Below are 57671 nucleotides of genomic sequence, written 5' to 3' on the forward strand. Positions count from 1 at the left end.
GTCCATAGACTACTAAGTTCGGATTTAAGAGTCTACGCAGCTACATTCGGATTATTTTTCAAAACCTTGAAACATAGCGGGCTCACCTGTTTAACGGCTAGCGATGCTTATAAAGACGATAGCGCAGCGTTATGATGCTGGGCGGATCAGCACCTGTTGAAATAAAATCTTTTCAAACAGATTCATAGGTTCGACGGACTTCAATGTTTTGGCGCGTAAAATAGCGCCTTCCCAGCCGGTTAAAATAAAGCTTGCTAGCGCTTCAGGCGCGGTATGGACGGCAATGTCTCCGTTCGCCTGGGCATCTTGTAAACAGCGCACAAGCCGCTGTTCCCAGCGCTGAAATACAAGGTTTAGCGCATCACGAAAGGTATCGCTTTGGCCTGAAAGCTCTTGTCCAAGATTACCAATCAAACAGCCAGTGGCGTGATCACACTCATGCATATAGTCACGACCTGATGCAAAATAGCGCCTGAGACGCTCCAAAGGCGGCGTATTGCTATCTTCCAGCAGCGTCACTAGCGAGGCGTCATACTTGGTGGCAAAGCGTTCAATCACTGCCAGCCCAAAATCTTCTTTACTCGCGAAGTAGTGGTAAAAAGAGCCCTTGGGCACTCCGCACGTCTTCAAAACGGCATTAATGCCCGTTGCGTTGTAGCCTTGCTGGCTGATCAGCTGGGCGCCACAATCAATCAACTTGTCGCGCGTTGCGGTATTTTTCATACGTTTAAAGTAGACCAGTGAGTCTATTGATACCAAATGAATATGAATCAGGTATCAATTGCATGGTATTTGCACATTGCTTGACTAATCGCTGCTTCACAATGCGTGATGCTAGCATCATACGCTCATTTTTCTGGAATTTTCGCTCCTAGCATATGGATAACGCGCGGTAATGACCTCAACACGCTCCATCTCGCCGTCTCACTCTTTTTATCAGCAGGGCCGTGTTCGCCTGAGTGCCGTGGTTGCGTTATTGATTCTAATTGGCACCTGCGTGCTCGCCTGGTGGATAATAACTCAGCCACCCCGCATTGAGCGTACCGCACCACCAGAGCCATTACCCAGTATTGTAGATGTGATTAGCGTTTCTGCGAGCACCCAGGCGCCCCATCTATATGGATTTGGCCGCGTCGAAGCAGAGCAAGAAACTATGTTGGCCAGCCGCGTGGCGGGCCAGCTTGAGCGCTTTGCACCAGGCGTTGTGCCGGGACAAGTCGTCGAGCAGCAGGCGCCGGTCGCCTATATTGATCAGGCCGATCTCGCGCTTACTCTTGAGGATGCGCAGGCACAGCTAGCCAATGCCCAAGCCCTTCTGGCACTAGAGCAGGCAGAGCAGCAGCGCGCACGCAGCGAATACGAGTCTTTTGGCCGCCAGCTTTCTGCCGAGCGCCGTGCGCTGGTTCTAAGAGAACCGCAGTTGCGCCAAACCCAAGCCCAAGTGACCCAGGCGCGAGTGGCCAGAGACCAGGCAGCGCTTAACCTTGAGCGCGCCACCCTGGTGGCGCCTTGGCGCGCCATGGTACAAGCGCGCTTAGTGGGTGCTGGCAGCCTGCTTAGCCAGGGGACGGAAGTAGTGCACTTAGTAGGCGTTGAGCAATTTTGGGTCCGCGCCTCCCTGCCCAGCGAGTGGACTGAGTGGTTGGAAACGGACAGCCAGATTACCTTAACCAGCCGCGGCTGGTCTGAAGGCGCGACGCGTGAAGGCACGCTGGTATCGATGCTCCCCAGCCTGGAAGAAAACGGTTTACAGGCACAGCTGTTAATCGCCGTTAGCGACCCGCTCGCACTAGAAAGCGATGGCCCTGCCCTGCGCCTGGGTGATGTTCTACGTGTTGCATTTCAGCCAACCATTCAACACCAGCTCATTTCAGTACCCTCTGCTGCACTGCGTCCAGGCGACATCGTCTGGCAGGTAGATGAGGAGAATCGCCTGCGCCGCACGCCGGTGACCCTGGCTTATCGCGGAGAAGATGATGCCTTGATCCGCAGCGGCCTGACCGCCGGTCAGCGGGTCGTTACCGCAGGCTTAGCCCAGCCTCGCGAAGGCCAGTTAGTGCGCATCCGACGCCCCAGCGACACACCGGCTCAAGAGGGAGACGGGTCATGAAGACACCGCGTGGCCCACTGGCATGGATGGTCGATCACGGGGTAGCACCTAACCTGCTCATGGTGCTGTTTATTGTGGGCGGCTTATTGGCCTCGCTGGCGATTAAGAAAGAGGTCTTTCCTGAGTTTGATATTGAAGTGGTGCAAGTCTCTATCAGCTACCCGGGTGCCACACCTGAAGACGTTGAGCAGAGCCTGCTGCTGCCGATGGAAGCCGCGATTGCCAATGTAGAAGGCATTGATGAGCTGACGGCGACGGCCAGTGAAGGCAGCGCCAATGTCAGCGCCTCGCTGATTGATGGCGTTGACGTGATGCGCGCCTATCAGGATATCCAGCAGGCAGTGAATGCTATCACCACTTTGCCCAGTGCCGCCGACCCACCCCGGTTTACCCTTGCGGGGCGCTCGCGAAGCGCACTGAGCCTGCAAGTTTATGGCCAAGTAGGCCTAGAGGCGCTACACGACGCCGCTGAAGAAATACGCGGTGAGCTCCAGGCGACCGACGGCATTTCGCGCGCAGAGCTATCGGGTAACCGCGAACGAGAGATTCAAGTTCATATGGATGAAGAGGCCATTGAGCGCTATGGCCTGGATCACCAGCAATTGGCTACTCGCATTGGCGAAGAGGCACTTGATCTTGCCAGTGGTCAACTGACGACAGCAGAAGGCGAATGGCTTATTCGCTATCAGGGCCGGCGTAACAGCGCAGAGGCTTTCGCCGAGTTGCCCATTCTAACCAGCGCACAAGGAGCCCCCATTGCGCTGGGCGACATCGCGACAGTCAGCGACGGCTTCGCCGAGACCGACCGCGAAGAGTTCTATAACGGCCAACCCGGGCTTTCCGTGGATGTTTATCAAATTGGCGACCAAACCCCGACCAGCATCTCTGAAGCGGTCAACGGTGAGCTTGAACGGTTACGCTCAGGCCTGCCAGAGGGCGTTAGCCTTGATATTTCTCGCGATAGTTCAGAGGTATACGAAGCCCGCCTTAGCCTGCTGCTGAAAAATGCCTGGATGGGGCTAGCGCTGGTATTAGTGCTCATGGCGCTGTTTTTGGAAGCCCGCCTGGCATTCTGGGTCACGCTGGGCATCCCAACAGCGTTTCTAGGCGCAATGCTATTTCTGCCCTGGATCGGCGTGTCGCTGAATATGATGTCAATGTTTGCCTTTATCATCGCCCTGGGCATTGTGGTGGATGACGCCATTATCGTCGGCGAGAATATCTATAGCTACCGTGAAGAAGGCTATTCACTGCGCGATGCTGCGGTTAAAGGGGCTAGCGAAATTGCCACGCCGCTGACGTTCGCCATTCTTTCTAATATCGTCGCGTTCCTGCCGCTACTGTTTTTACCCGGCTTTTTGGGACTTATTTTTGCGACGGTGCCGGTCGTTGTGGTCACGGTATTTTTAATTTCCTGGCTGGAAGCACTGGTGATTCTTCCCGCTCACCTCGCGCATAGTCGCAAGCCGCGCAATACGCCTGCATGGCAGCGCCCATTAGAAGCACTTCGCCAACGCCTTCAAGGCGGTTTACACCATTTCACCTACCATCAGTTTGAGCCATTTCTCCAACGTGCCCTTAACCAGCGTTTGCTCAGCATTGCGCTGGGCATTGCGGTGCTGTTGGTCGCCCTTTCCTGGGCAACGAGCGGGCGTTTAGGGTTTTCCCTCATGCCCCGCGTCGAATCAGACCAGGTGCAGGCAACGGTCACCCTGCCGATTGGTAGCAATATCAGCATCAGTCGTGAACTCAGCCAGCAGCTTCTTGACGCCGCAGAGCAGCTTAGCGAACGCGAAGAAACGCTCAGTTTTGGCAGCTCGCGCAGCCGGCTGGATGGGGAAAGCCTAGAGGTTCGTCTCGACATTGCCAGTGAAAGCCTTGAAGCATGGCCGCCATCGCGAATTGCCCGCGAGTGGCGCGACCTAACCGGCGATTTATTAGGCGCCCAATCGGTGCGCTTTGAAGCCGATGTTGGCGGCCCCGGCAGCGGTGCGGCACTGAGTCTGCGACTTTCACACCCCAATACACAGGTGCTTGAAGCCGCCGCAGAACGGTTGGCCGAAACGCTGAGCGGCTATGGGCTGACCGATATCGATAGCGGCCTGGGCGACGGTAAACCCCAATTAGAAATACGCCTTTCATCAGAAGGACGCTCGCTGGGCCTAACCGGCAACAATTTAGCCCAAGCGCTGCGCGGCCCCTTACAAGGTGCGACCGCTCTAGAGCAATACGTAGGGCGTAGCGAAATTAGCGTTGAGGTACGCTTACCTAGCAATAATCGCGACAGTTTGAACGCGCTCTACCGAATGCCGGTACGCACTCCTGATGGGCTGAGTGTGCCCCTATCCCGCGTTACGGATATCACCATTAGCCAAGCCTCCAGCAGTCTTGAGCGCATTAACGGGCGACGTATTATTACCGTCACTGCGGACTCTGAAAACGACCTTGCCATTAACCAGGTGCTCGCCACGTTGCAAGACGAGGTATTCCCTACGTTGGAAGCTACCTGGCCGGGGTTGGAGGTCAGCATGGGCGGTCGCCAGCAGGACACCGCCGACAACTTAGCCACGTTAAAAACCTCCATGTGGTTAATGATTACCGCGCTCTATGCTCTGCTGGCTATCCCGTTTAGAAGTTATTCGCAGCCGCTGCTGGTACTGGCAGCGATCCCCTTCGGTATCGTCGGCGCGGTGGCCGGTCATATAATCATGGGTTTTGGACTTTCCATTATCAGCCTGCTGGGAATGCTCGCGCTTTCCGGCGTGGTCATCAACGATGCGCTAGTGCTGATCGACTACGCCAACCGCAAGCGCCGTGAGGGAATGGCGGCCAGAGAAGCTATTGTAGCCGCGGCCACGCGTCGGCTCCGCCCCATTATGATGACCACGCTAACAACATTTCTGGGGCTGGCACCGATGATTCTAGAGACGTCACGACAGGCGCGCTTCATGATTCCGATGGCGATTTCGCTAGGCTTTGGCATGCTGTTTGCCACCGCTATTTTGCTAATTCTGGTGCCCTGTCTGTACTTAGGCATGGAAAATGTCCGAGAGCGGTTGAGCGCGCCGCGTCAGCCTCGCCAAGCAGGAGGCAATCAGTGATGGCACTGCATGGATCTCTACGTCAATGGCGCCCTTCCCGGCTGGGGCTCAAACTATTTGCGATTATCCTGAGCGTCAATGTGGCCATCTCGGTGAGCATGTTTATGGCGGTTTCCTACAGCATTGACCGCGGCTTTTACGATTATCTCAACCAAGCGCAAGAGCGGCGGGCAACACTGCTGGCAGACGGTCTCGTCACACGCTGGGAGACCCAAGAGAGCTGGGAGTGGTTGGAACAATCCCCGGAGCGCTGGGCATCTATTGTGCGTTTTGAACTGGGCCAAGAACACCAAGACCACCCCTCTCCGCTAGGTGAAGTGCGGGATTTTGCGCTACGTGATGCCGAGGGCCGTTTTTTAGTGCCTGCCAATGGCGGCCGCGCAGGCTCGGGCAATTGGCATTGGCTGAACCTGCGCAGCGGCGAGGAAACGATCGGTTCGCTGGGTTTTCGACCCCCTCGCGAGATGATGGAGCGTATGGAAAGCCGCTTCCTTGAGCGCCAGCAGCGCAACCTTATCCTTATCGTAATATCGCTATGCGTGGCTTCTCTGCTGCTCGCGGGCGGCTTGTCCTGGTGGTTAGGGCGGCGTACACGGGCGCTTGCGGGCGCCACGCTGCGACTGACTGAAGGTGATTATACGACTCGATTACCTGAGCGTGGCCGCGATGAGCTGTCGCGCTTGGCGCGAGATTTCAACGTACTTGCCGCGACGCTAGAAGCCAGCCGCGATGCACGAGCGCGCTGGGTGTCCGACACCGCTCACGAGCTGCGTACGCCGTTGGCCGTTCTACGTGGGGAAATTGAAGCGATGCAAGATGGCATTCGTCCTCTCAACCAAGAGAACCTCAGCTCGCTGGCTCAAGAGGTTAGCCAGTTGGAACGGCTAGTCACGGATTTACGCCTGCTGTCACAAAGCGATGCAGGTGCGCTGGATATCCAGCTTGCGCCGATGGACCTAAGTGACTGCCTTGCCAGCCGCCTCGCCGATGCAGACCGCTGGTTAATGGACAGTGGCTTAACGCTGACGGAGCAGATCGCTCCTGGCATAATGGTTCGTGGCGATGCCCAGCGCCTGCATCAGCTATGGAACAACTTGTTGGATAACAGCTGCGCCTACACTCAACCACCGGGAGAGCTGCGCGTTACGCTCACCGCGCAGCAGGGCTTCGCAATCGTTACCTGGGAAGACAGCTCGCCTGGAGTGCCCGAAGGCGAGCTGGCGCGCTTAACCGAGCGGCTGTACCGTGTAGAGGGATCACGTAACCGGTCAAGCGGCGGCAGCGGCTTAGGCCTGTCAATTGCCAGTGCGCTAATCAATGCGCATGGGGCAACGCTAACGCCCTCTGCTTCTACGCTGGGCGGGCTGCGCTGGACACTGCACTTTCCCCTGCTGACATCTCATTAATAGTCTTTCACCCTCACTGCTAAGCGAGTTCCTTATGTCTCACGATGCGTCTCACGCAGCCTCTTTGCTGATTGTTGAGGATGAACCAAAAATTGCTCGCCTGATGGCAGATTACTTAACCACGCATGGCTTTTCGGTCACGACGTTAGCCCACGGCGATCAAGTTATGCCGTGGCTAGTACAGCACTCCCCGGCACTCGTACTGCTCGACATTATGCTGCCAGGCAAAGACGGCCTGACGCTTAGCCGTGAGATTCGCCAGCACTGGCCGACCATTGCGATCATTATGGTGACCGCCAAGGTAGAAGAGGTCGACCGCTTGCTAGGCTTAGAGTTAGGCGCTGACGACTATATCTGCAAGCCGTTTAGCCCCCGTGAAGTGGTCGCCCGTGTCAAAGCCGTGCTTCGCCGTAGTCAGGCAGCAGCAAACGCCCCTGCCGACGTTCAGCATGCACCGGTCGTGTTAAATGAAGATGGCTGGCAAGCGCTCGCTTACGGCAAAGACCTAGGACTCACCGCGGTGGAATTTCAATTACTGCGCGTGATGATGCAGGCGCCAGGACGTATTTTCAGCCGCGAACAGTTAATGGATCACATGTACCGCGATAACCGCATCGTCTCAGAGCGCACCGTGGACAGCCACATCAAGAAGCTACGTAAGAAAATCCACGAGGCGCTGCCAGAGCTAGAAATTATTCGTTCAGTCTATGGCGTCGGCTATAAGTATCAGCCAGAGGGTTAACAACGAGATGACCTATGAAAGCGCTAGTAGTAGAAGATAACCTCAATTTAGCGCGTTCTATTGCAGCTACGCTTAGTGAAGCCGCCTTTAGTATTGATGTTGCCAACGATGGCAGAAGAGCGCTGCACATGCTCGAACAAGGTGATTATGACTTACTAGTGCTGGATCTTGGCTTGCCTGAAGTGGATGGAATCACGCTTTTACGAGAGCTGCGTCACGCTCAGAACACCATTCCGGTATTAATTATCTCAGCGAGAGATAGTTTGGATCAGCGCATCCTCGGCCTTGAAGTAGGTGCCGATGATTATCTATGCAAACCTTTTTCCCTGGAAGAAGTCACGGCGCGGGCGCGGGCACTAGTACGTCGCGCCAAACACTTCGGCGGTGAAACACTCCAGTGCGGACGTTTAGAATTTCTGCCCGATGCGATGGAGCTGCGTCTTGATGGCAATCCTCTGCTATTACATAGACGAGAGCTTGAGGTCATGGAATACCTCATGATCAATCAGAACAGGCTGGTCAATAAGGATCAAATCATCGACCGGCTGTCTAACTCTGACGACTCAGTGAGCTACGCTGCCGTGGAAACCTACATTTCACGTATTCGCAAAAAAATCGGCTACGATTTCGGCTTAAAAACAGTGCGTGGGCTGGGCTACTATTTAGAATCTAAAGATACCAAAGGCTTTTCCCATGAATAAAAGTCAATCGATCCGCAGTCGACTGCTGATTTGGATTGGCCTGCCCTTTACAGCTCTAGCAGTGCTTGCTTTGGTCTCGAGCCACCTACTTTTATCACGTCAAATCAACGAAACCTTTGACAATATGCTCTTAAATGCCGCACAACGGCTAGAGCGTCGCCTTTATACTGTCAATAATGATCTGCGTATCAACATGCACTACTTCAGCGTTAGTACGCTGGGTAGCCGAGGTGAAGGCAAAATTTTTTATCGCATAAAAGACACGCAAGGCCGCATGATTGCAGGCTTTAGCGGCCTAACCGACCCTCCAAGCTATTCTTATGAACCGATTTTTTATGATGTGGACTATGCAGGTAATGAGCTACGAGCGGTAGCGCTGACACTTCCCTTTAGCCGAGGCCATGCGCAGACCGACATTGAAGTGATCGTTGCCGAGTCAAAAGAAGCTCGCTATACGCTCACCAACGATTTTATGATAACGCTCACAGGGTTAATGGTTGTTACCGGGCTACTAGCAATCTCCATTGCCTTAATGGCGATACACTGGGGACTGGCACCACTCAATGCAGTCAGTCAGGCTCTACGTCAACGCTCACCGAATGATTTGCATGCTCTGGATGACAACGCCCCTAAGGAAATTCTGCCTCTTATTCAAAGCATTAACAACTTGATGCTGCGCATGCGACGTAGCATTGAAAGCACACAGCAACTGAATGCTGATGTCTCCCATCAGCTCAGAACGCCTATCTCTGAAATTCGCGCTTTAACTGAAATGTCGCTTAAGGCTCCTTCCCAAACACCAGCGCATACTAGCCTGCGGGAAATCCAGCGCATTGCTGAGCATGCCAGCCATACCGTCAAACAACTGCTCAAATACGCCAAAACACGCAGTGAATTAATAGACACCTCGCACCTAGAACATGTTGATTTAATCGCTATTTGCCGCGACGCCTGTGCACAGACCGCTCCTAATATTTATCAAAAAAGCCAGGAGCTTGCTTTTGACCAATATACAGCGATACCCAGCATTCTTGGCGATCCCATTATGCTGCGGTGGCTGGTGACAAATCTCATCGAAAATGCCAGCCTGCATGCTGGAGGCAGTGTGGCCTACGAAGGTGTTATCACTGTCGCATTAGCCACAGACAGCGATAAAGTGACGTTAACGGTCAGTGATGACGGTACTGGTGTCGATGAAGAACAGCTGCCCAAACTAACCGAACGTTTTTTCCGCCACAATAAGCACTCCCCAGGTAGCGGCCTAGGTCTCGCCATTGTGGAGCAGATCGCAGCCACCCACTCTGCACGGCTTTATCTTGGCAATAGGCCACAGGGAGGATTTGAAGTAACCGTCGCCTTTCCTATTGCTTAACCGGCCCATTGGCTAGGCGTATCATTAAGGGGGTCATAAATATTAGTAGCAGCAGGCGCAGTATATGATGAGAAACTACATATACTGGATCTATATCCAACACCATTGCTATAACCGCCATTTCGCCTACCCCACCGGGAATCAACGCAAGCAGTACTGCCACAAATGAGAGGTGCGTGAAACTGGATACTAGCCATGCCATTAGCGCAGCAACCAACAGTGCAAATAGGGCAAACGCAATGCCATAACGGCCCATGCTGATCACCTGCGACCACTGGGTTCCCGAAAAGCGCGCACCCACCGACGCTCCTAATACCAGAAATGCCGTGAGCACTATCCAAGTAGGTAGCGAGTAATCGAACCCAAGGTTTGCAACAATGGCACCTGCCGCCATTGGCCCAAGAAACTCAGGCAAGGGGATCTTCAATAAACGCCCTAGCCACCAACATAGCGCTGCCAACACCAGCGGCAAACCATCCATGATGGAGAAGGAAGAAGTCGAACTGCGTAGCGCAACATCGTCGACAAAAAAACTTGCCACTATCGCGGCTCCCGAAACCACAGTCACTAGACGCAGAGAGTGCGAGATAGCGATCCAGCGCAAATCACCGTTAGCCCGTTCGGCCAGTACCAACGCTGAATTCATGCTTCCCGGATAAGCGCAAAACATGGCGTTCATACGCCCTACGTTGGCGTAATTAAAAATCCAGTAACCGCCAAATAACATCAGCGCCATGTATACCAACATGGCCAGTACGCTGGGATACCAAAGTACTAATCCTAACAATTCGTCAGCCTGAATACGGCTACCAATAAAAAGCCCTAGCAGTGCAATGGCCGAGCGGTGTAAGCGCTTATCGATGCCGGTATTCACGCCCATCAGTGATAAGCACATCACCATAAAAAGAGAGCCCAGCATCCATGCCAAAGGCAACGACAAAAGGGTGGCAAGCCAGCCACCCAAAAATCCCAAGCCAACGGTAATACCGGTGCGTTTCAACATTTCAAATCCTGAACTCAGGAATCATAGTTGGGCAGCCTCTTGGCGGGCTTTAAGCTTTTTCATCAATGGCTGGCTAAACAAAGAGACTAGCAGCAATGCAAAGATAGCTAGTGTCACCGGACGCTCAAACACATACATAATGTCTCCCCCGCTGATTTGGTAGGAGTGGAGCAGGGATTTTTCAGCCAGAGATCCCAATAGCATACCGATTACAGCGGCAGGTACGGAGTAACCGTAGTGGCGGAATATCCAGCCGATCACAGCAAACACTAACACCGTAGCAGGCCCCGTCATATTTCCGGTTAGCCCGAACGACCCCATCACCGCAAGCGCCAATACCGAAGGAATCAAGTAGCGCATGGGCACCTTGACGATATTGGCCAGCAGCGGGATAAACAGTAAACCAATGACTGCCAGTAAAAATACTTGGGCAAAGTTGGCGAAAATGATCGCGTATACGACATCCGTTTGCTGACGTATAAACTGTGGGCCGCCCGTAATATTGTGCATAGCAAACGCTGCCAGCATCACCGCCGTAGCGCCGCCTCCAGGTATACCTAGCGCTAGCAATGTTGCCATCGAGCCACCTTCAGAACTGCTATTCGCGGCTTCTGATGCCACTACGCCCTTTGGGTTACCGTTTCCAAAGGAATCAGGGTCACGATCTCGCCGCTTTGTTTCTATGTAAGAGAGCAAGTTAGAAACCGATGAACCGACGCCAGGCACTGCACCCACCAACACGCCAATCAAGCCCCCGCGAATCATAACTACCGGATGCCGCATCGCCATCTTGCAACCTTCGAAGATTTCACTAATTTTCACCTTGCGGGCATCAGCAGATTCTACGATGAAACCTTTGTTGGCTAGTTTGAACAGCTCAGAAGCAGCAAACATGCCCATCATGGCAGGAATAACGGGTACCCCATCTAATAGATAAGTTTGCCCCATTGTGCCACGTGCCAAACCTATTTCATTAAACCCAATCGTGCCTACTAACAGCCCAATGAAGCCGGCCATTAAGCCTTTAAGTACTTGCTCACCTTTTAAGCTGGCAATCAGCGTCATGCCCCAGAGGATGACCACAAACATCTCTGCTGGCCCTAACCTCAGTACCATGTAAGATAGCGGCTGAATCATGAAGAGCAGCACTACATACCCCATCAGCGCACCAATCACTGATGATGCTAATGCGACCCCCAACGCTTGGTTATGCTGCCCCTTTCGTGCCATCGGATAACCATCAAATGCAGTGGCTATCGCAGAAGAGCTGCCTGGTATATTCATTAAGATCGCGGGGATACCGGCACCAAAGGAACCTCCAGTAAAAATAGCGGTGAGAAATAAGATGGCTTGAATAAAGTCCATATACATCGTCATTGGCAAGAAAATCGCCATGACCACGGATATTTGTAAGCCTGGAGTAGCGCCAAAAATTAATCCTAATATGATCCCCGGGACCACCACTAACCAAGGGCCAAAACTGGAAAAAAGCAGATCCATACTCTGCCCAACCGCGCCAAAATCAATCATGGTTTCTCCTTAGCTTGGTAGCAGCAGCAATGTCATAGGATACGGCAGCATCTGCGAGAAAAAGAATGCGACACCAAGACCAAAAGTGACACTATAGCCACCTAAAAGCAGCCAGTTACGTTCACCTTTAAGGATCAAAAAGAGCGCCAAAAAGATCACAGTAGCAATATCAAAGCCTAAGGTTTCAAGCGACAGTACATAGGCGGCAAATAAGCCCACCACAGGTAATGTTTTATGCAGCGGCTCTTCTTCAGAAGAGCGAAACAACGAGCCATGCTTTATACGCAAGATTAATTCAAGCGTAATAATCGCCAACACAATGACCGCAAGTGGCAGTATCAGCAGCAGGTTTTGCGGCGTAGCGGATACGCTAATAGCGTCTAATAAATACCAAAGCGTAAAACTAGCCAGCCCCATGAGAACGATAAAATCCCCATAGTCACGTTTATATTCAGACATGGTAAAACCCCATGTTGGCCCTTCATTAAGGTGAAGGGCCAACTATCATGGAAGGATTAGTTCGTTAAAATTAATTCGTTAAAACTACTTGAGAGAAATCAGTTAAGCAGGTGGGCGTATTTTTCGAACACTTGATAGTTTTCGCGCATCAATTCATTGGAACGCTCTGGGCCTACCCAAATACCGCCCATTTCATTGCTCTCAAGCTGTTCTTGTACATCTTTACGAGCCAGAGCACTTTGAATGGCTGAAGACAGTTTTTCAAAACGTTCAGGGTGTTGACGTTCCATTTCACTAGTCACTGCAAAGCCACGCATAGATCCCTGCAGAATAGGCACTTCAATATCCATGGGCGCCAATGCTTCATTGATAGGCTGGGCATCCCACTGATCAATGCGCTCATCACTCACAATTGCCAACGGAGTAAGAAACTCTCGGATACTCTCACTGCCCTGAGCGCTAATAGAGACAAAGTCAACTTGTCCTCCTGCAACGGCTGAGCGTGCTTCACCACCGCTGTTATAGGTCACTAAGTTCAGGTTTTCTTGCGGTATGCCCGCCTCGTCAAGCAACAAGCGCACCATCAAGTGGCCAGCAGAACCCTGAACGACCGCGCCACGTACCTGTCCTCTTTCCTCTCGGATTGCCTCAAGCAAGCTAGGCAGGTCTTCATAACCACTGTCTTTATTCGCTGCAATAATGTCTAAATCGAACCACTGAAAGTTGATATAAGAGAAATCATCGACGCTAAATTCAGCGCCTCCTATCAGAATAGAGTTAGTTAAGTAAGGCGCGAACGTTGAGGCGTAAACCGTGTAACCGTCGTCAGGAACGTTCAGAACGTAGTTAGAAGCGACTTGCGTTCCCGCACCAGGACGATTAGTGACTTGTATCGGCACACCTATCTCTTCTGAGAGAGGCCCAGACATAATGCGGGCCAAGCGATCAGCACTTCCCCCAGTACCGAATCCCACCACCATATTGAGCGGGCGGGTGGGAAAGTCTTCAGCCGCGGCGGGTAGTGCAATGGCCAATGCAGCAATGGTAGCTGTTGCTCCAACCAGCAAGGATTTCATCGTAAGCGATAGTGAAGCACGGTAAGTGTTAGGCATAGCGGGCTCTCTCTTTTTTGTAAGATTATTTAATCGTAGAAACAGATATTGATCTGTAAGCCTAAGACGCTAACCCACGAAACTGTCACCAACCTTGCATGCAGCGAGAACGCAACTAAAGTCTAATCCGCAGTGAATACCTGACGATTAAGAAACTCAATGCCTGCATCAATAGCGCCGCCACGCAGTAAGAAGCTGGCAATGTGCCCCCTAAAGCCTTGCAGATAAAGCTCGCTCTCGACATTGTTATCCTGCAGCGCTTGATAGAAGTCGGTGGCATGGCCTACCAGCACGAGGCGATCCCACTTGCCGTGGAATATAAAAAGCGGCGGAGACTGCGGGGTAATATGGTAAATGGGCGACGCCAAGCGATATGCCTCCTCTGCTCGCCGCCGTAAGGCTCGGCCAGCGCCAGCAGACTCACCAAGTGCGCCCCCGATGAGTATCCAACGCCTACGATGCGATTAGTATCTACCTGCCACTCTTCAGCATTGGCATGGATCCACGCCATTGCCTGCTGTAAATCATGCAGCTGGGTAGCAAAGCGATACTCAGGCACAAACCGATACTCAATATTAACCGCCACGTAGCCTTGCCCTGCCAACTGCTCAGCAATGCTCTGCATGTCTTCTGGCGTACGGTTTCGCCAGCCCCCACCGTGAACCAATAAGGCGGCAGGGCGTAGAGCGTTAGTCGATTCATCAGGCAAATAGACATCGGCCTTTAGCGCCTGAGGCCAATCAACAGGTGTGTAGGTTCATGGCGCCAAACGCATAAAGGGCTGGGGTTCATGCAGCGTACCACTCCCAACGGTGGATTCATTGTGGCCCGCATGCTGAGCATGTGTTACAGCCTCTCAGCATCAAAGCAAGCGCACCCAGTCCGGTTACTCGGCGCAAAGTGCTGATCGCGCAGCGCGGCTGCCACACGCGAGATAGCTCGATTCTCGACATTATATTTCTCCTTAATGAATAGCGTCCCTGTTTGCTAATGACGAACTACTCTTAACTACGATCTGCAGCAAGCCAATAAGATCATGATTGTTGCACACTAACTGCAAACAGTTTGCACTGCACCTAGCGATACTGACATCGTCAACTTACCAGGAGAGATGCTATGAACATTTCAGGTACTGAGAAAATGTCAATTCATCAGCTATTTGCCCCTGCAATACTCGCTGCTGCGTTCGCATCGGTCACATTAACGGCCCAGGCTGACAGCCACGGTGACCATGAGGCTTCCGGTGCTGATCATCAGCGCATGGAAGAACGCGTGGAAGAGCGTCGCCAAGAGGTGTATCAGCGCGCCGAAATCTCAGCAGGTAAGCAGGCTGAACTCAATGAAGCACACGCTGAACTTCGCGAAGCAATGCATGCGCTGCGTGAAGAGCATAAAGCGCAAGTCGCTGACATCCTCACCGAAGAAGAGCAAGAAGCACTGCACAACGCCATGCGCGAAGCGCATGAAAAACATCGGGGCAAGCGCGGCCACGACGAACAAGCCGATAGCAAATAAACATTCTCTGTATCGCTATTTCCTTAACAACGCCCGGTTTTCCGGGCGTTGTCACGTCTGCATCTCACTCACCCAGTCCGCACTAACTCAAGCAGTTTCAGGCGCTCGTAAACTTGAAGGGTAGTAGTTATTCACGTATTTTATTTGAACGTTCATTTAAAATAAACATTGTCTCCACCTTTCAACCACAGGAGTCCGCCTGCATGGCGAAAGACAACCCTATTCACCCCTCCCGAGACCGCCTCAATCCCGTGGTTTTCCACGGCAGTGTGGCGGGTATTGTCATTTTCCTTGTACTCACCATGCTGTTCACCGAGCAGGCTGGCGCTTTTTTTGATGCCGGCCTCGCTTGGGTAAGCAAAACCTTTGGCTGGTACTACATGCTCGCCATTGTGGCCTACTTGGTATTTGTGGTGGCTATTGGCATGTCGCGCTTCGGCAGTATTCGTCTGGGCCCCGATCACTCTCGCCCCGAGTTTTCGCTGCTCTCCTGGTCAGCCATGCTGTTTGCCGCAGGTATCGGTATCGACTTGCTGTTCTTCAGTGTGGCCGAGCCGGTTGCTCACTATTTGGCGCCGCCGGATTTAACCCCGGAAAGCCAGGCAGCGATGCGCAACGCCGTCGTTCAAACCTATCTGCACTGGGGGCTCTCCGGTTGGGGGCTGTACGTGTTGATGGGTATGGCGCTGGCCTACTTTAGCTATCGCCATCGCTTGCCGCTGGCGATCCGTAGTGCGCTCTATCCAATCCTAGGTAAACGTATCCACGGCCCGATTGGCAACGCGGTGGATATTACCGCGGTGATCTCCACCGTGTTCGGCATTGCTACGAGCCTCGGCATTGGGGTAATACAGCTTAACTACGGCCTCACCTACATGTTCGGGGTACCGGAAAACCTCACCGTGCAGGTGATTTTGATTGTCTTAGTGGTCATATTAGCAACAATTTCCGTGGTTACAGGCGTTGAGAAAGGCATTCGCCGTTTGTCAGAGTTCAATATGCTACTGGCGTTGGCGCTGATGCTGTTTGTGCTCTTCTCAGGCGACACGCTGGTGTTGCTGGATAAAGTGGTCAACAACGCAGGTGATTATCTATCGGGCTTTGTGGGCGCCAGCTTTGACACTTACGCCTTTGCCGATGAAGGCGCCCAAGAGTGGAAAATGTGGTGGACGATTTTCTTCTGGGGCTGGTGGATTGCCTGGACCCCGTTCGTAGGCCTATTCCTGGCACGTATTTCCCGTGGTCGTACTATTCGTGAATTCGTCGCCGGTGCACTGTTTATCCCCCTCGCCTTTATGATGGTCTGGATGTCGATATTCGGGAATAGCGGTATTGAACTGGTCGCTAATCAAGGCGTTGTCGAGCTAGGTGAGCAGGCGCTCAACACGCCGCAAACCACGATCTACACGCTACTTGAGTACTTCCCTTACGTGGGCATTACCGCGGCAGTCGTCACCGTTTTGGGTATTGTTTTCTTTATTACCTCAGCGGATTCTGGAGCGCTAGTATTGGCCAACTTCACGTCTATTTTGAGCGACGTGAACCACGATGCGCCGGTGAAGCTGCGTATTTTCTGGTCAGCCATGATCGGTTTGATCACCCTGGCACTGCTGATGGCCGGTGGCTTGGACGCGCTGCAGAGTGCTGTGGTGATTACCGCTCTGCCCTTCTCACTGGTTATTTTTGCGGTGATGGTGGGCATGTACAAAGCCTTGAAACTGGAAGGTAGCAAGGCAGATGCACGTCGCATGATTGCCGGTAGCGCGCCTGGCGGCGATTGGAAAGAACGCTTAGACCGCGCCCTTGACACCTCTAATCGCGCCGGTGCAGCCGCCACCATTGAACATGCGATTTGCCCGGCGATGACACAGTTTGCCCAAGAGCTTGAGCGCCGAGGCCAAACTGCCAACGTAAGTGAAGAAGCGATTGAGGGGGAAACGCTTCCCAACCTGATGTTGCAGGTCGACTTTGGCGACGCCACTAGCTTTGTCTACCAAGTATGCCCTCACCGCATGCGCACCCCTAGCTTTATCCAAGCGAATGATGACTTCTATGTTCGCCTGGACGTGTACCTAGCGGAAGGGGGCCAGGATAAAGACCTTAACGGCTATACCCGTGGACAAGTGATTGGTGATTTGGTGGCAGAGTATGAGCGTCACCTGCACTTCCTTACCCTGGCGGGCCAGCAGATGGGCCATGTACAGGCGATGCCCGGCACGATCGGCGAGCCGCCTGAAGACTCTCAGATGTAAGTCAGCCAAAATAAAAATCCCGGCCACATATGGTCGGGATTTTTTTGCACGCATACGCGCGTCGCTAGCGTCTAAGCGTTAGAAAAAGCCTAGCGGGTTTATATCGTAGCTAATCAGCAGGTTTTTGGTTTGCTGATAGTGCTCAAGCGCCACCTTATGCGTTTCGCGGCCAATGCCAGATTTCTTGTAGCCACCGAAAGCAGCGTGGGCAGGATACTGGTGGTAGCAGTTGGTCCATACGCGACCGGCTTGGATACCACGGCCCATACGGAAGGCAACGTTAATATCGCGGCTCCACACGCCCGCGCCCAGACCAAACTCTGTGTCGTTGGCGATCGCTAGCGCCTCTGCTTCATCTTTAAATGTAGTGACCGCCACCACCGGCCCAAAGATTTCTTCTTGGAAAACGCGCATCTGATTATTGCCTTTCAACAGCGTTGGCTGAATGTAGTAACCGCTGTTGATGCTGTCGTCCAAGGTTTCTTTGTCGCCACCGGTGAGGAACTCAGCGCCTTCCTCACGAGCAATATCCATGTACGACATGATCTTGTCGAACTGCTCTTGAGAAGCCTGCGCACCTACCTGTACATCGGTATCCAGCGGATTGCCGCGCTTAATAAGCTTAGTGCGTTCCAGTACCTTGGCCATGAACTCGTCGTACATGCTTTCTTGGATAAGCGCACGCGACGGACAGGTACACACTTCCCCCTGATTGAAGAACGCCAGGACTAGCCCTTCTACCGCCTTATCAATGAATGTCGGTTCGGCATTCATGATATCGGCAAAATAAATATTCGGTGACTTGCCACCCAGCTCTACGGTAGAGGGAATAATATTTTCTGCCGCGCACTTAAGAATGTGCGAGCCCACCGGGGTAGAGCCGGTAAAGGCAATTTTCGCTATACGTTTGCTGCTCGCCAGCGCCTGCCCTGCCTCTGCACCAAAGCCGTTCACAATATTCAGCACGCCAGCGGGCAGCAGGTCGCCAATCAGCTCCGCCACTTTCAAAATCGATGCCGGCGTTTGCTCTGCGGGCTTCAATACTACGCAGTTACCTGCGGCGAGTGCGGGCGCCAGCTTCCAAACAGCCATCAGAATTGGGAAGTTCCAGGGGATAATTTGCCCGACAACGCCCAGTGGCTCGTGGAAATGATAGGAAACAGTATTGGCATCAATGTCTGCTGCGGAGCCTTCCTGGGCGCGAATACAGCCTGCGAAGTAGCGAAAATGATCAACGGCCAGAGGAAGGTCAGCATTGAGCGTTTCACGGACCGCCTTACCGTTATCCCAGGTTTCGGCCACCGCCAGCATTTCAAGGTTTTGCTCAATACGGTCAGCTATTTTTAGCAGAATATTGCTGCGCTCTTGGGCGGACGTTTTTCCCCATGCAGGCGCCGCCTTATGGGCCGCATCCAGCGCTTTATCAATATCTTCCGCCGTAGAGCGAGGAATTTCGCAAAACACCTTGCCGTTGACGGGACTAATATTATCGAAGTACTGGCCTTTCACCGGGGCGACGAACTCACCGCCGATATAGTTGCCGTAGCGTTTTTCAAATGACACCACTGAACCAGTGTCACTAGGGTTGGCGTAGATCATTGAAAGGCTCCTGAGAATTATGATTATTCAAAACACGCTTACAGTGTTGTTCAGTATGGCCCGCAGCGATATACAACAATGGCAGTACGTAGTACTAGCCCTCACTGTTCAGGCTCAGCCTGACAGATGCTCGCGGCACCATCTTGCCATCGCTGCATGAGTGTGTGACGCCGTTAGCCGCAACATGCTGAAGGCTTCGCCGTGTTTGCTTTGCGCGAACCGCTCCTTCGTCATTAATATTTCCAGCTGCTGCGCCTGATCAGCCAGCTTGTCGGCACCCATACTCACTGACTCTCCGCGCAGTTGGTGCGCCAAACGCACGACCTGCTGTTCCTGCTCAGCGCTAAGCGGGGTCTCTGCCAGGCAGACCGTTAGCTGCGCGCAGTAATCACTTACTTGCTGATGATAAAGCGTGATCAGCTGGGTCAAGCTCACATCGCCTAGAGTCGCTTTAAGCATGTCAAGCGTGTCGATGTTGAGTAATGACTGTTCGCCGAGCTGCGTTTGCAAGACCGGCAGCGCTGGCAAAGAAGCTGTGTCAGGCGTGGCAAAAAGCTGTGCAGCCAGCAGGCTACTTAGCGCAGATAGCGACAGCGGCTTGGTAAGATAATCGTTCATTCCTGCCGCAAGGCAGCGTTGACGATCATCCTCCGCGCCACCCGCCGTCATAGCGACGATAGGCACACTGTCAAGCCAACCGCCCTGCTCGCGCATACGCTGGGCGACCGTAAGGCCATCCATATCGGGCAGTTGGATATCCATAAAAATCAGATGCACCTGATGAGACTGAGCCATGGCAAGTGCGTCCTGGCCATTTTCAGCCCATACGACATCGCAACCTAAGCGTGATAATAAACCAATTGCCACTTTGCGATTCACCGCGTTATCTTCGACTAGCAGCAGCGTTATGCCAGTAAAGTCCTGTTGAGGTGCACCAGGCAATGACGCTGACACGGGATCCGCCTCCACCAAGGGCAGCTCACACCGAAAGATACTACCTTGGCCAAGATGGCTCGACACGACTATTCGTCCTTGCATCGCCTCGCTTAGGCGTTTGCAAATCGCCAGGCCCAATCCGGTTCCACCAAAACGCCGAGTCACTGACTCATCGGCCTGCTGGAAAGGCTCAAAAAGGCGAGCCTGCTGATGCTCACTCAGCCCACATCCCGTGTCGCTAATTTCAAATAATAGCTGATCGGACTTAGTGAAGACTTGAACGCTGACCCCACCGTGGTCGGTGAATTTAATCGCATTGGCGATAAGATTAAGTAATATTTGCCTGAGCCGACCTGCATCGACCATCACCCAGGCGGGTACCCCCGGCCCCACGTCAACAATAAAGCTTAATCCCTTCATTTTTATCCGCGGCGTAAATAGCTCCACCACGCTGTCGACCAGTGAACGAATAGCCGTGGGGGATGTTTGAAGGACTAAGTGCCCGGCCTCAATTTTCGAGAAATCGAGAATTTCATTGATCATTGATAACAGCTGGTTAGCACTATCGTGGATCGTATAGGCATAGTCTTCTACCTGTGCAGGGCTTACAGATTCACGCAATAGCTCGCTCATACCAATGACACCGTTCAAAGGCGTGCGAATTTCATGGCTAACGATCGCTAAAAAATCCGATTTTGCTTGGTTCGCCGCCTGCGCCTGTTTAGCCGTCACTTCCAGCTGTAGAGCAAGCTGTGCCTGCTCGCGCCTTATTGCTGCACTTTCGCGTGTTTCACGCACTAAAAAAGCAATCACCACAAAGGCCGCTAAACTCATTCCGACAATCAACGTCATAAGAAGTCTGTAGAGCAGACTGAGCTGTTCTCGCTCTGCCGTCGCCGATTCGGCCAGATAGCCGTTAATAGCCATAACGAGACGCTCAGTTATTCGCGTCAGTGCCTGCAGCTCATCTTCCAGCACCTCCAGCGGGAGTGGCTGTGACACGCCTCGGTGGTTAGGCACCCCAAAAGCCTTGAACATCATATCCAGCACATCCATCTGCGCCTGGATCTGACTAAACAGCTCGCGTGCGGTCGTGATTTTTTGTAATAACGCGCTGACGTCTCCCTCGTTGAGTAACGTTATCCGGCTATACAGCAGTTCAAAGCGAAGGGTAAGCGCATAGCGCTCCGCTGGCGTTAGCGGTTGATGATCCAATGTCAGTATATGATTGACCAGCTGAACCGCATCACGGTCCAGCTTATAAACAACCCAGGCAGTATCTTCGCGCAGACTTTGGGTAAGATTATCCTGTCGCCAGGCTGCCAGCGTGGCCACCACTAACGCACCGGCGAATAATAGTACGGCAATGATTGCTGCGAACTTAAGGCGCCGCGGGTAGCGCAGTAGGCTTGATACCTGCGTGGTTAACTCGCTAACGGACATTGATGTGCATAACCTGCCATACCGACCTAAAGCGCATTTTCTCGCTTAGCAGCGCATCATCCTGGTCAAAAGGATAAAGTATCCACAGCGGGCCAAGTTCACGAACTGGAATAGCGGCGCCATCTTTTGTTAATGCCAAAATAACCTCGTATTTCTCAAAATCACTGACCGGTATATCGGCTTCATAGCCATCCATCGCTGCGACGTGCACCGTATCAGTATCGGCGTTTAAATGTGATAGAAGATCACGCATTAACGGTCCACGATAATGATTAACCTCGGCAGTCCAGGGAGTGCTCGTCGCAAACGCATACTGCGGTAGTGCCTCTAACGTAGCGAGATCAAGCTGCACTTCATGCCCCGCGTTCTCAAGCTCAATATTGCCACTCACCGTCAGAATCACGGGGGCATTCGACAAATTCAGCGGCTCTGGCGCGCTAGCCCACCCTACAAGAGGTACGCCAAGCATCAGCATTGCCCATCCTATTAATGATGCTTTCACCGCCATCACCTCACTATGATTACTATGCAAATAAGCCGTCAGCGCGCAATGTAAAACTCTTTCCATACCGTCGTAACATCGCGTTATCTTGTGACAAAAAAACTCCGAGCTATTCACCCGGAGTTTATAAGATGTACCACTTTATCTATGTCTTCAAGATCTATGTCCTCAAGATCTATGTCTTCAAGATCTAGGGCTTCAAGGCGCGCAGCTCATCCGCACCTTTCTAGCGCACAATCATGACCGACACTTTGGCGTGATGGACAACATGTTCGGCGTTAGGGCCTAGCACATAATCCACAAACTTTCGTTTGGTGTGAGATGCCATCACAATCAGATCAACGTTGAGTTTTTTACCCACTTTGATGATGGCCTCCCAGGGAGAACCATCCACGATGATGCTCTGTGTTTTAATGCCCTCAGGAACATTAGCCTGAATGAACGCATGCTGGGTTTCTGTCATGGCTTCATGCGTTTTTTTCGAAAAGTCTTCGGGGAAATAAGTGCCAACCATAGGCAGCTTAAATTCCGGCAGCACCGTTATTACATGCAGCGATGCGCCAAAGGTTTCACACAACGTAATCGCTGTCGGCAATGCTTTCTTCCATGAAGCCTCTTCGTTGAGATCCACAGGCAGTAGGATTTTCTGATACATGATGACCTCCTTTAAACCGTTGCTGCGGAGCTATCGGCGCTTTGTTTTTCTCGCCGACGGCGCTGAAGCAATACCACTAGGCCAAAGATAATGAGTGCCGGAATCCATAGCCACTCTTTGGTCCAACGGTTCACCGGCGCCAGCACTTCAATGATCTCTTGATCAAAATCAAAGCCTAACTCAGCCGCCTGGCTACCAAACTCAATGAAGTCGACCATGGCTTTATCGCCATCCGCCACGAGCTCCATGCCCAGCGCTTCCATACGTTCGTCACCCGAATCACCGCTAGGAACAGGTACCAGAACATAGGTCGTCATTGGATCACCGTAATCATTGATGCCGGCGACTTGCACACGCAGGTTACTGCCGCTCTCGACGTTGCCTAGCGCTTCGGCAAACTGAGTTGGCGGAATTGACTCGTAAGGATTGTGAATTCTATCCATCCAGAAACCTGGGCGGAACAGCGTAAAGGCCACTAGCAGCAGCAACAGCGATTCATACCAGCGGCTACGAACAAGCATGTAGCCTTGCGTACCCGCCGCAAATATCAACATGGCACTGGTCGCGACAATAAACACCACAATGCCTTGCGTCACCGTGACATCGATCAGTAGCAAATCGGTATTGAAGATGAATAGGAACGGCAGTGCGGCCGTGCGTAGGCTGTAGTAAAACGCCTGGAAACCGGTGCGCAAGGGGTCGCCGCCTGACACCGCGGCCGCAGCGAATGAGGCTAACCCCACCGGAGGCGTTACGTCCGCCATGATGCCGAAGTAGAATACGAATAGATGCACGGCAATGAGTGGTACGATCAGTCCATTCTGCTGACCCAACAGTACAATCACCGGTGCCATGAGCGCGGAAACTACAATGTAGTTGGCCGTGGTCGGTAAGCCCATGCCCAAAATCAGGCTTAACAGCGCAGTAAGCAGCAAAATCATCATCAGGTTACCGCCGGAAAGAATCTCCACGACGTCTGCTAGCACTAAGCCCACGCCGGTCTGAGACACGGCGCCCACCACGATACCGGCGGTAGCGGTGGCAATACCAATACCAATCATATTGCGCGCACCGGCTACAAGACCGTCCCAAAGGTCTTTAAAGCCTTCTTTGACGTCCGCTGAGAACTTGCTGTGGCCACGGAAAAAAGCGATCACGGGGCGCTGAGTAACCATAATAAAGATCATAAACATGGTTGCCCAAAATGCTGACAGTCCTGGCGACATGCGCTCAACCATCAAACACCACACTAGTACAACAACCGGCAGGATGTAGTGCAGCCCCACCATGACCGTCGGCCGCGTTTGTGGCAGCGTTAACACCACGGTTTTCGGATCATCCATCTCAAGTTCTGGGTACTTCGAACTCACTTTCAATAGCCCGACATAAATGACCGCCAAACCCACAGACACGACCCAGGGGGTCGCATCACCTAATACCGGCTTGAGCCAGCCAAGGCCGTAATAAACGATAAACGATAGCGTCATCAACAAAATCAGGCCGGTCATAAAGCCAAGAATCTTGTTCAGCAAAGGGCGATTAGGACTGCTTGAAGGCAACCCCCTCATGTCCGCTTTCAAGGCTTCAAGATGAACAATATAGAAAAGGGCAATATAGGAAATGATGGCAGGCAAAAAGGCATGCTTAATAACTTCGACGTAAGAAATACCCACGTACTCCACCATTAGGAACGCAGCGGCGCCCATGACTGGTGGCATGATTTGGCCATTCACCGAGGCGGCAACTTCAACAGCCCCCGCTTTTTCTGCACTGAAGCCAACGCGCTTCATCATCGGGATCGTAAACGTACCCGTGGTTACCGTGTTGGCAATCGACGACCCAGAGATCAAGCCAGTCAACCCTGACGCCACGACGGCGGCTTTGGCTGGCCCACCTTTCAAGTGGCCCAACATGGAAAAAGCGACTTTAATGAAATAGTTACCCGCACCGGCTTTTTCAAGCAGTGCGCCAAACAGAACAAATAGGAAAACAAAACTGGTAGAAACGCCTAGCGCAATACCAAATACCCCTTGGGTACCCAGCCACTGGTGATTAATCAAACCGCCAAAACTCACACCGCGGTGGGCCAAAATGCCCGGCATGTAAGGGCCAAACAGCGAGTAGGCAATAAACACTCCCGCCACGATCATTAGCGGCGGCCCGAGCGCACGCCGGGTGGCTTCTAGCAACATAATAATGCCAAGCACGCCAATCACGATGTCTTGAGTGATAGGACGCCCTGGGCGCTGTGCTAAATCGGCATAAAAAATAAATAAGTACGCACCGCAGAAAGCAGCGACCGCTGCCAATGCCCAGTCTTGAAGCGGAATGCGGTCACGCGGCGAGCGCTTAAATGCGGGGTAGGCCATAAAGGCAAGAAACAGCGCGAACGCCAAATGAATCGAACGTGATTCAGTGGCACTAAATACACCGAACCCCACCATATACGGCAGCGGTGAAGCTATCCAAAGCTGAAACAGCGACCATATCGCTGCAATACTTACCAACAGTTGCCCCGGCACGCCTGCGGGCTTTCTTGCTCCCGAGTCGCTGGAAGCAACCATCTCCTCTAGGTCACTTGCAGCGACCACCGAAGGTTGTTTGTCATCACGCATACGCTTGCCCTGCCTTTGGTCAGCGCTGACAATCAGCGCTTTCAACAAGAAGCGCGGACACCCAGGGTGCCCGCGCTTTACTACTCAAGGTGAATACTACTCACCGACCTATCTTTACGCTGGTGCTTAAACTTACTCAATCCAGCCACGCTCACGGTAATAACGCGCTGCGCCGTCATGCAACGGGGCGGTTGAACCATCAGAGATCATGTCTTCTTCGTTAAGATTTTCAAACGCTGGGTGCAGACGCTTGAAGCGATCAAAGTTTTCAAATACTGATTTCACCGTTTCATAGACAATGTCTTCATCAACATCGGCTGAAGAAACGAAGGTAGCGGCAACGCCAAAGGTTTCAACGTCTTCGTCGTTACCACGGTACAGGCCACCCGGAATCACAGAGCGGGTATAGTACGGGTACTCTTCAATCAGCGCGTCGATTTCATCACCAGTCACCGGCACTAAGCGCGCATCGATGGTCGTCGTGGCTTCTTGGATAGAACCGTTCGGGTGACCAACAACATAGACCATCGCATCGATGTTGTTATCAGACAGGGCTGCAGACTGCTCGGCGGCATCTAACTGAGACGCCAGCGCAAAGGTGTCTTCGTCCCAGCCAAACGCCTCCATGACCACATCCATGGTATTACGCTGACCAGAACCCGGGTTACCAATATTGACACGCTTGCCAGGGAAATCGCTGATGGTCTCAATGCCGGAATCAGTACGAGCAACTACGGTTAGCGGCTCACCGTGCATGGTGAATACCGAGCGCATGTCTTCCCAAGGACCTTCTTCTTCGAAGTTGGCTTCGCCACTGTAAGCGCGATATTGAACATCAGACTGAACAACGCCCATGTCCAGCTCGCCACTCTTCATGCCGTTAACGTTAGCAACCGAACCACCGGTAGACGGTGCGTTACAGCGAATGTTGTGCTCGTCGCTACCGCGGTTAATCATACGGCAAACCGACTGGCCGACGACGTAATAAACACCGGTTTGGCCGCCGGTACCGATAGTGATATAGCGTTCTTGTGCCACAGCAGGAGACGCGAAGGTCGCTGCAGCAATTAGCGCACCAGAGAAGGCGGCAGTGGAAAATACATGGCGTTTCATGAACACACCTCTTTATATTGATGTTATGAGCGTAGTTTATGTTGTGAACATCGTTGATGTTTTGAGCATCGCACGTTTTGGTTTCACCCTGTGAGCCGTTCACTAAGGTGGTCGTGTCCCAAAACGATTTCAAGACAATTTGTTACAGGCATCTGCATGGCTACCTGTTATTACTACTTTAGCGAAAAACAAAACGTTTGGCGAAAAAAGCACGCTTGGCAATGAGTAGTCGCCTCATCGCCCATTTAAAGCGCATCTGACCGCGGAAGATAGTAGTTTAACGGCCGGTAACGTTTAGTAAGCGTTAAACCCCATACCGATTTCGCATAGGGAATAATGATGTTCGCAGTTTGCTCGACCCTCAGGGCTCTTATGTGCAAGCGACTAAGCGCTTCTCAAATGTTATAGCCCAGCACAGTAGGTAGCCACAACGCGATGGCGGGGAACAGTGCCACCAGCGCCAGCGCACAGCCCATCGCGACCACAAACAGCAGCGCCCACCCAATGGTTTGTTCCAAGCGAATTTTTGCCACTTCGGTGGTCACCATTAAATTGACCGCCACCGGCGGCGTAAACTGCCCGATCGCAATGTTCATCGCTAATAGAATGCCAAACCATACCGGATTCCACTCAAAGTGCTGCATCACGGGAATCAGAATGGGCATCATGATTAAGTAAATCGAGATGGCATCCAGCAACATACCCGCCACCAAAACTGCCAGCATCACCAGAATAAGCAGCAGTACCCCGTTGTCGGTCAAGCCAATCACCCACTCTGCTAAATGGCGGAAAGTGCCCAGCATTGTTCCTGCCCAGGCAAAAATCCCCGCCAGGGCGATAATTAACATCACCACACCGGAAATAATCGCCGCTTCGCCGAGCAGCTCCCACAAATCGCGAAGCGATAGCTCTCGAGTGAAAAAAAGCCCAACAAGTGCCCCGTACGCAACCGCCACAACGGCGGCTTCTGTGGGTGTAAACAGGCCCGAGCGCAGGCCGCCTAGAATCAGCACCGGCGCAAACAGCGCCGGTATCGCCTGCTTAAACGTGGTGCGCACGCTGAGCTGCTCAGCGCCTTCCACCGGTGCTCCACCTTCCCAACCATAGCGTCTGGAAACAATCATCGCAGGGACTAACAATGCGATGCCCGCCAGAATCCCCGGAAACAAACCCGCCGCAAAAAGAGCACGTAGATCAACGCCGGGCACGACAATCGAGTAAAGAATCAGCGCCACTGAGGGTGGAATAAGAATCGCGGTAGAGGCAGACGCCGCGATCAGCGTGGCTGAGAAAGGTTTGGGATAACCGGCTTTGGTCATACTGGGTAGCATTACCATCGCGACAGCCGCCGCATCGGCGGGCCCTGAACCGCTCATGCCACCCATAATCATGCATACCAGTACCGCCACTAACGCCAAACCACCATGGCGGGGACCAATCAACGCCTGGGCAAAGCGCACAAGCCGCAGTGCCACGCCTGAGCGTTCAAAAATCAGCCCGGTTAAAATGAACAGCGGAATCGCAATCAGGGGGTATTTAGCGATGCTGTTGTAGGTATTAGTGCCTAACGTGGCAAGCATATCCGGAGACAGCCCAATCACGATGCCCACCGCGCCGGAAAGCGCCAATGAAAATGCCACCGGCACGCCAGCAATCAATAATCCTGCAAAGGCCAGAATCATCCATACATCAGGGCTCATCGGAGAGTCTCCCCGTCAAACGGTCATGCGTCTGCTGTATCAACCGCCAGAACATGGCGGCTGTCAGCACAGGTAGCCATACTAAATACCACCACTGGGGCAACCCAAGCCCTGGCGAAAGTGACTCCCACTGATACTCTTGCCAGGCTAATTTACCGCCGTACCAAGTAATCAAACCCAGCACAATGGCAACGCACAGCGCTTGCAATACGATCAGTGCGCGGCGGTACTTCGGCGGCAGTGCGCGCTCTAAAAAGCTAATGCGGATGTGCCGGTTACGCCGCAGCGCCACCGAGGCACCGGCAAAGGTCAGAATCACTAGCAAAAAAACGGAAAACTCTTCTGTGAACGAAAAAGAGCCGCCGGTTAAGTAGCGAGTAACAACATTTCCAAGACTAATCAAAGAGATAATACTTAATGCCAGCGCGCCCAACCAGCGTTCAAGGCGGGCATCAGGAAAGCCTTTCATGGCAGCCTCACAGCAACAAAGCTACCGGCCGTTGGGGCCGGTAGTAAACGGTCATAGAGATCGCTTAGCGGGCATCAATGGCCGCTTGAGCAGCGTTGACGACGTCTTCACCAATCCGTGGCACCCATTTCTCATAGACCGACTGCGTGGCCTCAACAAACGCCTGATACTGCTCATCGGTAAGCTCGGTTACCGTCACGCCGCGCTCCTCGATGGCGGCCAAGCGTTCGCTCTCTTCTTCACGGGTCATCGCGATTTCCCACTCACCGGCTTCTAACGCAGTTTCGCGCAGCATGGTTTGCTGCTCTTCGCTCAGCGACCCCCATACCTGCTGATTCACCGCAAAAATCAGCGGATCATTCATATAGTTCCAAAGCGTTAAATGCGCCTGGCCAACTTGGTCTATACGCGCCACGTCAAATACAGACAGCGGATTTTCTTGACCGTCGACAGCCCCGGTAGTTAACGCCGGCTGCGCGTCGGTCCAGCTCATTTGCGTGGGGTCCGCACCGAGTGCCGAGAACGTATCCTGGAACAGCGGCGAACCCACCACGCGAATCTTCAAGCCGTCTAAATCATCGGGCTGAGTAATCGCCTCGCGTGAGTTCGAGACTTGGCGGAAGCCATTCTCGCCCCACGCTAATGGAATAACACCACGCGATTCGATCGCTGCAAACACCAAGTCGCCCGCTTCACCACCGGTCACCGCATCGACCGCGGCTTCATCTGGAATGAAAAACGGCAAAGAAAAGAGGTTAAGTTCTGGCACCTGAGGCGACCAGTTAATCGTCGAGCCCACCGCGGCGTCGATTAAACCCGAGCGCATGGCGGAAAACTCGCGCGTCTGATCGCCAGAAACCAGCTGGGAGTTGGGATACACACGCAGCGTCAGCTCACCGTCGCTGCGCTCTTCTACTAACTCAGCCCACTTCTCGGCGGCCTGCCCCCAGGGAAACGCGTCAGACAACACGGTAGAAACCGAAAGTTCGCGGGCTTGAGCAGAAAGGGAGGCAGAAAGTAGTGCCGCACCGGCCAGGCCGGCAGTCAAACGAGCCATTGAGCGTGTCAGCGTCATGGTGATTCCTTTTTTATCTATTTTTATGATGTACATTTAGGATGCGTGCGGATAGCCGTGGCGAGGCTTTTCGTTGAAGCCACACTTATTGTATTCACTTAGCGCGCGAAAGAAAGACGCCTAAGGTCGGCATGGCAAAGATAGTCTCTATCGCTGTATTATTTTGGCGCTCTCTCAAGCTGTTACAATGGCTATCTGTTTCCTTCCTGCCATGGACATCAACGTGCCCCTACGCGACCTGCTGCTCGGCCTCTTCGTTATCGCTATATGGGCGTTAAACATCATTGTTATCAAGGTAGGCGTGGAAGAACTACCGCCGCTATTGATAACCACCATTCGCTTTATGCTGGTCGCAGCGTTGCTAGTACCCTTCTATCCCGTCGCACGCGCGCAGCTGCCGTTTTTACTGCTGCTATCAGTGACGTTCGGCAGTCTTCACTTTGCACTGCTATTCATTGGTTTAGAGCACGCGGAAGCGGGTACCGGCGCGCTGCTCGTGCAAATGGGTACACCGTTTGCCACGTTATTGGCCGTGGTGTTTTTTAAGGAACGGCTGGGGCCTAAGCGTATCGTCGGGCTGCTGCTCTCCTTTGCCGGTATAGCCGTCATTGCGGGAGGGCCAACGCTGCCGTCGCCTTTGCCATTAACTATCTTGCTGCTGAGCGCATTAGGCTGGGCAATCTCGCAGCTGTTAATTAAGCGCGGCCCACCGATTGCCCCACTGGCACTCGCAGGCTGGGTGGCGCTGTTTGCAGTACCTCAGGTAGCGCTAGGGTCGTGGCTATTTGAAAGTGGTCAATGGCAGGCAATTAAGCAGGCAAGCTGGGTGGGCTGGGGAGCAATCATTTACACCGCCGTCATGTCATCGATTGTCGCTTACGGGATTTGGTACACACTGTTGCGGCGCCATCCGATCAATCGCGTCATTCCCATGACGCTTCTAACGCCCGTATTTGCGGTGGGCCTAGGCGCGCTGCTGATGGGCGACAGCCTAGGCATTCACAAGCTGATAGGTGGAGGATTGGTGGTCTCAGGTATCGCGCTGATTGTGATTAAATTCCGCCGCGCACCCCGTCTAGCTTAGGGTGCGGGCTGGCAGAAACCTGCATCATCAGGGACCGATACACAGTCGCCCACTTTAATACCGCGCTCGGCAAAGTATCCGCCGTTAACCTCTAGCGCCGAGTAATACGCGGCACCGGCCGGATAGGAAGGGCAACGACTGGGCTCAGAGGACTCGCAAGGCGGCATGGTATTGATGGCGACAATCTGCCCATTGCCATCGATAAAGGCAATATCGAGGGGGATTAGCGTGTGATACATCCAAAAGGCATTGTTAGCCGACTGTTCTCTCTCAAACCGAAACAGCATGCCACTGCTTGCTGGCATGCTCTCACGCTCCATCAAACCACGCTGACGCTGAGCAATCGTTTCCGCCACTTCAACGTCTACACGATGCGGGCCATCCTCGCTATGAATGGCAAGCGCCAGCGTTTGCAGGCCGGCTGGCTTCGCCTGCCCCCACGCCACAGCACTAAGTAACGACATCGGCAACAGTGCCGCCAGCGGTAACAGTAACGACGCCTTAAGCAGCGTGCGACGCGTAGAGTTCATGCGTACTTCCTTTTATGATGCGCGTAACTCCCCAACATATGGGGAACCTATCAGCAGCAGGCCAGCATCCAGCCACGTCGTCTATTAGCCGTTATGCTCAGCGTGCTGGTCGGTAATCTCCATCACTTTCATCGTATTAGTGCCCCCATGAGCGTTCATGTGATCGCCGCGGGTCAGAATCACGTGATCTCCGGCTTTTGAGATACCGGTTTTCACCAGCAGTTCAAGCGCACGTTCATTTAGCTCGGTGGGTGACATTTCAGATGTATCAAAAGGTAGCGACACCACCCCGCGATACAGTGCCATGCGGCGCTGTGCGATAGGGTTGTGTGCCAGACCCACGATCGGCAAACCAGAACGAATACGCGATGCAATCAGCGGCGTGTAGCCAGAAGACGTCATGCAGGCAATCGCGCTAACGCCAGTCATATGATTCGCGGCATACATCGCTGAAAGCGCAATGGTTTCATCAGGGCGAGCAAAACCTTCATGAATACGGTGGCCGGATTCTTGGGCTGATTTTTCACGCTCAGCGCCTAAACAAACCCGCGCCATGGCTTCTACGGTTTCAAGCGGGTAGTCGCCTGCGGCGGTCTCCGCTGAGAGCATCACTGCATCGCTGCCATCCAGCACGGCGTTAGCCACATCGAACACTTCTGCCCGTGTGGGCAGCGGCGCCGAAATCATGCTTTCCATCATCTGTGTAGCAGTGATCACCGCGCGATTAAGTGAGCGAGCACGCTTGATCATGCGTTTTTGAACGCCGACTAGCTTCGCATCGCCAATTTCAACGCCGAGATCACCCCGCGCCACCATCACCGCTTCCGATGCTTCAATAATACCGTCGAGGGTGGCGTCATCCGCCACGGCCTCAGCACGCTCAACCTTCGCGACTAAGCCAATATCTTTGCCCGCCTCGCCCAGCAAGCGGCGCGCCTCCAGCATATCTTCGGCGTGGCGGGGGAAAGAAATGGCCAAGTAGTCCACGCCAATCTCGACGGCAGTTTTCAGATCTTCTTTATCTTTTTCAGTCAACGCTGGGGCAGAAAGCCCACCGCCCTGCTTGTTGATGCCTTTATGGTTGGAAAGCTTGCCGCCCACGACCACAACGGTATACACCTGCTGGCCGCTGACGCGAACAACGTCTAGAACGACGCGACCATCATCCAGCAACAGGCGATCACCTGCTGAGACATCTTGCGACAGCGTTGTGTAGTCGCAGCCCACCTGGTGAATATCACCTGCATCGCCGTCTAGCGCCATATCGAGAATAAACGGCTGGCCTTCTTTGAGCACCACCGCACCATCACGAAAACGGGCAATACGGATTTTGGGACCTTGAAGGTCGCCCAAAGCGGCAACGCTACGGCCTAGCTTCGCGGCGATTTCACGTACCTGCATTAAGCGTCGACGGTGATCATCGGCGGTACCATGAGAGAAATTTAAACGCACCACATCCACGCCCGCAGCAAGCATGGCCTCCAATACGCCCTCACGATCACTGGCAGGGCCAAGAGTGGCGACAATTTTGGTACGACGGATCGAAGAAAAGTGCAGTGCGCTCATAATATTCCCACCATGCGAATTAGCCTGTAGTGACGCTATTGGATAACGAGACTCTATTGAATAACACTAGCTTATCAGTTTAACGCGCTCTATATGACAGCGGTACCACTCACAGGCACGGATTATTCCAAGGTCACGGTTATCGCCATGGGAAACTCTTCGCAGTTATTGCCGTCACCGCCTCGATCTACCACCAAAAACTCGCCTTCTCGTTCCAGCACCGATTGAACGGCATGCCAGGTGCCTGCACGGTAGTTGACGCCTTGATGGCCGTCGGTCACAAAGGCACGCACGTCACCTGAGTTAATATGCTCGCCGGGAGTGGCCACCACCACGATAAAGCGCTCTTCATGCAGCGGCATAAACGCCTGGCTGCCTTGAGGGTGGCGCTCTAAAAACGTCAGTTCAAGCGGCAGTGTGATCGGCTGACTGATAAAAATGTTGATCAGCGTGTGGCCGTTTTCACCCAGCGTTTCCACCTTAGCGAGGTCATGATGGCGCTGGGTACGACCAGCGTTGATAGGGAACGACGCGGCGTTGCGCGCATCAATCACATCGCCAAAAGGGGCAAACGCCTCTGCCGTTAGCGGTGTAGCAGTGAGTTTAAGCATTGCGTTGTCCTTACACGTTATTTCAGACGAAGGGCGGGATGACGATTAACGTCTTTATATAGCAGATAGCGGAACGGTCCTGGCCCACCGGCGTAACAGGCTTGGGGGCAGAATGCGCGCAGCCACATAAAGTCGCCGGCCTCTACTTCAACCCACTGCTGATTAAGGTGATAAACCGCCTTACCTTCCAGCACGTAAAGGCCATGTTCCATCACGTGGGTTTCATCGAAGGGAATAACGCCGCCCGGCTGGAACGTTACAATGGTCACATGCATATCGTGGCGCACATCATTAGGATCAACGAAGCGTGTCGTCGCCCAGCTTCCGTTGGTGCCTGGCATTTCAACAGGGGCAATGTCTTGCTCATTGACCACAAACGCTTTAGGCACGTCGAGCCCTTCGACAAACTCAAAGGACTTACGAACCCAATGAAAGCGCACTGCTGCTGCTGATTCGTTACGTACCTGCCAATCACTGCCAGGCGGTATAAACGCATAGCCACCGGGCACCATGGTATGGCGCTCGCCCGCTAATATAAGCGTTAACTCACCCTCCACCACAAACAGCACGCCTTCAGCTTGAGGGTCCAGCTCAGGCTTATCGCTACCGCCGTTGGGCTGCACTTCCATAATGTACTGTGAGAATGTTTCAGCAAAGCCTGATAGCGGCCGCGCGAGCACCCACAGGCGCGTGCCTTCCCAGAACGGTAAATTGCTTGTCACTATGTCACGCATCACGCCTTTAGGAATCAGCGCATAGGCTTCGGTAAAAACAGCGCGGTCAGCGGTTAACTGCGTTTGCGGCGGATGACCGCCCGTGGGAGCGTAGTAAGTAGCTGGCATGATTGATCCTATCTGATTTTATTAAAATAAAGAAAACATCTTGTATACAAGATCTGCGACACACATTAAAGCGATCTTTCGCAAAGCCCTTGTGAAACACTCCTCCCAATAGTAACTTCTTTAGAAACTTTCGTTTCATAATTCTAAAACCATACGAACCATGCTTCAAATGGCAATGTTTCAAATGACAGTGTCTCAAATGACAGTGCTTCACCGTTTGGCCCTTGTTGATCTAGTGGCTAGACGATGTCATTGCTCGGCTCACACTAGGCATTTATAACTAAGCATTTATAACTAGGCATTTATAACAACGGCTGCCCTCAAGGGTGGCTTTAAATAACGCGAGGCAACGCATGTCCCAACAAATCCCCCCTTCGCCCTCCCCTGAACGCCCAGTGCCTAAGAAAAGCTGGTGTAGAATCCCCGATATCTACGCCGTTTTGTTCATATTTATTGCGCTAGCGGCGATCGCCACGCACTTTGTGCCCGCAGGGCAGTTCGAGCGCGTTCCAGGCCCGGCTGGTCGTATCACCATCGACCCGACCTCTTATGAACAAATAGCCCCCTCTCCAGTGGGCATTGTCGATTTCATGCTGGCGATTCCCAACGGCTTGATGAGTGCCGGGGAAGTTGTCTTTTTTACCTTCATGATTGGCGGCATGTTCATGGTATTGAGGCATACCGGCATTATCGAGATTGGTGTCGATAAGCTGACTAGGCGCTTTGCCCGACAAAGCCTGCTGACCATTCCAGTGCTGATGACAGTATTTGCCCTCATCGCGACCGTTATTGGCACCCAGGAGCTGGCGCTGGTTTACGTCCCGGTAATCCTGCCACTGATGATTGCATTACGCTTTGACTCAGTGACGGCGGCGGCGGTGGCTTTATGTGCCACTACTGTCGGCTTCACTACCGGCGTACTCAACCCCATCAATACCGGCCTGGGCCAGCAGCTTTCAGCACTCCCGCTTTATTCAGGCTACGGGCTGCGCATCTTGGCGTTTATTGTCATGCTGGCGGCGGCCATTTTCTTTGTCATGCGCTACGCCCGCAAAGTGCATAACGAACCATCCTTTAGCCTGCTCAGCAGTGACCCGGGCGAGTCTGAAAAGCGTTCGCTCTATCAGCATGCCGATAATGGCCGCGCACTGGTGGCCAACGGTCGTCAAAAGCTAGCCGCAATCGCGGCCTTTGCCTTCTTCGGCGTGCTAATTTACGGCGTGTTACAGCAAGGCTGGTTCATGATGGAGATGGCCGGGCTTTTCATCATTATGGGGATTGTGGTGGGGCTGATCGCGGGGCTTAACACCGACGAAATATGCGCAGGCTTTAACCAGGGCTTCCGTGATGTGCTCGTGGGAGCGATGATCGCAGGGGTTGCTCGCGGTGTCGCCGTGATGCTGGAAGATGGTCAGATCATGGATACGCTGGTGTTTGGACTGGGCAATCTGGTTGGCGGCCTGCCCACGTTACTGTCGGCTATTGGCATGTTCTTCGCCCAGCTAGGCTTTAACTTCATCATTCCTTCCGGTAGCGGTCAGGCCCTGGTGACTATGCCGCTGATGGCACCGCTTTCCGATATTATTGGCGTCACACGACAAACCGCGGTGCTGGCTTTCCAGCTCGGCGACGGCATTGGCAATATTCTTTACCCAACGTCAGGCTACTTTATGGCCACGCTGGCACTGGCTGGGGTGACGTGGCAAAAATGGGTCAAGTTCTTCTTCCCCCTCTTTTGCATATGGGTGCTGATTGCGTTGGCGTTTCTTGTGTTCGCTCAGGCGACTCAGTGGAATGGTTAACCAGTAAACAAAAAACGTTAGCCAAAATAGTCAAAACGGCCAGAAATTAAAAGATCTGCTTTCTGTCATTCAACTATCACCTTTGTTGAAGAAGATAGAGGTAGCTGACCCTGCTCAGCTACCTCTTATCTTCTTTGCAAAGGTTAAATAGTGATGATGAAACCGATACTCGCCACAGCCTTACTCGCCTTTGTATTTACGGATTCAGCTTATTCTCAGCAGGCCTTTCCTGCCACCTTGTCCAGTCATGCTCAACTGCCCGGCAGCACGTTTGTAGCGGCCCCATCCGGCGCCGCTGAACACTACAACACCTCAGGCCGCTTTACTGGAGAAGAAGGACGTATTGAGCAGTTATACACTAACCTACAAGCCACTGGTTTAGCGCTCCCTTTTCCCAGCCAGCCGCTGCAAGGGTTTTCAGGTATACGCTCGCTTGGCGACGATCGTTTTCTGGTCTTAACCGATAACGGCTTTGGCTCTAAGGCGAACTCTTCCGATATCATACTGATGTTTAACATCATAAACCCCGACTGGAAAACCGGACGCGTCACTATTGAGGAGACCGTTCAACTCTCGGACCCAAACCGCAAGGTACCCTTCCCTATTATGAATGAAGCCACCCCCGGGCGATTTTTGACCGGTGCTGATTTCGACATCGAATCGATCCAGCCGGTGGGTGATACCTACTGGATTGGTGATGAATTCGGCCCCTGGATTATCCAGGTCAATAAGGAGGGTGAAGTGTTGCAAGTGATAGCCACAAACCCAGGCGGCACGATGATGCGCTCGCCCGACAATGCCTTTGCCCTGACCCCAAACCCCGGCGCACCACTTTCAGATGATGTTGTCGTTTTTCGCTCCGGTGGCTATGAGGGTATGGCGCTCTCCGAAGACCACACAACGCTCTATCCATTGTTGGAAAAGCCTGTATGGGACAGTAATGATAATGCCCCGGAAACCATTGATGGCACTCCCGTCTTAAGAATGTTCGAACTCAGCACTGACACAGGCGAATGGGGCGATACAACTCGCTATTACCCACTCGCGTCAGCGGATCATGCCATTGGCGACTTCAATCTTATTGAGGGCACCCGCGGCCTGATTATCGAGCGTGATAGCCGCCAAGGAGACCCTAGAGCAGAGTGGGCGAACGATCCCGCCGAGTTCAAGCGTATCTATCTTATCGACCTCGATCGCACGAACGAGCAAGGTGTGCTTGAGAAAATCGCCTATATAGACCTCATGGACATTCAAGATCCCAACGGCATCGCACCGCGAGGCACGATCGACGGCACGTTTAATTTTCCCTTTGTGACTATTGAGAACGTGGATAGAGTCGATGAAAGAACTATCGTGGTCGCCAACGACAATAACTATCCGTTCTCGATTGGTCGCGAGCAAGGGCAGGCTGATGATAATGAGATGATACTGCTTGATGTGGCAGACTTTCTGAACGCCGAATAGCAAGAATCAGCGTGAGGCTAGGGCGCTAGCGGACATCTTCGCCTCACGTTGAAACGCCAACGATTTCTAACGTATGTGCTAATCGATACTCATGATCGGTGTTTCAAGTTCACTGAGCTCAACGTACATATCGCTGATCGCGCTGATCCGCTCTCGTCCCTCTGCCAGGCGACGGTGTAAAACGCCGTTCGCCAGCAAACAAATCAGGCTATTGGCTGCGGCGTAACTATCAAATGCCGAGAGGCTTTCAAGCGGCGTTTCCATAAACCAGGTGACTTGAGCGGCGAAATTCACCGCGGTTGGATCAGCAATTAATGCGACCTTGGCCGGCGAGCGCTCAAGCGCATCCACCAGCGCAGCAAACGCCGCGGGGCGGCGGCGAAATCCAAACAGCACCACAACATCCTGCTCGGAGAGATCGACAATTTCTTCCGCTAACGACTGGTTAGGATGTGGAACCACCCGCACCTGGGTGCGCGCTTGAATCAACTGCTGACGAAAATGTAGTGCTAACGGGTAGCTGTTACGAAACCCGATCACAACCACATGGCGTGCGCTATCCAGATGCTCTACCAGCGCAGCAAACTGTTCCGACGCTATCCCGTTCAAGCAGCGCTGCAGATTTTCCTGCTCGCGCTGCAAATGACGCTGGAACGGCGCGCCGGCCTCTTCCTGCATGGCATTTGCGTCGATCACTAGCGGCACGCCTAAGTTGCGCAGCTGGCGGGCATGGTCTTTAACGGTACGATAGCTCTCAAACCCCAGCCGTTTGAACAGACGGCTGACCGTGGATTTAGATACCCCGGTTAAGCGCGCCAAATCGGCCGCGCTATACACCGCCAGATCATCAAAGTGGTCGAGAATGAAGCTCGCGACGCGCTGCTCCTGGGCACTTAACTCGTCAAACTGAGCGGTAATACGCTGTCCGATATGCGGCGTCATAACATCCTAATAAACTAGTTTAATGTCACGTTGATGCGGGATGATGCTCGGCCCAATGGCGGGCGATATCAACTCGCCGCGCAACCCAAACGCGGTCATGGCTTTCGATATAATCTAAAAAGCGCTGCAATGCTCGAAAACGCCCAGGCCGCCCAAGTAAACGACAGTGCATTCCAATAGAGAGCATTTTCGGCGCCTCTTCCCCTTCTGCGTAAAGCACATCAAAGGCATCACGTAGATAAGTAAAGAAGTGATCTGCGGTATTGAACCCCTGCGGGGCGGCAAAGCGCATATCATTAGTGTCGAGCGTGTAAGGCACAATTAAATGATTATGATCACTGCCCTGGCTATCGGTGACACGAGTCCAGAAGGGTAAATCATCGCCGTAATAGTCGCTATCGTAAAGGAAGCCGCCCTCGTCCAGCACTAACTTGCGCGTATTAGGGCTATCGCGGCCGGTGTACCAGCCTTGCGGCTTCTCACCATAAAGCCGCTGAAAAATCTCCATGGCCTGCTGAAGATGCGCCCGCTCAACGTGCTCCGAGACTTCTTGATAGTGAATCCAGCGATAGCCATGGCAGGCAATTTCGTGGCCTAGCTCTTTAAACGCCTGAGCGACGTCAGGATTACGCTCCAGCGCCATCGCCACGCCAAATATTGTGAGCGGTAAATCACGTTTTTCAAATTCGCGCAGAATGCGCCACACCCCGGCCCGCGAACCATATTCGTAAATCGACTCCATGCTCAGGTGACGATCAGGATAGGCTGGCGCGCCGATAATCTCAGATAAAAACTGCTCTGAGCCTGAATCACCATGCAGTACGGAATTTTCGCCGCCCTCTTCGTAGTTGAGCACGAATTGGACGGCAATCTTCGCCTTTCCAGGCCAGTTAGCGTGGGGCGGATTTCGTCCGTAACCAATTAGGTCACGAGCGTAGAGGTTCGAAGGTGATGACGACATGCATAGCTCCTTGATTCCAATGCTTGGCTATCGTTTAGTGCAACATAGCCTGTATAGCGCGCACCTAGAGAACCCGCAAACTGCTTGTATACAAAATAGCGACATTAACGGTCAACCGCAACGCGCCCACAGGTTAGTACACTGGAGTTCACGGGCCTTTTTCACGCTAACAATGAATCTAACAGTCGCATTCATAGCCAACTAGCCGCTGACCATGATTGCCTTTTTTAAGGCCAGCTCAATTTAGTTACTTGCGCTACGCTTAGAATCGCCCTATTTTTGTATACAACAAAAGAAATATTGTTCACGTGCGGATTACTTATCATGCATATACGAATTATCAATCCCAACACCACGGCCTCCATGACCGCTGCTATTTATCATGCAGCGCTGCAGCAGGCAGGCGCAGGCACTCAAGTTAGCGCCTCGCAGCCGGACGCGGGGCCCGTTTCAATTGAAAGCCACTTTGACGAAGTTATTAGTGCTGTCGGCGTGGCGGAAGAGGTTCTTAAAGGCGAGCGCGAAGTCGGTATTGATGCCTACGTGGTGGCCTGTTTTGGCGATCCGGGCCTACTTGCCGCAAGGGAGCTGACCCGTGCGCCGGTCATCGGTATTGCCGAAGCGGCCTTTCATCTTGCCACGCTGATCAGCACTCGCTTTTCGATTGTCACCACGCTGGGGCGTACCGGCATTATCGCCGAGCACTTGCTTCAGCAGTATGGTTTTAGCCACCACTGTCGGCGCATTCGCGCAGCTGAAATTCCGGTTTTAGACCTTGAGCATCATCCTGAGGCTGCATTTGCCCGCATCGTCGAAGAGTGCTGCCGTGCGCGGGATGAAGATGATATCGGCGCCATCGTTTTAGGCTGTGGCGGTATGGCTAATTTGACCCAACAGATTAGTCACGAAGTAGGTCTGCCGGTGATTGAAGGCGTCAGCGCAGCGCTGAAACTGGCTGAATCACTGGTTAGTTTAGGTCTGCACACCAGTAAGCATGGCGACCTTGCCTACCCACGACCAAAAGCATTCACGGGTAAGTTTGCGGCGCTTTCTGATCTTTCACTGCCCCTTGACTCATAGTCTTACGATATGGCGAACAGCGCTTTAACTGACAGACATCACTAACTGACAACGCTCGCAACACTACTAATAATAATTAACATTATACAAAATAAGCAACACGTCCATTAGCACGCCACGCCGCAAGCGTTGCTTGGGTATGAAAATACTCAAGCTACCAATAAAACCGATAATCTTGCGAGGACGACATCATGAGCGCTTCAACTTCGGCTCTTGCGTCAAAAAATCAATCTACTGCGAACGACGCAGTGGGAACAAAAAGCATGGGGGCTGAAAGCCTGACCCCTCAAGACACCCGAATAATGGGGCGTAGCTCCTACTTTCTGGCGTGGTTCGGCGGCTGCGTTTCCATTGGCACCTTTGCCATGGGCTCAAGTGTGGTCGGCACCTTAAACCTGTTGCAAGCTACGCTGGCCATTGCCATTGGCTGCTTTGTGATCGGCATTGCTCTGGCCATTAACGGGGCCGCAGGCTACAAGTACGGCATACCGTTCATGGTTCAAGCACGTAGTGCGTTCGGCTTTACCGGCACGCGTTTACCCGGATTAGTTCGCGCGGTGCCTGCGGTAGTGTGGTACGGCTTTCAAAGCTGGATTGGCGCAGGGGCACTGAATATGGTGTCGGCTACGCTGTTCGGTTTTGACAATCTTATCTTCTACTTTATTACCTTCCAGTTTTTGCAAATCGGCCTATCGGTCATGGGATTCCAGGGCATCAAATGGCTAGAAAACATCGGCAGCGTTTTTATCCTAGCCTCACTGATGTACATGTTTTACGCCACGGTGCAGCGCTATGGCGATGAGCTTTCAGCCAGCCTGCTAACCATGGAAGGCTCATGGGGCATGCCCTTTTGGGGCGCGACCATGCTATTTCTTGGCATATACAGCACCATGATGCTCAACGTTAGCGACTACTCACGTGAGCATAAAAAAGGCACGGCCCAAAGCCTGCTGACGACCATTTATGCCATGTCAATTCTGCCCTGCACGCTGTTTATGGGTTTGATTGGCTACATGGTTTCGCAAGCCACCGGCACCGCAGACCCTATCCAAGTATTTGCTAACGCCGTCGACAACACGCCGCTGTTGATGACCACCCTACTATTTATTGCCTTCGCGCAGGTCACTACTAACGTACTCAATAACGTAGTGCCGCCCACCTACGTATTGATGGATGTCTTTAAGATCAAGTTTCCAATCGCCACGGTCATCGTTGGGCTATTGGCGTTTGCCACGTTCCCCTGGAAGCTTGTCCAGCCAGGCTCTGCAGCGGGCCTACAGATGTTTGTGCAGACCTATTCAGCATTCCTCGGCCCCATCTTTGCCATCCTCGTCGTCGACTACTACATCATTCGCCGTCGCACTCTAGATATCAGCAAGCTGTATGACCCGGAGGGGCCTTATAAAGGCGTTAACGCGGCGGCACTGATTGCCACGGCGATTGGCATTGTGGCGGCGCTTTCTTTCTCGGCGATCTCCTGGTACGCCAGCCATATCCCTGCAGGCATTAGCTATTACCTGCTGATGAAGTACTGGGCACCTTGCCAACGTTTTAGCCAGTAACCCCACGCGCCAACCTTGAGCCAATAAAATGAAAGAGAGCAACGACGTGAGTGATTTAGACATTAGGCACATCGACCCGACGCTGTATAACGAGGACCTTGCGCCGCTTAAACCTCAAGATCGTAACTGGGGCGCGTTTGAGATCTTTAACGTCTGGTCGAACGATATCCAAAGCCTATTTGGCTATACCCTAGCCGCTTCGTTATTTTTGAGTTATGGCCTGAACGGCTGGGCGGTAATGGCTGCCATTATACTGGCGGGCGTGATCGTGATGTTTTTGGTCAACCTTACCGGTAAGCCCAGCGTTAAATACGGCATTCCGTTTCCAGTGATGGTACGTGCCAGCATGGGTGTTCGCGGCGCGAATTTGCCCGCCATACTACGTGCCATCGTCGGTATCTTCTGGTACGGCGTACAAACCTACTTCGCATCAACCGCGGTAACGCTGCTTATTACCGCCTTTATTGGTGCGGGCAGCGGGAGTACTTTCCTCGGCCTTTCCGGCGTGGCGTGGGTGTCGTTTGTGATTGTTTGGCTGTTCCAAATCGCGATTTTCTGGCAGGGCATTGAGCGCATCAAACACTTTCTAAACTTGGCAGGCCCACTGGTCTATGTGGTGATGCTGGTGTTAATGGCGGTTGTTTGGTATCAGGCGGGCAGCGAATTACTACCTGCTATTGGCACTATTTTTAGCGGCGATGGTGAAGCCAGTGGCAGTTCGATTGCCGCCTTTATGGCCATTGTCGGGACCATGGTGGCATATTTCGCAGCGGTGGTAATCAACTTTGGCGACTTCACGCGATTTGTGAAAACCGAGCGCCAGATGAAGCTTGGCAACCTGCTAGGCTTACCGCTTAACGTGGCTTTCTTCTCTTTTATTGCGCTAATTATTACGGCAGGCACTCTGGTGCTGTTTGGCGAGGCACTGACCAACCCCGCCGATATCGTTGAGCGGGTTGATTCGCTGCCGCTGACGATTGTCGCTGCCCTCACCTTCTTCGCCGCTACGGTAGGCATTAACTTAGTGGCCAACTTTATTCCGCCCGCCTATGACCTGGCCAACCTGTTTCCCAGCAAAATCAGCTTTAAGACAGGCGGCCTGATTACCGCCATTATTGCTTTCTTTGTCGGCGCGCTTTGGATCTCCGTGATCAGTCAAATAGGCATTCCCGGATTCGTAAACGCACTCGGTGCAATCGTCGCGCCGTTCTACGGCATCATCGTGGTCGATTACTACCTGATCAAGCGCCAGCATTTGAATATGCAGGAGCTGTTCTCATCAGCGCCGGGCGGCGCCTACTATTACGTGAATGGTTGGAACATCCGCGCCCTTATCGCCTTTGGCGCCGCTGCGATGTTCTCTCTTTCTACCGTTCTAGCTCCCGCACTATCAAGCCTAGGCGGATACGGCTGGCTGATAGGCGCGGGCTTAGGCGGGCTATTCTACTACGGCTTAATGCGTCAATTTAAGGCAGCGTCTGCGTTTGCTGAGCATACGGTAAGTTGAGAAATTTTAACTGCTAGAACAAACGCCATCGGCCAGAGCCGGTGGCGTTTGTTTAGGACATAACGCGTCAGGGTGCTCTAATCATCTGGAGTCTGCGTGAAATCACCGACGGCTTTATGAGAGTTGCCATTAATTACTGCGGCTGGGATGTTTTTAACTGATGAAGCGCACCTAACCTAACCCCCAAATATCTGCTGCAAATCCGGTGCGCTCTCTTGCTCTTCAACCATGGAAAGCGAAGCTTCGATGGCTTTTAGGTGGCGGCTCATAAAGGCTTTAGCGCGCTCTCCGTTGCCTGATTCTAAATGCCCGATTAGGTCATCGTGGTCGTGGGATTCGCAGCCCAGGTGGCCGCGATGACCGTAAACGGCGAGTATCAGCGAAGAGCGCGAGCACAGGCGCTCAACAAACTCCGCCAGGGTGGCGTTGCTTGAAAGCTGCGCTAAGCGCACGTGAAAATCCGCCGAGAGACGAATAGCCACACTTTGCTGGCCACTGCGCAGCGCTTGGCGCTCTTGGCGGGCCATTTCGCGAAGCTCAGCGGCTTCTTTGTCGCTCATGTGTCTTGCCACATCGGGCATTAACCCGCACTCGATTAACTGACGAGCATCGAAAACGTCTTTGGCTTCATCAGCGGTTGGCCGGGTAACACTAGCGCCGCGGCGTGGCGTGAGTGTGACTAATTGCTCCAGCGCTAAGCGCTGTAAGATTTTACGAATCCCGGTACGGCTAATACCAAATACTTCCGACAACGCATCTTCACGCAGCCGGGCACCAGGCTTTAAACGTTGCTCCACAATCGCATCGCTGATAGACCGGTAAATCACTTCGTGGCGCTCATCGCCCTCTTTGCTATTTTTATTAACGGAAGCGCGCCGCTTTACCGGTGCCTGCGCATCACTCATAGCTAGCCTCTCTGATCATTCCTTCCAAGCCGCAATGATATCGTGCTCTTCATCGCGCATGTTGGTTATCACGTAATAGTTAATCGGAGATTTTAGCTACCGCGGTAAGTTGAGTAGCCATAGGGCGATAGCAGCAGCGGCACATGATAGTGCTGGCTGACATCAGCAACACCAAAGCGCAGTGGAATCATATCTAAAAAGCGGGGCTCATTAGCCTCTACGCCCTGGGCTCTCAGGTAGTCACCGGCATGAAAAACCAGCTCATATTCAGCTGCAGTCAACGCATCGCCCTCTAAAAGAGGTGCATCACAGCGCCCGTCACTGTTAGTGATGACGGTGCTTAGATGCTGGCGTTCACTGCGGGTCAAGCGAAACACCTCAATAGTAATCCCCTGCCCGGGCTGTCCCGTGGCGGTATCCAGTACGTGGGTAGTTAAACGCCCCATAGCCGCTCCTATTTTATAAGGTTATTGGCGATACTTGATCGACATCCATGCCGTTGTACCGTTGAGCCTATCGGTCAAGGAGTACCGCTGCCGTTCTTTATTGTATACATTAAGTCTATCGCTTTACGCTTTGAAAAACTGCATGCCTAGGAGAATTTCAGTGTCGACCCACCGCCCATTAGTACTTTCACCAGCGCCTAGCCGATGCAGCCTTGAAATGCTGACGCTTCACTATGGGGACGTGTATGAGCACTCGCCTTGGGTCGCAGAAGCCGCCTGGCATCACGGCCTAAATGAAGAGCATGACGCCCCTGATGGGCTGGCACAGCTTATGGGCCTAATGCTGCAGCAGGCCAGCAGCGAGCAGCAAATCAATGTCATTCGTGCCCACCCCGATTTGGCTGGCAAAGCCGCTATCTCAGGCGAATTAACGCAGGATTCCACCAGCGAACAGGCCGGAGCAGGTCTACATCATTGCAGTGCCGATGAGTTCGCTCAGTTTGAATCTCTTAATGAGGCTTATAAAAAGAAATTTGGTTTTCCTTTTGTGATTGCCGTTAAGGGGTTAGATCGTGGCGCAATTTTAGCCGCCTTTGAAGAACGCTTGAACAACGCTGCGGCAACCGAACGGCAAACGGCCATTGAACACATTATCCGTATTGCCTGCCTGCGCTTAATCGATCGTGCCAGCAAAGCGTAAAAAAAAAAGCGCCGACCCCATAGGGAGCGGCGCTTTGAGCCAGATCAGCTAACTTACTGCTTAGCCGTTTCTACCGCTTTCTTGGTGGTTTCTTCAGCCTGCTTTTTGCTATCTTCAGCAAAGCTTTGACTGATGGACGTCACTTTTTCAGTGTCACCTTTAACACGCTCCATGAAATCACTGGCTGTTTTCTGCTGGCTTTCGAGCGCTTTTTTGAAACTGTCAGTGTCTTTTACATCAAGCCAAGTCCGCGCTTGTGAAATAGCCATATCGGAGTAAGCGCGGGCAGCATCCACCTGCGCACTGAATAGCTGTTCATAGTAATCAAGTGCGGTCAGCGTGTAAGAGCGCATTGGCGATACAAACACAGATTCAAGCTGTTGCGCGGTTTGATCAGTACTCGATTTAGTAGCCATCTTCATATCCCCATAAGTGAGCTAGCACATCAACATGCCTTGATTAGGCGGATCTAAGCTAGGCATTTGCCTCTGCTGACTATAAAGTTAACAGTGCTTTTTGTGCAGCGCAACATGATTTTATCTCATGCTGCGCCTGCTCACTTATAGCGTATTTTTATTACCGCCGATAACCCGCGACTAGCGGTTATTGAACAAGTGCTTACGCGCTTGCTCATCCATTTCAACGCCCGCCTGTGGATTAACATCTTCGACCAACGCGTAAGCGCGGCGCACGGCTGGGCGCGCTTTCACCATATCGAACCAGCGCTCCAAGTCAGGAAACTCTTCTAGCGTTTGGCGCTGTTTTTCCCAGGGAACAATCCAAGGGTAGATCGCCATATCCGCAATCGAGTAGTCATCACCACCTACGAACGTATGGTGCGCTAGACGCTGGTCCAGCACGCTATAGAGCCGATTGGTTTCGAGCACGTAACGTTCAATGGCGTACTCAATTTTTTGCGGCGCATAGTTGCAGAAGTGATGATTTTGGCCGGCCATCGGGCCTAAGCCGCCCATTTGCCAGTGCAGCCACTGCAAGACGATATAGCGCTCGCGGCCTTCCGAGGGCAGGAACTGCCCACTTTTATCGGCGAGGTACTCAAGTATCGCGCCAGATTCAAATATCGATAGCGGCTGGCCACCGTCCTGCGGGGAGTGATCGACAATGGCGGGGATGCGATTATTGGGCGCGATCGCGAGAAATTCAGGGTCAAACTGCTCGCCCCGCCCAATGTTGATCGGCTTCACTCGATACGCAAGCTTGGCCTCTTCGAGCATGATGGAGATTTTGTGGCCGTTAGGGGTTGTCCAGTAATACAGATCAATCATTGCCATCTCCTTAATGAAAGCGTTGATTCACTCACTGAGCAAATTAAGGCTTTCTTAATGCATCAGGCGGCCGTGGCTGCACCGCCCTGTGCGTTATATGTCGCGTACGGTCAGGGCATTACTTGCCACCCCATCGTGAACGCTAAGCATGCGCTGGAACCATTCGTCGACCGGATCGCCCGGTTCTACAATCGCCTGTGTTGATACGATGTAAGCCCACATCATGCTGCCAAACAGCAAATAGTCTGAACCACTGGGGGAGTCACCGTCGAGAAATGCGCTTTCACGCAGTAAATCGCGCACCGGTGCCAACACCTGCTTGAGCTGTTGTTTACCCTGCTCTGGCTGGCTGAATTCTTCTAGCGTGCAGCCGAACCGCGCTTCACGCGTTTCGCGAAAGTAAGCGCGATCATCCGGGTGTACCGCCGCGAGTAAATCCAGACCCACGATACGAAATAACGCTGGTGTAACACTGCGCTCAACAAAGTATTTGAACAGCAGCACGCGCTGATAGCTGACGCCGTCACCCAGCACGGGCGCGTCGGGATACGCTTGATCCAAATAACGCATGATTTCGAAGCTATCGGTGACGACTTTATCGCCGTCGCAAAGTACGGGTACTTTGTCGTAGTCGGCAAACTCCAGCGCCTTTTTATCGAGAAAGCGCCACGCCACGGTGGTAAATTCCAAACCTTTATGGGCAAGCGTCATGCGTACGCGCCAGCAGTAAGGTGAGAAACGAAGCTGTTCATCTCGACCACATAAATCATAGAGTTTTAGTGCCATCAGTACTGCCCCATGGTGAGGAAACGAGTGGTTATCAAACGTGCGAATGCGCTTGGCGTGGTTCAACAATGAGCTTAAGAAACTATGCGTGCAATAGGCACCGCTAAACGGTGTCTATTAGTCTAACGAGAGCGCTATACCCCTCACTTTACAGGTTATTAAAAAACACATTAAAAACATCATATTAGGCAAAAAAACCAACACTTAACTCGCCTTTAAAAATGGCTTTAACAGGTAAGACCAATTTTCCAATGTAGTCATCTTGTTAACCTAACCGTATCTTTCACTTACACCCGGCTGGTAACACACAATCCAGGCGGTTTTCGCGGAGCGTACCAAATCAATAACAAGGAGCAGTTCCTCTCATGAATGAAACGACACTTGCACTTCTGGCCTTCTTGCCGCTGCTGCTGGCCGGCATTCTACTCGTAGGCTTTAAAGTACCCGCTAAGATAGCGATGCCTCTCGTTTTCCTAACGGCTGCCATTATTGGCCTAACCGTTTGGAATATGTCCTTTACCCGCGTCGTGGCATCGACTATTCAAGGCTTGATTCAGACAGCAGGCCTTCTATGGATCATCTTTGGCGCTATCCTGCTGCTTAATACCCTCAAGCACTCCGGGGGCATTACCGCGATTCGCAACGGATTCTCGGGCATTAGTCCTGACCGGCGCGTTCAGGCGTTGATTGTGGCCTGGCTATTCGGCTGCTTCATCGAAGGCGCTTCTGGCTTCGGTACGCCAGCCGCCGTTGCGGCACCGCTGATGGTGGCTCTCGGCTTCCCGGCGCTTGCCGCGGTCGTTGTGGGTATGATGATTCAGTCAACGCCCGTCTCTTTCGGCGCCGTCGGTACACCTATTGTGGTGGGCGTTGGTAGCGGTGTGGATCGCGTGGGCATTACCGCTCAGCTTGATTCGGTCGGCTCTAGCTGGGACGTATTTTTTCAACAAATCACTAGTTCGGTCGCCATTACTCACGGCATCGTGGGCATTTTAATGCCACTGATCCTAGTGCTGGTAATGGTGCGTTTCTTCGGCGCCAACCGCTCCTGGAAAGAGGGGTTGTCGATTACCCCTTTCGCTATTTTTACCGGCATCTGCTTCGTCGTGCCTTACATGCTAGTCGGCGTGCTGCTAGGGCCTGAGTTCCCGTCTATGATAGGCGCTATGGTGGGCTTAGCGATTGTGGTGCCTGCCGCCAAGCGAGGCTTCTTGCTGCCTAAAGATACCTGGGACTTTCCTGAATCTTCGTCTTGGCCCGATGAGTGGATTGGCAATCTACAAATCAAGCTGGAAGACGTTGCGGGCAAAGCGCCTATGTCGACCTTTAAAGGCTGGGTACCTTACGTATTGCTGGCGCTGTTCTTAGTCGCATCACGGACCATTGAGCCGCTGCGCGTCGCGTTAACGTCAATCAGCCTGGACTGGAACAACATTCTTGGCGAAGCGGGCGTTAGCGGCGGCGTGCAGCCGCTGTATCTACCCGGTGGAATTATTGTAGCAGTGGTGATCATTACCTACTTCTTGCACCGCATGAATCCACAAAAAATTAGCGCCGCCGTCTCAGAGTCCACCAAAACGATTTTTGGTGCGGGCTTCGTGTTGGTCTTCACCGTGCCGATGGTACGTATCCTGATCAACTCGGGTGTTAATGGCGCAGACCTTGTGTCTATGCCGGTGATGATGGCGCAAGCGGTGGCCGATGGCGTAGGTGGCATTTACCCCTTCTTTGCACCCGCTGTCGGGGCAATGGGCGCCTTCATTGCAGGCTCCAACGCCGTGTCTAACCTAATGCTGGCAGAGTTCCAGTTCAGCGTCGCGCAATCCCTTGGCCTTTCGACGGCGATGATGATTGCACTGCAAGCGGTAGGTGCGGCGGCGGGTAATATGATCGCTATCCATAACGTGGTCGCAGCGTCGGCAACGGTCGGGCTATTGGGCCGAGAAGGCACAACGATCCGCAAGACGATCCTACCCACCATTTACTATCTGATTTTTACCGGCATCATCGCACTGGTTGCGTTCTACGTGATCGGCGTGACCGACCCGTTAATGTAAAAGTGGCGGTTGTTGTAGCAGAAACGCAAACCCCCAGGCCTTGGCCTGGGGGTTTGCGTTTGGAGCGGGACAAGTGCAGTCAGTCTATTCGCTTGAGTTCTTGGCGATGGCGCTTGCTACGCTCTACGTAGCCCTGAGCATTTTTCTTCAGACCCGCCACCGCTTCTTCGGAAAGCGTTCGCACCACGCGAGCAGGTGAACCAACAATTAAGGAATTCGCTGGGAACACCGCGCCTTCCTTAATAAAGGCACCGGCACCTACTAAGCTATTTTCACCAATCACCGCGCCATTGAGCACCACCGCTTGGATACCGATTAGGCAGCCATCGCCAACCGTGCAGCCGTGCAGCATGGCCTGGTGCCCTACCGTTACGCCTTTACCTACTTTAAGCGGAAAGCCTGGGTCTGCATGCAGCACTGCGCCATCCTGAATATTGCTCTCTTCGCCAACCTCAAGGTGATCCGAATCACCGCGCAATACCGCCTGATACCACACGCTTGAATGCGCTTTTAAGGTCACTTGGCCGATAACATCTGCCGTTTCGGCAACGTATACGTCGTCGTGAATATCCGGGCGGTGCTCGCCATATTGATAAATGGCCACGTTGACCTCCTAGGTTGTTATTGATGTACAGCCTTCAGGCTAGCGCTTGTTCCAGCAATCGAGCAACGTGTATCGCTTCACGACCGCTGCCATCATGAATTTGATGGCGACAGCTTGTGCCGTCAGCAATAAGTACGGCATCTTTATCAGCGTTGCGGATAGCGGGCAACAGCGAGAGCTCGGCCATTTTTAGCGATGCCTCATAGTGCTCCGCTTCATAGCCAAAGCTGCCCGCCATGCCGCAGCACGAGGACTCAATTGTTTTGACCTCAAGGCCGGGAATCCAGCCTAGCACTTGCTCGACGGGGCGCAGTGCATCAAACGCCTTTTGGTGGCAGTGGCCGTGCAGCATAGCGTGCCCGTATGGCAGCGCTTTAAGTTCCAGCGGAAGCTGATCCGCCGCACGCGCGTTGACCAAAAACTCTTCAAACAAATACGCCGATGACGACAGTGCTTTCGCTTCTTCACCAAAGCCGTACTGCAGAAACTCATCGCGCATGCTGAGTAAGCAAGAAGGTTCTAGCCCCACGACGGCCACACCACGCTCCACAAAGGGCATCAGATGCTCAAGGGTGCGCTTGGCTTCTGCTTTGGCCTTATCGAACTGGCCCGACGATAGATAGGTTCGCCCGCAGCAAAGGGGGCGCTGCCCTTTCGTAACATTCAGATGAACGCGGTAGCCCGCAGCTTCCAGCACCCGTTTGGCCGCCTTGGCATTATCGCCTTCCATATAATTATTGAAGGTATCAACGAACAGCAGCACTTCCCGCGCAGCGTGCGGAGACGCCTCGGCACTGGCAAGGAAGTTGCCGTTAAATAGCGGCAGCGAACGCTGGGGCGCAAGCTTAAGCGCCTGTTTGATTTGCTTGGCTAAAAAAGGCACTCGCTCAACGCCGTTGACCAATGCGGAAAACTTGCTGGCCCACGGGGCGTAGCGCGGCATTTCCCCCACCATACGGTCACGTAGAGAGATTCCTTTAAGACGCGCGCGGGCGGTGCGTGCCTCTATTTTGAACTTGGCCATATCCACGCCCGTGGGGCAATCGCGCTTGCAGCCCTTACACGAAACGCATAGATCCAGCGCCTCTTTGACATCGTCACTGGCAAGCCCTTCATCACCCAATTGGCCGGAAAGCACCAGACGCAGCGTATTAGCGCGGCCCCGGGTCAAATGCTGTTCATCCTTAGTAATGCGAAAACTTGGGCACATGGTTCCCGCGTCAAACTTACGGCAGTGGCCGTTGTTGTTGCACATCTCCACGGCCATAGCCAAGCCATGGGTGGCATCGCCGCCGCTGCCTGGCGACGTTTGCTCGCCGGTGAGCGGGTCACGCTTTACATTCCAAGCGGACCAGTCAAACACCGGGGTTAGCGGGATGGTTTTATAGGCTTTAGGAAAACGAAAGTAGCGTTCGTCGTCCATTTTGGGAGTATCGACAATCTTGCCCGGATTGAACAGATTGTTAGGATCAAACAGTTGCTTTATTTCACGAAAGGCGTCGTTGATCGTCTCACCGAACTGCCACGCCACCCATTCGCCACGGCAGATACCATCGCCATGCTCACCGGAGTAGGCGCCTTTATATTCGCGCACTAGCGCGGAGGCTAGCTCGGCGATTTCACGCATTTTCTCTGCGCCATCCCGGCGCATGTCGAGAATCGGGCGCACGTGCAACGTGCCGACGCCTGCGTGGGCATACCAGGTGCCTTCCGTGCCGTAGCGGTTAAACACGTCGGTCAGCTTTTCGGTGTACTCCGCCAAATGCTCTAGCGGCACCGCGCAGTCTTCAATGAAGGAAACCGGCTTACCGTCGCCCTTCATACTCATCATGATGTTGAGCCCAGCTTTACGCACGTTCCACAATGCTTTCTGCTCAGCGGCTCCTGGCATGTCGACCACGCTGCCAGGCAGGCCTAAATCAGCCATCAGCTCACTAAGGCCACGCAGTACCTCCATCTGTGCCGCGTGGTCTTGGCCGGCAAACTCCACGAGCAAAATCGCTTCAGGCTTACCAATTAGCGCCTTTTCAATGACAGGCCGAAACGCAGGATTTTCCAGCGATAGCTCAATCATCGTGCGATCAACCAGCTCAACCGCCGTGGGGCCAAGCTTGACGATATGTTGAGTGAAGTCCATCGCCTGATAAAACGTCGGGAAATTCACCACGCCCAGGACTTTTTGCTCGGGCAGCGGTGACAGCCTGAGCTTAATACGCTGGCTAACGCCTAGCGTCCCTTCAGAGCCCACCAATAAGTGGGCGAGGTTCGCACGCCCGTCAAGATCATAGGGAATAGGATTTTGGCAATCGAACAGATCCAGATTATAACCACCTACCCGCCGCAACACCTTGGGGAAGTGGTCACGTATTTCAGGCGCGACACGCTGCGCGATGGCCTTGATCTGCTCAGCAATGCGCTGCTCCTGGGAGCCTTGAGCGACACTGTCCACGAAACCGAAGTTGGCCGCGCTGCCGTCGGCTAAAAGCGCCTCGACGCCCAGCACGTTATGCACCATATTGCCGTAGTAAATCGAGCGAGACCCACATGAGTTATTGCCCGTCATTCCGCCAATCGTGCACTGCGCGCTGGTAGAAACATCCACCGGATACCATAGCCCATGCGGCTTAAGCCACGCATTCAGGTGGTCAAGCACAATGCCTGGCTCGACCACCACGGTGAGTGCCTCGGCGTCGAAATCGACGATCTGATTGAGCCAGCGCGTAGTATCAATCACCAGCGCCTCGCCAACGGTTTGGCCACACTGGCTAGTCCCCGCTCCCCGCGCCAATATCGGCACGCTAGCATCTCGGGCGATATCCAGCGCTATTTTCAAATCCTGCTGGTGGCGCGGGATGACCACGCCTACCGGCGTCACCTGATAAATAGAGGCATCGGTTGAATAGCGCCCCCGCGTTGCCCGATCAAACCGTACTTCACCTTCCATTTCGCGGGATAGCCGCTCGGCAAACTCGCCGAGCGGTCGAATCTTGGCATCACCGGGCAGGCGATGATTGGTCAGAGACGTCATGTGGCTCTCCCCCGTCATTTAGCGCTCTGCTGCGCCTGCATTGAGCGGATTAGCTGCAAAGTAATCCAGCGCGGCAAGCACACCGCTTCCCTTCAGCTTCACGCCAGCAAGCTTCATGCCCGCCTCACAGCCGCCCAGGGTGGCAATCAGGGTTAGATCGTTGCAGTCGCCTAAATGGCCAATCCGGAAAATCTTGCCCTTGGCCTTACCCAGCCCCATGCCAAGTGAAAGATCAAATCGCTCATAAATGATCTTGCGCACCGCATCCGAATCAACGCCTTCGGGCATCACCACACCCGTCAGTACCGGCGAATACACCGCAGAGTCCTGGCACTGAATTTCTAGCCCCCACGCTGCTACCGCTGCACGTACGCCGGCTCCCCAGCGCTGATGGCGAGCCAGCACGTTGTCGAGACCTTCATCCAACAGCATATCCAGCGCTTCATTCAGGCCGTAAAGCAGGTTAGTGCTTGGCGTGTAGGGCCAGTAGCCGTTCTTATTGGCCTCTAGAATTTCATCCCAAGCCCAAAAACTTTTTGGCAATGTCGACTGCTTACTCGCTTCGATTGCTTTAGGTGAGAGCGCGTTAAAACTGATGCCTGGCGGCAGCATCAGGCCCTTTTGGGAGCCGGAAACAGTAACATCTACGCCCCATTCATCGTGACGGAAGTCAGCGCTGGCCAAGCCTGAAATAGTATCGACAATCAGCAATGCAGGGTGGCCCGCCGCATCAATAGCCTTACGCACGGCCGCAATGTCACTGGTGACGCCGGTAGAGGTTTCGTTATGTACAACGCACACCGCTTTCAGCTCGTGACCGGTATCTTCTTTTAAGCGCGCTTCGATCATGTCTGCCTGCACACCCTGGCGCCAGCCTTCATAGCCAGGCAGGCTCAGAAATTCGGGCTGGATGTCCAGGCGCAGAGCCATTTTTTGCCATAGCGTGGCAAAGTGGCCGGTTTCAAACATCAGCACACGGTCGCCAGGCGACATAGTATTGGCTAACGCGGCCTCCCAGGCACCGGTACCTGACGCTGGGTAAATAATCACCGGGTTCTCGGTCTTGAATATTTTTTTAACCTTGCTCAACAGTTCAAGACCTAGCGCGCCGAACTCCGGCCCACGGTGATCAATGGTGGGCAGGCTCATCGCTCGTAAGATGCGATCTGGCACCGGTGATGGGCCAGGAATTTGCAAGAAATGACGACCGGATGGGTGAAAATTAAGTTTTAGCATGATGACGCTCCTGTTTGTTGTTGTACGGCTCGCGGCTGAATCTGCCGCTTAGCGTTATTCAAAATGGATAATGAATGCAATTCATCACATCAAAAAAGCGTTACTTGATACATCCTTCAGCGCGTAAAGCATCAAGCTCTTCACCAGAAATACCCAGGCTATCAAGTACTTCATCAGTATGCTGAGCAAACAAAGGTGCAGGGCTACGAATTTGCGAGGGCGTTGCCGAAAACTTACTGGGAAAGCCTATCGTCTTCATTTTGCCTATCACCGGGTGGTCCATCTCCTGCACCATGCCTCGCGCTACGTAGTGCTCATCCTGCATGGCTTGAGCGAAATCGTTAATAGGCCCTGCCGGTACACCCGCGCGGTCACAAAGCGTTAGCCACTCATTCACACTTTGGTCGGCCATCAGCTCTTCAAGCAACGCTTCCAGCTCTTCAACGTGCTGACCGCGCGTCTGGTTAGTGATAAAACGCGGGTCTGCCATTAACTCCTCGCGTTTTAAGACATCCTGACAAAAGCGTTCCCAGGTTCGTTGATTGGCACAGCCGAGCATCAAATAGCCATCGCTGGCTTTGACGGCCTGGTAAGGCGCAGACACGCGATGGCGCCACCCCGTTGGCTTAGGCACGGTGCCTTCAGAAAAATACGCTGCCGCCTCCCAGGTAAACCAGGGCAAGCCACACTCGGTAATGGCGATATCAATATACTGGCCGGCGCCCGTCTTCATCTTGTGAATGCATGCCGCCAGGATTGAATAAATCGCGGTGAGTCCAGCCCCAATGTCGTAAACAGCAATACCGGTTTTCAGCGGGCGTTTGCCCTGCTCGCCGGTCATCGACATCAATCCAGTCATGCCTTGCGCCACCAGGTCGAATCCACCTTTGTGGCTATAAGGCCCGGTTTGCCCATAGCCTGAAATGGAGCAGTACACGATGCCAGGGTTGATGGCCTTAATCGTGTCGTAATCAATGGCCAGCGATTTGGTGACGCCAGGCCGGTAGTTTTCGACAATCACATCGGCATCAGCGGCTAAGCGATAGAAAATTTCTCTAGCGCGTTCATCTTTTAGATTAAGCGATATGCTCTTTTTATTACGATTAATCTGTGAAAAGCAGGTCGATTCGCCGTTGACGTAAGGCCCCATTTGGCGGCTGTCATCACCGCCATTGAGCTTCTCCACCTTAATCACCTCAGCGCCCATGTCAGCCAACACCATGGTGCAGTAGGGTCCGGCCATAATTTGCGATACATCCAGCACTTTTATGTCTTGTAGGGGAAGCACGGGCTTTCCTCCTAGTTAGTCGATGTAAGCTCTGGCCGAAAACTAATGGCCAGACCACTTAAACGGCGTTTTATTGACGAATTTATCCACTGCCGAGGCAAAATCTTGGCTCATATAGCAGGTGGTTACCCAGTCATCACTCGCGTCGGCGGGAAGACGTCGCTGCTCCAGCGCACGTCCAATCAACGCCTTACTGGCCTTAAGCGTTAGCGGCGCACGCTGAGCAAAGGCCTCTGCGAGTATCGCCACGTCGGCATAGATGGTGCCTGCGCCGAACTGCTGATTGATTAATCCCGTCGCGAGTGCCTCATCGGCACCAAACAGGCGCGCCATCATCAGCGCCTCTTTTGTCCGCGCAACGCCAAGCATATCGATCATGCGCGAAACGTTATTAATCGACAGCGTATTGCCCAGCGTTTTAGCAATGGGCACGCCAAACTTGAGCGTGGAGGTGGCGTAGCGAAAATCGCACACTAGCGCCAGTGCCGCCCCGCCCCCCACACAGGCACCTTCTATCAGCGCCAGCGTGGGCTTGGGAAAGGCCTCAAGTTTGCCGACAACACGATCAATACGCCGCTCGTAGTCAATGGCATCGCTCGCCTTGGTAAAGGTTGAAAACTGACTGATATCGGTGCCGGCTACAAACGCTTCACCGCCTACACCGTGTAAGACAACCGCATGAATGTCATCGTTGTCGACCAGCTGATCGCAATGCTTTTCCAAGGCGTCGTACATCTCCCAGGTCATGGCATTGCGGCTCTGGGGCCGATTAAAGCCAATCCAAGCCACCCCGTTAAGCTGCTCGAAGCGAATGCTATCGACGTGGTTGGGTTCGTTTACGTTGCTCATCTGCTACTCCTGTTAGGCATGTCGTGTTCGAGTATTACCTTTCAGCTCTCGACCAACGGTCACGTTATCCGTAGACAAAATTCACTAATGCCAGCGCAAACGCCGGAATATAGGTATTAATCATCAGGATCGTAAACAGCACGGCAATGAACCACAGGTTGGTTTTCGAGGTTGCCCATATGTCCGATTTAGCAATGGAGCACGCCGCAATGAGCACGCTGGCCACCGGAGGTGTTTGCTGGCCGATCGCTAAGTTTAACGTCACGATCAGACCGAAGTGCAGCGGATCGATACCCACTTCAAGCACTAGCGGTAAAACAATGGGCACGACCAAAATAATCGCCGCGGCAGAGTGCAGGAAAATACCCAAAATCAAGAAGATGATGTTGAGTAGTGCCAAAATCATGTACTTGTTGCTGGTAAGCTCGCTAATCTGCATCGCAATCTGCTGGGGAATACGCGTTTCAGTCAGATACCCACCGACGACCGCTGACGCTGCCACCAGTAGCATCACCACCGCGGTTTGCACGCCGGCACTCTTACAAGAGTCGATGAAATTTCTAAAGGTGAATTCGCGATAGATCACCGCACTGATAAAGATAGCGACACATACCGCCAGCGCTGCGCCTTCGGTCGCAGTAACGAACCCACCAAAGATACCGCCTAGAATGATGATCGGAATCAACAGTGCCCAGATCGCTTCTTTGAAAGCGATCCATAGCTGCGAGACCCGAAAGCGTCCTTCAGAGGGGAAGTTATATTTGCGTGCCAGGTAGTAGCACATCCCCGCCAAGCCCATTGCACCTAAAAGTCCTGGGAAGATACCGGCAACAAACATTTGTACCACCGATTCACCCGACATGACCGCATACAGAATCATCGGAATAGAAGGCGGCAGGATGATGGCCAGACTGGCAGCCGAAGAGGAAATTGAAGCGGCAAATTCTTTGGTATAGCCCCGCTTGCGCATCGCGGGAATCAAAATACTGCCTATGGCCGATACGCCTGCAACGGAAGACCCTGAAATTTCAGCGAAAAACACCGAAGCGCCGATGGTAACCATCGCTAAACCGCCTTTAATAAACCCTACCATTGCCATGGCTAAGTCAATCAAGCGCCGCGATA

The 57671-nt window shown here is 53.1% G+C and carries 49 protein-coding genes (1 of these 49 running past the window's edge); 16 read left to right on the top strand and 33 right to left on the bottom strand.

Annotated elements, in window-relative coordinates; genetic code table 11:
* Positions 1-129 precede the first annotated feature (129 nt).
* Positions 130-723, bottom strand: coding sequence for a TetR family transcriptional regulator C-terminal domain-containing protein (locus tag ACTH5D_RS01990; RefSeq protein WP_441667985.1), 594 nt, complete (start codon positions 721-723; stop codon positions 130-132).
* Between the two features lie 172 nt (positions 724-895).
* Between ACTH5D_RS01990 and ACTH5D_RS01995 the strand changes: the two genes are divergently transcribed.
* From ACTH5D_RS01995 to ACTH5D_RS02020, 6 genes are read left to right on the top strand one after another with little or no spacing between them, the layout of a single operon-like run.
* Positions 896-2110: an efflux RND transporter periplasmic adaptor subunit gene (locus ACTH5D_RS01995; protein ID WP_441667986.1), complete on the top strand. Its 1215-nt coding sequence runs from the start codon at positions 896-898 to the stop codon at positions 2108-2110.
* A complete protein-coding gene (locus tag ACTH5D_RS02000; RefSeq protein WP_441667987.1) occupies positions 2107-5211 on the top strand; it encodes an efflux RND transporter permease subunit in 3105 nt (1034 codons plus the stop codon). The genes ACTH5D_RS01995 and ACTH5D_RS02000 overlap by 4 nt, the downstream gene beginning before the upstream one ends.
* Entirely contained in the window at positions 5211-6617 is a 1407-nt protein-coding gene (locus tag ACTH5D_RS02005; protein WP_441667988.1) for an ATP-binding protein, read from the top strand. The genes ACTH5D_RS02000 and ACTH5D_RS02005 overlap by 1 nt, the downstream gene beginning before the upstream one ends.
* Positions 6618-6651: 34 nt before the next feature.
* Positions 6652-7359 (top strand): response regulator, encoded by a 708-nt coding sequence (locus ACTH5D_RS02010; RefSeq protein WP_441667989.1) that lies wholly within the window; start codon positions 6652-6654, stop codon positions 7357-7359.
* Between the two features lie 14 nt (positions 7360-7373).
* Positions 7374-8060: a response regulator transcription factor gene (locus tag ACTH5D_RS02015; RefSeq protein ID WP_441667990.1), complete on the top strand. Its 687-nt coding sequence runs from the start codon at positions 7374-7376 to the stop codon at positions 8058-8060.
* Positions 8053-9432 (top strand): sensor histidine kinase, encoded by a 1380-nt coding sequence (locus ACTH5D_RS02020; protein WP_441667991.1) that lies wholly within the window; start codon positions 8053-8055, stop codon positions 9430-9432. Before ACTH5D_RS02015 ends, ACTH5D_RS02020 begins: the two co-directional genes overlap by 8 nt.
* Here ACTH5D_RS02020 and ACTH5D_RS02025 read toward each other — a convergent pair.
* From ACTH5D_RS02025 to ACTH5D_RS02050, 6 genes are all read right to left on the bottom strand, one after another.
* Positions 9422-10435, bottom strand: a complete 1014-nt coding sequence (locus ACTH5D_RS02025; protein ID WP_441667992.1) for an AbrB family transcriptional regulator — start codon at positions 10433-10435, stop codon at positions 9422-9424. The genes ACTH5D_RS02020 and ACTH5D_RS02025 overlap by 11 nt on opposite strands.
* Before the next feature lie 21 nt (positions 10436-10456).
* Positions 10457-11965: a tripartite tricarboxylate transporter permease gene (locus tag ACTH5D_RS02030; protein WP_441667993.1), complete on the bottom strand. Its 1509-nt coding sequence runs from the start codon at positions 11963-11965 to the stop codon at positions 10457-10459.
* A 9-nt stretch (positions 11966-11974) separates the two neighbouring features.
* On the bottom strand, positions 11975-12424 hold the full coding sequence (locus tag ACTH5D_RS02035) for a tripartite tricarboxylate transporter TctB family protein (protein ID WP_441667994.1): 450 nt from the start codon (positions 12422-12424) through the stop codon (positions 11975-11977).
* A 98-nt stretch (positions 12425-12522) separates the two neighbouring features.
* A complete protein-coding gene (locus ACTH5D_RS02040; RefSeq protein WP_441667995.1) occupies positions 12523-13536 on the bottom strand; it encodes a Bug family tripartite tricarboxylate transporter substrate binding protein in 1014 nt (337 codons plus the stop codon).
* A 122-nt stretch (positions 13537-13658) separates the two neighbouring features.
* A complete protein-coding gene (locus ACTH5D_RS02045; RefSeq protein ID WP_441667996.1) occupies positions 13659-13904 on the bottom strand; it encodes a prolyl oligopeptidase family serine peptidase in 246 nt (81 codons plus the stop codon).
* Positions 13820-14245 (bottom strand): alpha/beta hydrolase, encoded by a 426-nt coding sequence (locus tag ACTH5D_RS02050; RefSeq protein ID WP_441667997.1) that lies wholly within the window; start codon positions 14243-14245, stop codon positions 13820-13822. The genes ACTH5D_RS02045 and ACTH5D_RS02050 overlap by 85 nt, the downstream gene beginning before the upstream one ends.
* Before the next feature lie 407 nt (positions 14246-14652).
* Here ACTH5D_RS02050 and ACTH5D_RS02055 point away from each other — a divergent pair, with 407 nt between their 5' ends.
* Positions 14653-15051 (top strand): hypothetical protein, encoded by a 399-nt coding sequence (locus tag ACTH5D_RS02055; protein ID WP_441667998.1) that lies wholly within the window; start codon positions 14653-14655, stop codon positions 15049-15051.
* Positions 15052-15254: 203 nt separating this feature from the next.
* The gene (gene betT / locus ACTH5D_RS02060) at positions 15255-17303 is read left to right on the top strand and encodes a choline BCCT transporter BetT (protein WP_441667999.1); all 2049 of its coding nucleotides are present in this window, start codon (positions 15255-15257) and stop codon (positions 17301-17303) included.
* A gap of 78 nt (positions 17304-17381) precedes the next feature.
* Here the strand turns inward: betT and exaC are convergent, their stop codons facing one another.
* The 9 genes from exaC to ACTH5D_RS02105 all read right to left on the bottom strand — a co-directional run bounded on the left by exaC (position 17382) and on the right by ACTH5D_RS02105 (position 29410).
* On the bottom strand, positions 17382-18902 hold the full coding sequence (gene exaC, locus ACTH5D_RS02065; protein WP_441668000.1) for an acetaldehyde dehydrogenase ExaC: 1521 nt from the start codon (positions 18900-18902) through the stop codon (positions 17382-17384).
* Positions 18903-19016: 114 nt separating this feature from the next.
* The gene (locus ACTH5D_RS02070; protein WP_441668001.1) at positions 19017-21281 is read right to left on the bottom strand and encodes an ATP-binding protein; all 2265 of its coding nucleotides are present in this window, start codon (positions 21279-21281) and stop codon (positions 19017-19019) included.
* The gene (locus ACTH5D_RS02075) at positions 21271-21789 is read right to left on the bottom strand and encodes a molybdopterin-dependent oxidoreductase (RefSeq protein ID WP_441668002.1); all 519 of its coding nucleotides are present in this window, start codon (positions 21787-21789) and stop codon (positions 21271-21273) included. Before ACTH5D_RS02075 ends, ACTH5D_RS02070 begins: the two co-directional genes overlap by 11 nt.
* Before the next feature lie 220 nt (positions 21790-22009).
* The gene (locus ACTH5D_RS02080; RefSeq protein ID WP_441668003.1) at positions 22010-22438 is read right to left on the bottom strand and encodes a universal stress protein; all 429 of its coding nucleotides are present in this window, start codon (positions 22436-22438) and stop codon (positions 22010-22012) included.
* Between the two features lie 11 nt (positions 22439-22449).
* Positions 22450-25053 (bottom strand): TRAP transporter permease, encoded by a 2604-nt coding sequence (locus tag ACTH5D_RS02085; protein WP_441668004.1) that lies wholly within the window; start codon positions 25051-25053, stop codon positions 22450-22452.
* Between the two features lie 132 nt (positions 25054-25185).
* Positions 25186-26166 carry a TAXI family TRAP transporter solute-binding subunit gene (locus ACTH5D_RS02090; RefSeq protein WP_441668005.1) on the bottom strand — a complete coding sequence of 327 codons (981 nt, stop codon included), beginning with the start codon at positions 26164-26166 and terminating at the stop codon, positions 25186-25188.
* Between the two features lie 395 nt (positions 26167-26561).
* On the bottom strand, positions 26562-27866 hold the full coding sequence (locus ACTH5D_RS02095; protein WP_441668006.1) for a TRAP transporter large permease: 1305 nt from the start codon (positions 27864-27866) through the stop codon (positions 26562-26564).
* Complete coding sequence (locus ACTH5D_RS02100) at positions 27856-28335, bottom strand: TRAP transporter small permease (RefSeq protein WP_441668007.1); 480 nt, start codon at positions 28333-28335, stop codon at positions 27856-27858. The genes ACTH5D_RS02095 and ACTH5D_RS02100 overlap by 11 nt, the downstream gene beginning before the upstream one ends.
* Positions 28336-28399: 64 nt before the next feature.
* Positions 28400-29410: a DctP family TRAP transporter solute-binding subunit gene (locus ACTH5D_RS02105; protein ID WP_096278326.1), complete on the bottom strand. Its 1011-nt coding sequence runs from the start codon at positions 29408-29410 to the stop codon at positions 28400-28402.
* Positions 29411-29633: 223 nt separating this feature from the next.
* Here ACTH5D_RS02105 and ACTH5D_RS02110 point away from each other — a divergent pair, with 223 nt between their 5' ends.
* Positions 29634-30494 carry a DMT family transporter gene (locus ACTH5D_RS02110; protein ID WP_096282295.1) on the top strand — a complete coding sequence of 287 codons (861 nt, stop codon included), beginning with the start codon at positions 29634-29636 and terminating at the stop codon, positions 30492-30494.
* Here ACTH5D_RS02110 and ACTH5D_RS02115 read toward each other — a convergent pair.
* The 4 genes from ACTH5D_RS02115 to ACTH5D_RS02130 form a co-directional block, all read right to left on the bottom strand.
* Complete coding sequence (locus tag ACTH5D_RS02115; protein ID WP_096278324.1) at positions 30491-31024, bottom strand: DUF192 domain-containing protein; 534 nt, start codon at positions 31022-31024, stop codon at positions 30491-30493. The genes ACTH5D_RS02110 and ACTH5D_RS02115 overlap by 4 nt on opposite strands.
* A gap of 84 nt (positions 31025-31108) precedes the next feature.
* Positions 31109-32590 (bottom strand): pyruvate kinase, encoded by a 1482-nt coding sequence (gene pyk, locus ACTH5D_RS02120; RefSeq protein WP_096278322.1) that lies wholly within the window; start codon positions 32588-32590, stop codon positions 31109-31111.
* Positions 32591-32712: 122 nt separating this feature from the next.
* Positions 32713-33201, bottom strand: a complete 489-nt coding sequence (locus ACTH5D_RS02125) for an ureidoglycolate lyase (protein ID WP_096278320.1) — start codon at positions 33199-33201, stop codon at positions 32713-32715.
* Between the two features lie 17 nt (positions 33202-33218).
* Positions 33219-34043 (bottom strand): bifunctional allantoicase/(S)-ureidoglycine aminohydrolase, encoded by an 825-nt coding sequence (locus ACTH5D_RS02130; protein WP_096278317.1) that lies wholly within the window; start codon positions 34041-34043, stop codon positions 33219-33221.
* Between the two features lie 353 nt (positions 34044-34396).
* Here ACTH5D_RS02130 and ACTH5D_RS02135 point away from each other — a divergent pair, with 353 nt between their 5' ends.
* Together ACTH5D_RS02135 and ACTH5D_RS02140 are read left to right on the top strand one after the other, a co-directional pair.
* Positions 34397-35845: a YfcC family protein gene (locus ACTH5D_RS02135; RefSeq protein WP_096278315.1), complete on the top strand. Its 1449-nt coding sequence runs from the start codon at positions 34397-34399 to the stop codon at positions 35843-35845.
* A gap of 153 nt (positions 35846-35998) precedes the next feature.
* Complete coding sequence (locus tag ACTH5D_RS02140) at positions 35999-37309, top strand: esterase-like activity of phytase family protein (protein WP_225734285.1); 1311 nt, start codon at positions 35999-36001, stop codon at positions 37307-37309.
* Between the two features lie 78 nt (positions 37310-37387).
* Here the strand turns inward: ACTH5D_RS02140 and ACTH5D_RS02145 are convergent, their stop codons facing one another.
* Positions 37388-38251, bottom strand: coding sequence for a MurR/RpiR family transcriptional regulator (locus ACTH5D_RS02145; protein WP_096278311.1), 864 nt, complete (start codon positions 38249-38251; stop codon positions 37388-37390).
* Positions 38252-38276: 25 nt separating this feature from the next.
* Positions 38277-39212 carry an allantoinase PuuE gene (puuE, locus tag ACTH5D_RS02150; protein WP_096278309.1) on the bottom strand — a complete coding sequence of 312 codons (936 nt, stop codon included), beginning with the start codon at positions 39210-39212 and terminating at the stop codon, positions 38277-38279.
* Between the two features lie 324 nt (positions 39213-39536).
* On the opposite strand from puuE, the gene ACTH5D_RS02155 reads away from it, so the two are divergent.
* The 3 genes from ACTH5D_RS02155 to ACTH5D_RS02165 all read left to right on the top strand — a co-directional run bounded on the left by ACTH5D_RS02155 (position 39537) and on the right by ACTH5D_RS02165 (position 43361).
* Positions 39537-40292 carry an aspartate/glutamate racemase family protein gene (locus ACTH5D_RS02155; RefSeq protein WP_096278306.1) on the top strand — a complete coding sequence of 252 codons (756 nt, stop codon included), beginning with the start codon at positions 39537-39539 and terminating at the stop codon, positions 40290-40292.
* A 191-nt stretch (positions 40293-40483) separates the two neighbouring features.
* The gene (locus ACTH5D_RS02160) at positions 40484-41854 is read left to right on the top strand and encodes an NCS1 family transporter (protein ID WP_441668008.1); all 1371 of its coding nucleotides are present in this window, start codon (positions 40484-40486) and stop codon (positions 41852-41854) included.
* A 28-nt stretch (positions 41855-41882) separates the two neighbouring features.
* A complete protein-coding gene (locus ACTH5D_RS02165) occupies positions 41883-43361 on the top strand; it encodes an NCS1 family nucleobase:cation symporter-1 (protein ID WP_096278302.1) in 1479 nt (492 codons plus the stop codon).
* Positions 43362-43537: 176 nt separating this feature from the next.
* Here ACTH5D_RS02165 and ACTH5D_RS02170 read toward each other — a convergent pair whose 3' ends face one another.
* Both ACTH5D_RS02170 and uraH read right to left on the bottom strand, forming a co-directional pair.
* Positions 43538-44266: a GntR family transcriptional regulator gene (locus ACTH5D_RS02170; protein WP_096278300.1), complete on the bottom strand. Its 729-nt coding sequence runs from the start codon at positions 44264-44266 to the stop codon at positions 43538-43540.
* A gap of 92 nt (positions 44267-44358) precedes the next feature.
* Positions 44359-44712, bottom strand: coding sequence for a hydroxyisourate hydrolase (gene uraH / locus ACTH5D_RS02175; protein ID WP_096278298.1), 354 nt, complete (start codon positions 44710-44712; stop codon positions 44359-44361).
* A gap of 160 nt (positions 44713-44872) precedes the next feature.
* On the opposite strand from uraH, the gene uraD reads away from it, so the two are divergent.
* Positions 44873-45412 (top strand): 2-oxo-4-hydroxy-4-carboxy-5-ureidoimidazoline decarboxylase, encoded by a 540-nt coding sequence (uraD, locus tag ACTH5D_RS02180; RefSeq protein ID WP_096278296.1) that lies wholly within the window; start codon positions 44873-44875, stop codon positions 45410-45412.
* A gap of 53 nt (positions 45413-45465) precedes the next feature.
* Here the strand turns inward: uraD and ACTH5D_RS02185 are convergent, their stop codons facing one another.
* The 3 genes from ACTH5D_RS02185 to ACTH5D_RS02195 all read right to left on the bottom strand — a co-directional run bounded on the left by ACTH5D_RS02185 (position 45466) and on the right by ACTH5D_RS02195 (position 47484).
* Complete coding sequence (locus tag ACTH5D_RS02185) at positions 45466-45828, bottom strand: phasin family protein (protein ID WP_096278294.1); 363 nt, start codon at positions 45826-45828, stop codon at positions 45466-45468.
* Positions 45829-46008: 180 nt separating this feature from the next.
* Entirely contained in the window at positions 46009-46698 is a 690-nt protein-coding gene (locus tag ACTH5D_RS02190) for a glutathione S-transferase N-terminal domain-containing protein (RefSeq protein WP_096278292.1), read from the bottom strand.
* Between the two features lie 93 nt (positions 46699-46791).
* Entirely contained in the window at positions 46792-47484 is a 693-nt protein-coding gene (locus tag ACTH5D_RS02195; RefSeq protein ID WP_096278290.1) for a glutathione S-transferase N-terminal domain-containing protein, read from the bottom strand.
* Between the two features lie 365 nt (positions 47485-47849).
* Between ACTH5D_RS02195 and ACTH5D_RS02200 the strand changes: the two genes are divergently transcribed.
* Complete coding sequence (locus ACTH5D_RS02200) at positions 47850-49541, top strand: L-lactate permease (protein ID WP_096278288.1); 1692 nt, start codon at positions 47850-47852, stop codon at positions 49539-49541.
* Positions 49542-49620: 79 nt separating this feature from the next.
* Here ACTH5D_RS02200 and ACTH5D_RS02205 read toward each other — a convergent pair whose 3' ends face one another.
* The 6 genes from ACTH5D_RS02205 to ACTH5D_RS02230 all read right to left on the bottom strand — a co-directional run.
* Complete coding sequence (locus tag ACTH5D_RS02205; protein WP_096278286.1) at positions 49621-50145, bottom strand: gamma carbonic anhydrase family protein; 525 nt, start codon at positions 50143-50145, stop codon at positions 49621-49623.
* 34 nt (positions 50146-50179) lie between these two features.
* Positions 50180-53173 (bottom strand): FAD-binding and (Fe-S)-binding domain-containing protein, encoded by a 2994-nt coding sequence (locus ACTH5D_RS02210; protein ID WP_096278284.1) that lies wholly within the window; start codon positions 53171-53173, stop codon positions 50180-50182.
* A gap of 18 nt (positions 53174-53191) precedes the next feature.
* Positions 53192-54409, bottom strand: a complete 1218-nt coding sequence (locus tag ACTH5D_RS02215) for a pyridoxal-phosphate-dependent aminotransferase family protein (protein WP_096278282.1) — start codon at positions 54407-54409, stop codon at positions 53192-53194.
* Positions 54410-54509: 100 nt separating this feature from the next.
* On the bottom strand, positions 54510-55697 hold the full coding sequence (locus tag ACTH5D_RS02220) for a CaiB/BaiF CoA transferase family protein (protein WP_096278280.1): 1188 nt from the start codon (positions 55695-55697) through the stop codon (positions 54510-54512).
* 42 nt (positions 55698-55739) lie between these two features.
* On the bottom strand, positions 55740-56546 hold the full coding sequence (locus ACTH5D_RS02225; RefSeq protein WP_096278279.1) for an enoyl-CoA hydratase: 807 nt from the start codon (positions 56544-56546) through the stop codon (positions 55740-55742).
* Between the two features lie 64 nt (positions 56547-56610).
* Positions 56611-57671, bottom strand: partial view of a TRAP transporter large permease gene (locus tag ACTH5D_RS02230; protein WP_176483373.1) — the 3' portion only. Its footprint extends 223 nt past the window's final position; 1061 of the gene's 1284 nt are visible here — the last part of the coding sequence; the start codon falls outside the window, past its right edge — the gene reads right to left on this strand; it ends in the stop codon at positions 56611-56613.

The sequence above is a fragment of the Halomonas sp. genome (assembly GCF_052095695.1).
Taxonomy (GTDB): Bacteria; Pseudomonadota; Gammaproteobacteria; order Pseudomonadales; family Halomonadaceae; genus Vreelandella.

What these genes read in the sequence shown, in the direction of transcription:
- ACTH5D_RS01995 (WP_441667986.1), top strand. Translation starts at nt 896, where the DNA reads ATGACCTCAACACGCTCCATCTCGCCGTCTCACTCTTTTTATCAGCAG.
- ACTH5D_RS02075 (WP_441668002.1), bottom strand. Translation starts at nt 21,789, where the DNA reads ATGGCGGTGAAAGCATCATTAATAGGATGGGCAATGCTGATGCTTGGC.
- ACTH5D_RS02080 (WP_441668003.1), bottom strand. Translation starts at nt 22,438, where the DNA reads ATGTATCAGAAAATCCTACTGCCTGTGGATCTCAACGAAGAGGCTTCA.
- ACTH5D_RS02025 (WP_441667992.1), bottom strand. Translation starts at nt 10,435, where the DNA reads ATGTTGAAACGCACCGGTATTACCGTTGGCTTGGGATTTTTGGGTGGC.
- ACTH5D_RS02115 (WP_096278324.1), bottom strand. Translation starts at nt 31,024, where the DNA reads ATGAACTCTACGCGTCGCACGCTGCTTAAGGCGTCGTTACTGTTACCG.
- ACTH5D_RS02095 (WP_441668006.1), bottom strand. Translation starts at nt 27,866, where the DNA reads ATGAGCCCTGATGTATGGATGATTCTGGCCTTTGCAGGATTATTGATT.
- ACTH5D_RS02015 (WP_441667990.1), top strand. Translation starts at nt 7,374, where the DNA reads ATGAAAGCGCTAGTAGTAGAAGATAACCTCAATTTAGCGCGTTCTATT.
- ACTH5D_RS02000 (WP_441667987.1), top strand. Translation starts at nt 2,107, where the DNA reads ATGAAGACACCGCGTGGCCCACTGGCATGGATGGTCGATCACGGGGTA.
- ACTH5D_RS02105 (WP_096278326.1), bottom strand. Translation starts at nt 29,410, where the DNA reads ATGACGCTGACACGCTCAATGGCTCGTTTGACTGCCGGCCTGGCCGGT.
- ACTH5D_RS02225 (WP_096278279.1), bottom strand. Translation starts at nt 56,546, where the DNA reads ATGAGCAACGTAAACGAACCCAACCACGTCGATAGCATTCGCTTCGAG.
- uraH (WP_096278298.1), bottom strand. Translation starts at nt 44,712, where the DNA reads ATGGGGCGTTTAACTACCCACGTACTGGATACCGCCACGGGACAGCCC.
- ACTH5D_RS01990 (WP_441667985.1), bottom strand. Translation starts at nt 723, where the DNA reads ATGAAAAATACCGCAACGCGCGACAAGTTGATTGATTGTGGCGCCCAG.
- ACTH5D_RS02070 (WP_441668001.1), bottom strand. Translation starts at nt 21,281, where the DNA reads ATGTCCGTTAGCGAGTTAACCACGCAGGTATCAAGCCTACTGCGCTAC.
- ACTH5D_RS02035 (WP_441667994.1), bottom strand. Translation starts at nt 12,424, where the DNA reads ATGTCTGAATATAAACGTGACTATGGGGATTTTATCGTTCTCATGGGG.
- ACTH5D_RS02210 (WP_096278284.1), bottom strand. Translation starts at nt 53,173, where the DNA reads ATGACGTCTCTGACCAATCATCGCCTGCCCGGTGATGCCAAGATTCGA.
- ACTH5D_RS02170 (WP_096278300.1), bottom strand. Translation starts at nt 44,266, where the DNA reads ATGAGTGATGCGCAGGCACCGGTAAAGCGGCGCGCTTCCGTTAATAAA.
- ACTH5D_RS02030 (WP_441667993.1), bottom strand. Translation starts at nt 11,965, where the DNA reads ATGATTGATTTTGGCGCGGTTGGGCAGAGTATGGATCTGCTTTTTTCC.
- ACTH5D_RS02130 (WP_096278317.1), bottom strand. Translation starts at nt 34,043, where the DNA reads ATGCCAGCTACTTACTACGCTCCCACGGGCGGTCATCCGCCGCAAACG.
- ACTH5D_RS02160 (WP_441668008.1), top strand. Translation starts at nt 40,484, where the DNA reads ATGAGCGCTTCAACTTCGGCTCTTGCGTCAAAAAATCAATCTACTGCG.
- ACTH5D_RS02190 (WP_096278292.1), bottom strand. Translation starts at nt 46,698, where the DNA reads ATGATTGATCTGTATTACTGGACAACCCCTAACGGCCACAAAATCTCC.
- betT (WP_441667999.1), top strand. Translation starts at nt 15,255, where the DNA reads ATGGCGAAAGACAACCCTATTCACCCCTCCCGAGACCGCCTCAATCCC.
- ACTH5D_RS02145 (WP_096278311.1), bottom strand. Translation starts at nt 38,251, where the DNA reads ATGACGCCGCATATCGGACAGCGTATTACCGCTCAGTTTGACGAGTTA.
- ACTH5D_RS02085 (WP_441668004.1), bottom strand. Translation starts at nt 25,053, where the DNA reads ATGCGTGATGACAAACAACCTTCGGTGGTCGCTGCAAGTGACCTAGAG.
- ACTH5D_RS02215 (WP_096278282.1), bottom strand. Translation starts at nt 54,409, where the DNA reads ATGCTAAAACTTAATTTTCACCCATCCGGTCGTCATTTCTTGCAAATT.
- ACTH5D_RS02020 (WP_441667991.1), top strand. Translation starts at nt 8,053, where the DNA reads ATGAATAAAAGTCAATCGATCCGCAGTCGACTGCTGATTTGGATTGGC.
- ACTH5D_RS02185 (WP_096278294.1), bottom strand. Translation starts at nt 45,828, where the DNA reads ATGGCTACTAAATCGAGTACTGATCAAACCGCGCAACAGCTTGAATCT.
- ACTH5D_RS02055 (WP_441667998.1), top strand. Translation starts at nt 14,653, where the DNA reads ATGAACATTTCAGGTACTGAGAAAATGTCAATTCATCAGCTATTTGCC.
- ACTH5D_RS02040 (WP_441667995.1), bottom strand. Translation starts at nt 13,536, where the DNA reads ATGCCTAACACTTACCGTGCTTCACTATCGCTTACGATGAAATCCTTG.
- exaC (WP_441668000.1), bottom strand. Translation starts at nt 18,902, where the DNA reads ATGATCTACGCCAACCCTAGTGACACTGGTTCAGTGGTGTCATTTGAA.
- puuE (WP_096278309.1), bottom strand. Translation starts at nt 39,212, where the DNA reads ATGTCGTCATCACCTTCGAACCTCTACGCTCGTGACCTAATTGGTTAC.
- ACTH5D_RS02010 (WP_441667989.1), top strand. Translation starts at nt 6,652, where the DNA reads ATGTCTCACGATGCGTCTCACGCAGCCTCTTTGCTGATTGTTGAGGAT.
- ACTH5D_RS02005 (WP_441667988.1), top strand. Translation starts at nt 5,211, where the DNA reads ATGGCACTGCATGGATCTCTACGTCAATGGCGCCCTTCCCGGCTGGGG.
- ACTH5D_RS02090 (WP_441668005.1), bottom strand. Translation starts at nt 26,166, where the DNA reads ATGAAACGCCATGTATTTTCCACTGCCGCCTTCTCTGGTGCGCTAATT.
- pyk (WP_096278322.1), bottom strand. Translation starts at nt 32,590, where the DNA reads ATGAGCGCACTGCACTTTTCTTCGATCCGTCGTACCAAAATTGTCGCC.
- ACTH5D_RS02155 (WP_096278306.1), top strand. Translation starts at nt 39,537, where the DNA reads ATGCATATACGAATTATCAATCCCAACACCACGGCCTCCATGACCGCT.
- ACTH5D_RS02140 (WP_225734285.1), top strand. Translation starts at nt 35,999, where the DNA reads ATGATGAAACCGATACTCGCCACAGCCTTACTCGCCTTTGTATTTACG.
- ACTH5D_RS02195 (WP_096278290.1), bottom strand. Translation starts at nt 47,484, where the DNA reads ATGGCACTAAAACTCTATGATTTATGTGGTCGAGATGAACAGCTTCGT.
- ACTH5D_RS02165 (WP_096278302.1), top strand. Translation starts at nt 41,883, where the DNA reads ATGAAAGAGAGCAACGACGTGAGTGATTTAGACATTAGGCACATCGAC.
- ACTH5D_RS02200 (WP_096278288.1), top strand. Translation starts at nt 47,850, where the DNA reads ATGAATGAAACGACACTTGCACTTCTGGCCTTCTTGCCGCTGCTGCTG.
- ACTH5D_RS02100 (WP_441668007.1), bottom strand. Translation starts at nt 28,335, where the DNA reads ATGAAAGGCTTTCCTGATGCCCGCCTTGAACGCTGGTTGGGCGCGCTG.
- ACTH5D_RS02125 (WP_096278320.1), bottom strand. Translation starts at nt 33,201, where the DNA reads ATGCTTAAACTCACTGCTACACCGCTAACGGCAGAGGCGTTTGCCCCT.
- ACTH5D_RS02135 (WP_096278315.1), top strand. Translation starts at nt 34,397, where the DNA reads ATGTCCCAACAAATCCCCCCTTCGCCCTCCCCTGAACGCCCAGTGCCT.